Consider the following 55,873-nt stretch of genomic DNA (forward strand, 5'->3'; position numbering starts at 1 on the left):
CAGATCTTCGACGGTGACGGTCGTGGTCAGATATTTCCTTGGCGTGGCGCCCCAGCCCTGCCCCCACATAAACCAGACCAGCAATGCAATAACGAACAGCGTCCCGAACACGATTCGAGAGCGAGAGAAAAAAACCATGGAGTGATCGTTACATCCCTGTCTGTGGTTGGGCAAACCGTTCATTGGCGCCCGAGTATTGCCTGAGCAAGCGCATGTATACGCCCGCACAAATACGATTGCCGCAGACGACTGGCCCCGGCGCGCGCATTAAACAAGAAAGCCCCTCAAAGAGGGGCTTTCCTTTACAGCTTTTTACAAAACATCGATATCAGGTCATCTGAATGATGGTCTGCATGATGGTGCTCTGAGTCGAAATGGTCTTGGCGTTCGCCTGATAGTTGCTCTGGCCCTTGATCAGGTCCACCAGCTCGTTGGTCAGGTTAACGTTGGACTCTTCCAGCGAGTTGGACTGGATTGAACCCAGTGTGCCGGTTTCCGGAGCGTCATAACCCGGGATACCCGAGGCGAACGTTTCCTTCCAGCTGGTGCCGCCGATCGCTTGCAAGCCTTGCTCGTTAGTGAAGCTGGCCAGCGCAACCTGGCCGATGGCCTTGTTCTGGTTGTTGCTGAAGTTGGCAAACAGGGTACCGGTACCGTCGATGGTCAGGTTGGTGATCTGGCCAGTAGCGTAACCGTCCTGGGTCGGAATCGAACGGGCGGTGTCGGCGTTGTACTGGGTAGTCTGCGCCATCGAAATGGTGATGCCGGCCGGGTTCGCGGCGGCACCGTTGGGCTTGAAGGTACCGTTGACCACGTTACCCGGAACCCAGCCAGTCAGCTTCAAGTCGCTGCTGATCACCGGACCAGGCAGGGTGCTGACCTGAGTCAGCTTGCCAGCGGAGTCAAACGTCATGGTAGAAGGTGTCGGCGCGGTGACCTTCGGATCGCTACCGGTAGCATCCGGGTTACGTCCGTCTACCAGGGTGTAGACTTTCCAGGTGTTGGCACCGGTCTTGACCACATACTGATCCATCGGGTGCATGTTGCCCTGGCTGTCATAGATCGGCGTGCTGAACGATTTGGTGTAGGTCGCGAGGTTGGTCGGGTCAAACTTGCCGGCCGCCACCGTATCGTCGATCACTGGAGCGGTCGAGTTCAGGTTGATAGTCGATGTCACCAGCGAGGTGGACTTTGGCGCCAGGTTCGAGGTGTCGATCTTCAGGTCGGTCAGTACGCCGTTGATGACCTTGCCGTTGGCATCCACACCGTAACCTTGCAGACGCGAGGTGTAGTCGGTGTTGGTGATATAACCTTGGTCGTCGACTTTGAACGTACCGGCCCGGGTGTAGGAGATCGAGCCGTTGTTGCTCATGGTGAAGAAACCCGAGCCGTTGATGCCCATGTCCAGCACGTTACCGGTGTTGTTGATGTCACCTTGAGTGAACTGCTGGGACACGTTGGCCAGACGCACACCGTTACCGATGACCTTGCTGCCGGTACCCAGGCGCGTCGCCGAGTAGACGTCTGCGAATTCTGCACGGGACGATTTGAAACCGGCGGTCGCGACGTTGGCGATGTTGTTACCGGTCACGTCCAGTTGTTTGTTGGCTGCATAGAGACCGCTAAGGCCGATATTGAAAGACATATTCCACTCCTTTGTGCCGGTTAGTCGGCTCTATATACCAATGGTTTGTACTTTGGACAGGGCGACGGTGCCCTTGCCGGACAGGTTGAGCATCAGCTCGCCACCGGTCTGGCTGATGGTCACGCTGGTGACGGTGGCCGGCAGGTAGGTCGCCATATCGGTCGAGGTACCATTGATCGATGCGTTGGCCTTGACGGTATAGGTACCGGTCTTGACCAGATTGCCGTCCTTGTCCTTGCCGTCCCAGGTGAAGCTCGCGCTGCCTGCGGCGCGGCTGCCCAGATCGAGGGTGCGAACCACCGCGCCGCTGCTGTCGGTGATGCTGACGGTGCCGCCGGCAATCGACGACGGAACGGTGACCGAACCGGTCATGCCTTTGCTCGGATCGTCGAGCTGAACCGAGTTGGTCTGCACGATCACGTTGCGGCCCACCAGCGACGACGCCTGCAGGGCTTGCGACGAGTTGTAGTTGCCGGCCAGCGAGCTGACGGTGCTGTTGAGGGTGGTAATGCCCTCGAGGCTGCTGAACTGCGCCAACTGCGCAACGAAGGCGCTGTTGTCCTGCGGATCAAGCGGGTTCTGGTTCTTCAGCTGGGTGACCAGCAATTGCAGGAACGCATCCTTGCCCAATGCCTGGCCGCCGGTGGCGCTGTTGGTGGCCGAAGCAATGCCACCGGTGGTCGAACTGGTCTTTTTCGACGAGTTCGCCAGGATGTCATTCATGCTCAGGCTGCTGGTGGTATCGGTAACGCTCATGGCAGTCGCCCCTTATTACTGACCGAGGGTCAGCACCTTCTGCATCATGGTCTTGGCGGTGTTCATCATTTCGGCGTTGGTCTGGAACGAACGGCTCGCGGAGATCATGTCAGCCATTTCTTCCACCACGTTGACGTTCGGGTAGTAGACGTAGCCCTTGGCATCGGCCGCCGGATGGTTCGGCTCGTAACGCGCTTCGAGGTTGCTCTGGTCTTCGACCACACCGAGTACCTGCACGCCCTGGCCTGCGGCGTCCTGGCTCTGGAACAGCGAGTTGCTGCCGCTGTTCTGGCCGCCCTGGAACATGGTGGCGAACACCGGGTGACGGGCACGGTAGGTCTGGTCGATGCTCGACGAGACGGTTTCGGCGTTGGCGATGTTCGAAGCCACGGTGTTCAGACGCGTGGTTTGTGCGCTCATGCCGCTGCCGGCAATGTTGAAAACGCTGGACAGGGACATGGATTACTCTCCGCGCAGGGCTGACACCAGCCCTTTGAATTTGCTGTTGAGCAGGGTGAAGCTGGCCTGGAAGCCGACCGCGTTTTCCGCGTAGTTCGACTGCTCAAGCTGAGCATCAACGGTGTTCTGGTCGATCGAAGGCTGCATCGGCGTGCGATACATCAGCGACTCGTCGCCATTGCCCAGGCCTTCAGCTTCGATGTGACGGCTGTTGGTCATGTTCAGGGCGATGGTGCCGTTGGCGTTCTTCTGGGTCTGTGCTTCAAGCACTTTGGAGAAGTCCAGATCCCGAGCCTTGTAGTTCGGGGTATCGGCGTTGGCGATGTTGTTGGCCAGCACTTCGGCACGCTGAGCGCGGAAGCCCAATGCCTTTTCGTGAATGCCGAGCGCTTTATCGAAGCTGATGCTCATGTCGGGAACCTTCGGGTGACCGGTTTTTCGTACCTGAGCTTTAGCAAGCGTCGTGCCAAACAGAAAAACCCACGTAAACCGTGGCTTTGCGGGGAGTCGGCAAAGCGGCAATGCCAGAAAAGCGGCAACCGGTTTCCGCCAACTGCCGCTTTTCTGCCGCTTGCCGTCCATCTCATACACACCACGGTCCCCTGTAGGAGTGAGCCTGCTCGCGATAGCGGTGTGTCAGGCACCGATGATGTTGGACGTGCTACCGCTATCGCGAGCAGGCTCACTCCTACAGGGGTCTTGTGGTGTCAGGGAGAATTTCTACAGACATAAAAAAACGGGAGGCCTTTGCGGGCCTCCCGTTTTTTTATGTTGCCGATGCAATCATTTCGCCTGGTAAATGATCCCCGGGCTGCACTGGACCATCTGGTAATGATCCGGCAAACCGTTCAGCGCTTCGGAAGCGCCAAGGAACAGATACCCGCCCGGCTTCAGCGTGCTGTGAATGCGCAACAGGATGTCTTTCTTCACCTCGGCGGAGAAGTAGATCAACACGTTGCGGCAGAACACGATGTCGAACTTGCCCAGGCTCGCGTAGCTGTCGAGCAGGTTGAACGAACGGAATTCCACCCGGTTCTTGATCGGCGCCTTGATCACCCAGCGGCCCGGCCCTTTCGGGTCGAAATAACGCTGTAGACGGTCGGGGGACAAACCGCGTCCGATCGCCAGGCTGTCGTATTCGCCGGTCTTGCAGTTGTTCAGCATGCTGCCGGACAGGTCGGTGGCAACGATCTGCACGCCCATCTTCAACTGGCCGAGGTTACTGCGCTCGAACTCATCGATCGACATCGACAGCGAATACGGTTCCTGACCCGATGAGCACGCCGCCGACCAGATCCGCAGACGCTGGTTGGGACTGGCCTTGATCGCTTCGGGCAGTACCTTGTTCTTCAAGACTTCAAACGGATAGGTGTCACGAAACCACAGGGTTTCGTTGGTCGTCATGGCATCGACCACCTGCTCGCGCAAACCGCTGCGCGGCTGGGTCTGGATGCGCTGTACCAGCTCACCCAGGGACTTGATGCCTTGCTGCTCCATCAGTTTGTTGAGACGGCTCGAGACCAGGTACTGCTTGTTTTCACCGAGCAAAATGCCACAGGCTTTTTCCAGGAAGACCCGGAACTGTTCGAAATCCAAATTACCCGTAGACAATGATGCCGCCTCTTAAATCGTGTTGACCGCCAGGGGCAAAAGGCCCCTAGCTGATATCTGCTGCTTTGATCCGGTCGACTACCCGGGATGCCAGGTCATCAGGACGGAATTTGGCCAGGAAGTCATCGGCACCGACTTTCTTGACCATCGCCTGATTGAATACCCCCGACAACGAAGTATGCAGGATGATATGAAGCTTTTGCATGCGAGGGTCGCTGCGGATCTCCGCCGTCAGGGTGTACCCGTCCATCTCCGGCATCTCGATGTCGGAAATCATCATCAGGAACTCTTCTTCCGGCTTCTTGCCCTCATCGACCAGCTTGCGCAGGTAATCCAGCGCCTGCCTGCCATCGTTCAGCGCCACTACCTCGACACCGACCGTCTGCAGGCAACGCGTGACCTGCTTGCGCGCCACCGACGAGTCATCGACCGTCAGCACTCGCAGCGACAACGCTTTGCTCTGGGTCTCGACATCGACCACCCCCACCGAAATCGCTTCCGGCGTCGGCGCCACTTCTGCCAGCACCTTCTCGACGTCGATGATTTCGACTAACTGATTGTCGACTCGAGTCACAGCGGTCAGGTAGTGATCGCGCCCCGTGCCCTTGGGCGGCGGATGGATCTCTTCCCAGTTCATGTTGACGATGCGCTCCACCGAGCGGACCAGGAAACCCTGGGTCTTGGTGTTGTACTCCGTGATGATCACGAACGGATTTTTCTTGTCTTTCAACGCCCCGGAACCGGTCGCCATTGCCAGATCAAGGATCGGAATGGTCGCCCCCCGAATATTCGCCACCCCGCACACGACAGGACTGGACTTGGGCATCAACGTCAGCGACGGGCATTGCAGCACTTCCCGCACTTTGAACACGTTGATTCCGTAGAGCTGCTGACCGTCGAGACGGAACAACAACAGCTCCAGGCGATTCTGCCCTACCAGTTGCGTGCGCTGGTTCACCGAATCCATTACACCAGCCATGCCCAGACTCCTACACCAACGCCAAGTGTTGTTGCGACGCACATTCATTGCTAAACGGCACGGCGCTTGCTTTTTAACTCGTATGAACGCTCAAACGACATTTTTCCGACGCCTGACCTCCCGCACCCGCAAAGCGCTGTGCGCGACGTCTGCCGTCTGCTTGTTTTTCGCTGGCAGCCCTGCCGGTGCTGATACGGTTACCTTGCCTGACATGCTTATCGGCGTCACTCAGGGCTTTCTTGAGTTCACCGTAGAAGACTATCTGGCTACCAGTCAAACGGAAGGCCGCTACGAAATCGAGGTCAACCAGCTCGACCCGCGTATGCGCATGCCAATGTGCGACAAGGAATTGACAGCGTCACTGGAGAGTCCGGCACGTCCGCTGGGCCGGGTAACGGTCAAGGTTCGCTGCGAGGGAAGCTCGCCGTGGACGGTGTTCGTGCCCGCTCAAGTCCGCCTGTTTCGCGAGATTGTCACCACCACCCGACCGCTCAAACGCGCCGGTATTATCGAGCCGCAGGACGTGACCTTGCGTGAACGCGACGTCAGTCAGATCAATCAGGGTTTTTTGACGTCGGTGGATGACGCCATCGGGCAGAAATTAACCCGACCAACGGTCGCCGATCAGGTGATTACCCTGGTGCATCTGGAACAGGCCGAAGTGGTGCGCAAGGGTGATCAGGTGGTCATCATCGCCCGCAGTGGCACGCTCGCCGTGCGCATGCCCGGGGAAGCCCTGGCCAATGGCGGTCTGAAAGAACAGATTCGGGTGAAAAACCTCAATTCCAACCGGGTCATCAAGGCGCAGGTCATCGCGCCGGGCCAAGTGGAAGTGGCCATGTAAAACATGCTCGCAGAAAACTGGCGCCAGCCCCGCCCCTTCCCTAAACTGTGCCGCAGCAGGACACGCTTCGGCACATGCAGCTCATTGCAAAGTGAGCCTAAAGTTTTCCAGGGAATGGCCGAGAACATGGCAAGCGTCCAAATTCCCAGAGGTTTTTAACATGGTCATCGATTTCAGCCGTTTGAACAGCTCCTCGTCACTTACGGGCAGTACACGTACCAGCAACGCCAAGGAATCCGCCGAAACCGGTACCTCCGCGCCGCTGAATACCCCGGCCGAAACGGCCAGTACCGCAAAAAGCGGGGAATCGGTACACCTCAGCAATGAGGCTCAACAGTTGCAGAAGGTCACTGACAAGCTGCGCGATCAGCCTGCCGTCGACAAAGCCCGCGTGGCCGAGTTGAAAGCAGCGATTGCCGATGGCAGCTATAAAGTCGACAGCAACCGTGTAGCCAGCAAACTGCTCAACTTCGAAGCCCAGCGCTAGGCTTTCGCCGGCGCCAGGCTTTTGGACGCTTAGAACCCAAGGCCAGCCATGCACGACACTAATTTATTGCAACTGATCACCGACGACTTTGCTCCAGCTCAACAATTGCTGGAGTTACTGCAAACCGAGTCCCTCGCGTTGCACGGTCGCGACATGCCCTTGCTGGAAGAAATTCTGGCGCACAAGCAGGCATTGATCATTCTGCTAGAACAGCATGGCCGCAAGCGCAGTGAAATCCTCGCCAGTCTCAACCTGCCGACCGATCGTTCAGGTCTTGAGCAATTGGCTGGCCAATCGAGCATTGGCGAGCAGTTGCTGACGCAAGGCGACGCATTGACCGATCTGATCGCTCAATGCCAGGCGGCCAACCTCAAGAATGGCCAGTCGATACAGATCCAGCAGGCCGCCACGGCCAATCAACTGAAGATCCTCACTGGCGGTGAGGCTCCAGCGCTGTATAACGCCAGCGGTACATTTGCCAAACCCGCCACACCGCGTCCGCTCAGCCAGGCGTGAGCCATTCGATGTGCCTGCACTATCAACCCGCGAAACATGCTGGCAAAATGCTGGCTAGTCGTAGTCAAATTTTGTCTGGAGATTGAGAAAACGTGCCAAACGCCCTAAGCGCGGATGATAGTCCGCAGCCACCAAAGGTGCTGACCACGCCCCTGGAAATCTCCAGCAACCTGCGCCAGCTGCAAGAAAGCCACGATCCACTGATCATCACGTTCCATGAGCGCAGCCAGCGTTTTCAGAGCTACCTGATCAAGGTCGACCGCGAAACCGCGACCATCGCCCTGGATGAAATGATCCCGCGCGATGGCGAGCGCTTCCTGCTGGCGGGCGAACCGTTCAAGGTTGAAGGTTTCCACGAAGGCGTGCGCATCGCCTGGGAATGCACCGGCACGTTGAACATTGAAGAATCCGCGGGCGATCGCTTTTACACCGGCGAGCTGCCGACCGAAGTGGTTTACCACCAGCGCCGCAACGCCTTCCGCGCGGCACTGAAACTGACTGATCTGGTCAGCGTTGAACTGGGCGGCGAAAAACTCAAGGCGCCGATCAACGGCAAACTGCTGGATATTTCCGCCACCGGGTGCAAGCTGCGCTTCGAAGGCGACATCACCGACCGCCTGCAACTGGGCCAGGTCTATGACCGCCTGATCGCCGCCCCGCTGTTCGGCAACCAGCCGACTTCGGTCGAACTGCGTTACCTGCACTTCGAAGAAAAGCTCAACATCACCTTCGCCGGCCTGCGCTTCCACAACATCAGTGGCCAGGCTGCACGCAACGTCGAGCGCTTCGTCTATCAGTTGCAGCGTGAAGCACGTCGCTTCGATAAAGACGATCTCTGAGTCGAACGCACACAGAAAAAGGGCAGTCCTTGCGGGACTGCCCTTTTTTATTGGCAAATAATTCGGCAGCGGTGAGCCCCTTGTGGCGAGGGAGCTTGCTCCCGCTGGGCCGCGAAGCGCCCCGCACCTATGGGCCTGCTGCGCAGTCCAGCGGGAGCAAGCTCCCTCGCCACGGTTACAGCGTCACCGGGTCAGGGCCTGGCACCACTGATGTCCGGCGTCGGTTTATCGTCCCCATCAGCCGGATCAGTTTCCGCCGCTGCCTCAGGCTGCACTTCGGGCTCTGGTTCCGGCTCCGGCTCCGGCTCCGGCGTAACCGTATTCTGCATTTGTTCCTGCACCACCTGCTCATCCACCCGCGGGTCGAGAGCGGCCACCAGCGGCGAGCTGGACATGCTGTCCGGCATTGCCACGTGATGCAGCGGCGCGTCGTCGACCTGATGCAGATTGGTCACCGCTTTCGGACGAATGCGCCACACCAGCACCAGCGCAAAGAAGCTGAAGAACGCGTACAGGCTCTGGCTACCGAACAGCTTCATCAGTACACCTGCCAGCAGCGGCCCGATACTCGCGCCGACCCCGTAGGTCACCAACAGCATCGCCGTCAGTGATACCCGGCGATCGCCTTCGACGTGGTCGTTGGAGAACGCCACCGCCAGCGGATACAGACAGAACTGCACCAGCGAACAAAGGAAGCCGACCACAAACAGCACTTCCAGCGGCACCTGCGGCAGGATCGCCAATGGCAACGCCGCCACCGCGAGGAACCCGGCAAAGCAGCGAATCAGCAGCGCCCGGTCATAACGGTCGGACAACCAGCCCAACGGCCACTGCACCAGCAGTCCGGCAAAAATGCAGCTACCCATGAACAGACCGACCTGCTCGGTCGACAGCCCCTGCTGCGAGGCGTACAACGGCGCCAGACCGTAGAACGAACCGATGATCAGACCGGCACCGAGCACCGTGCTCAACGACTGTGGCACGCGCTTGATAAAGAAGCGTGGCTCCATCGGTGCCGGATGCAGCGGTGCCGGGTGGATCCGCCGGGTCAGTGCCACCGGCACCAGACACAGGGCGAAACACAGGGCGACCAGCATCAGCAGTTCCAGGCCGAGGCCCGGGTGCATGACCAGAATCAGCTGACCGAGCACCAGCCCCAGATATGAAGCGATCATGTAGCCGCTGAACACCAGCCCGCGCTGGTTGGCGTCGGCCTGCTCGTTGAGCCAGCTCTCGATCACCATGTATTGGCACATCATGCCCAGACCGACAATGGTCCGCAGCACCAGCCACGCCGGCAGCCAGTCGACCAGGCCATGCCCGAGCACCGCCGCCCCGACGATCCCGGCACACGCCGAATACGCCCGGATATGCCCGACCCGGGCGATCAAGCGGTGCCCGATCTTGCCGCCCAGCACCAGGCCGAAATAGTTGGCCGCCATCAGCGCACCGACCCACAGTCCATCGACATGGTCAGCGGCCAGGCGCAATGCCAGATAAGTCGATAGAAGGCCCGAGCCGATCAACATCATCAGCGAGGCGAAATACAGCGCTCGAAAGGATTTCCAGATTTGGCGCATCGGCGTTCCGAGCGGCTCCTTGCAGTGAGTATCGGGCTATCCAAACGATAGCCCGACGGCGACAGTTAGTCAGGCCTGGGCTGCTAGAACACGCCGTTCCCAGGGAGTGATTTCATCAAAGAAGCTGGTCAACTCCATGGTCTTCGAAGCGATGTAGCCTTCGATGAACTCCTGTCCGAACAGTTCCCTGGCCAATTGGCTACGTTTCAGACGCTCGAGGGCGGCATGCAAGGTACACGGCAGCGAAAGATTGTCCGGCACTTCGAATTCGCCCTGAATCGGCGCGCTCGGTTCCAGCTCATGCTCGATCCCATGCAAGCCGGCGGCCAGGCTCGCGGCAATCGCCAGATAGGGGTTGGCGTCGGCGCCAGGCAAACGGTTTTCCACGCGACGAGCCACCGGCGAACTGGCCGGAATTCGCAGTCCTGCAGCGCGATTGTCGTGGGACCAGCAGGCATTGTTCGGCGAAGCATACGGGTGACACAGTCGCTGATAGGAGTTCACGTTCGGCGCAAACAATGCAGTGAAGTCAGCCATGCCCGCCTGCTGTCCGCCGATGAAGTGGCGAAACATTGCCGTCGGCTGGCCATGGTCGTCGCTGAACACATTCTGGCCGGTGGCGATGTCGACGATGCTCTGGTGAATGTGCATCGAACTGCCCGGCGTGTGCGCCAGCGGCTTGGCCATGCACACCACGCTCAGGCCGTGCTTGAGTGCGACTTCCTTGAGCAGGTGCTTGAACAGGAACGTCTGATCGGCCAGCAACAGCGGATCACCGTGCAGCAGGTTGATCTCGAACTGGCTGACGCCCATCTCGTGCATGAAGGTATCGCGCGGCAAACCGAGCGCCGCCATGCATTTATAGACTTCGCTGAAGAACGGCCGCAGACCGTTATTGGAACTGACGCTGAATGCCGCCTGCCCGTCCTCGCGACGTCCGTCGAGGCCGACTGGCGGACGGAACGGTTGCGTCGGATCGGTATTCGGCGCGAAGACAAAGAATTCCAGCTCGGTCGCCACCACCGGGGCCAGACCGCGCGCGGCGTAGCGGGCGATGACGTTCTTGAGCTGACCACGGGTCGACAGGTTGGAGCTTTCGCCGCTCAGCTCGTCGGCATCGCAAATGGCCAGGGCACGCGGCTCGTCGCTCCATGGCAGGGGGTGAATCATGCTCGGCTCGGCTACGAGCGCCAGGTCGCCGTCATCGCTGCCGTAAAACCGCGCCGGCGGATAACCGCCCATGATGCATTGCAGCAGCACTCCCCGCGCCATCTGCAACCGCCGCCCTTCGAGGAACCCCTCGGCGGTCATCACCTTGCCGCGCGGCACGCCGTTCAAATCCGGCGTGACACATTCAATCTCATCAATGCCGGTCAATCGCTGCGCGAGTGAACGCTGACCATCGGTTGTCATGACGCAATCCTTGTTATTGTGCGAGCCGCGAACGGCGACCCGTACAAAATAGGCTCCGGCTGTTCGGAATATCAAGCAGCGTCAAACAAAAACCCGAGTCACGGCAGATAAAGGCTGAACACCCCGCCACCCAACGGCCCGCCGTTGCTGATTTCGGTGTGCCCGACCACGCCATTGCGCTGATGCAACGCGGCAATGCGGTTGGCGAAATACAGACCCAACCCGGTGCTGCCACTGCCGTGATTGATGCCCTGCACGTAATCGGCCTGACGTTCGAGCATCTCGGCCGGATAACCGTCGCCGTCATCGTTGATGCTCAACACCAGTTGCCCGGCCTCGTCGCTGACGGTAATCAGCAGCGACTCGCGGGCATAGCGAATCGCGTTGTTGATGCAGTTGCCCAGCACCGAGGCAATCAACTCGCGATCGAAGAAACCCAGCGGGCTCAGCGGATCGACTTCATAGGTGGCGATGATCCCGCGACTGGCGAACACTTCTTGATGCGCCGCCAGTTGCGCCTCGATGAAATCATCGAGTTCGTGATACGCCGGTTGCAGCGGCATCTGGTTGACGCCGAGCTTGTACAGCCCCAGCAATTGCACCAGCATGCCGTTGAGGTGGGCGAACTCGAAGTCGATCACGCCCTGCTCCGTGCCGCTGCGCTGCTCCTCGGGCAGACGCGCCAGCCATTGGCTGTGGGCCTGCATCAGCATCGCCAGCGAGTTCTTCATGTCGTGAACGGTGGAGGCAATCACCGTGGAGAAATCCAGCGCCTGCTCGTCTTGGTTCATTCGCCAAACGCCTTGCTTTTCAGCTTCTGATAACGCGCAAAACGCGCGTCGGTGTCGGGCATCAGGCCAACCATTTTCAGGCAGGCCCGACATTCTTCCAGCTCCGCCGACGGCACATTGGTATCGGTGCCGTGCAGCAGCGACTGGGCCATGTTCAGCGCAATACTGATGTTTTTCGGTTGCATCTTCAGCGCCTTGCGGAACACCTCGCGGGCCTCCACCAGGTTGCCGGTCTTGTACACGCGCACGCCTTGACGGTTGAGGTCGGCGGCAGCGTTGCTCGAACTGAGGATAGTCGGGTCGTCGGTGAGCTTGGCGATGTCTTTCATCACTGCCGGATCGTCACCGTAGATCTCCGCGCAGCTCTTGAGCATCGAAGTGCCCGCCTCGGCCTGCCCGAGCATCTGCAACTGCTTGGCAACCAGCAGCGCCGCTTCAGGGCTCATGAACTGCTCCATGCCGTCGAGACGCATCAGCGCCTGCTCGGTGAGCTTGTCAGCGGTTTCGGCGTCGTTGAGCAACAGACTGGTGGCCTTCATCAGGCGCGCGCGAATCTGCAGGCCCGGGTCAGACGGGTTCTCTTTGGCGACGGCGCTGAGCGTGGTGTTGATCTCCAGCCGGGTGCGGGTGTCGAGACCGCGCTCACTGCCCTTGCTGATCAAGGCATGAGCCAGGCCAAGATTGCTTTCCGGATCCTTGAAGCGCGACTGCGCGCCCTGCGCCACGGCCTGACGATAGGCCCGGGACGCGGTGTCGAAGTCTTCGTTGGCCATCGCCAGTTTGCCGAGCAACGCTTGCCGACGCACCGCCAGCGGCGACAAACGAATCGCCTCCTCCAGCACCCGCTGCGCACCTTTGGTATCGCCCTCGGCCACCAGCACATCGGCCATGCCGTCATACAACGCCGGCATCATCGGGAACACCTTCAGCGCTTTCTCATAGACGCCTTTGGCCTGTGCCACTTGCCCGCGCTTGAACAACAACTTGCCCAACCCGGCAAATGCCCACGGCAACGGCCGGTCAGCGATGATGCTGTCGTACAGGCGTTCAAGGGCTTCGTTCTGATTCATGTCGCGCAGCGCATCGGCGCGATAACGCAGGCACAGCGGCGAATAACGGATGTCCTGCTTGCACAGCGCAATACAGGCATTGAGCACCTCGACCGGCTTACCGCGATCAAGGGCTTGCAGAATCGGTTTGAGCAACGTCTTGCGCTGCTCCAGACGCTCCAGGCGCTGCGCCAGGCCAGAGCGATTGAACGGCTTGGTCAGGTACGCATCCGGCTCGTGCTCCAGGGCACTGAGCACCATCGCCTGACTGGTCTCGGCCGTCACCATGACAAACACCGCTTCATGGCTGATGAGCTTTTCCGACATCAGGTCTTCCAGCACCTGCTGGCCGTTCTTCTTGCCATCGCCGAGATGGAAATCCTGCAGGATGAAATCGTAGGACTTCTGCGCACACATCTTCAGCGCCTGCTCGCCGGTATCCGCGGTGTCCACATCTTTGACCCCAAGCTCGCGCAGCATCGAACGCACGGAACTGCGGAAATCCGAAAAATCATCGACGATCAGAAAACTCTTTTGGTGATACGACAGCATCGAGGATTTCCAGGCAGTTGAAGTGGGGGCAATTTCAGGCGCGCAGATGATAGCTGCCGGCCAAATGCTATCAAGCGATTTCACACGACTTTTAAGTCACCGAGTGGGTTATCGGCCACAAGTGACGTTCCCTGAAGCGGGCACTTCAAGATTCCTCGCACAGCGATTACCCTGCGCGCCGGCTCATCTTTCCACTACAAGGTTTATCTCGTGTACATCAAAGGACGTTGCATCGTGTCCGCCTGTGCGCTGCTGTTCATCCAGCAGGCGATGGCGACCGGAATGGATTGTGCGAAAGCGGCGAGTGCCGTGGAAAATGCGATTTGTGCGGACAAGGGGTTGTATGAGCTGGATGCGCAGATGGGTGCGCTTTATCGGGAGCTGATAAAGATCACCGGTGAAGGGCAACCTGAACTCAAACGCACACAACGTTTGTGGCTCAAGACTCGTAATCAGTGCGAAGTGGACGTTGCTTGCCTTGAGCAAAGTTATCGCGACCGACTGAAGTTATTACAGGCGCAACAGATGGATGCCGTGGCGCACAGACCTAGCGGCATCGACAAACAGGTACTGGAAGATCTGCAACGCAGCATTCAGGCAGCCAGCGAGGGCGGCAATCGAGAGGTGGCGGTTGAACGAGTGCTGGCTTCACTGGTGATCAATTCTGGAGAGACATCGTTTTCAGGCGACTCCGACAAAGACAACCCCAGCGAGCAAACGCACTTTCCATCGACGATCCCCAAAGACGTTACACCGGATGAATGGAAGGCATTGACCGCCAGCGACATCGACGCGGCAGCAGAAACCGGGCAAACCTCCTACTCGCTGCTGGACATGGACGGCGACGGGCAGCGAGACCTGATCGTCCAGACCTACGCTGGTGGCACCGGCATGTTTACCTACGTGGAAACCTGGCGCCGAGACGGTGACCGGTTTATCAAAAGGTCCTCCGAGCCTGAAAGCGCGCTGTTCTACACCAATGATCGCGGTGCCAACCAATCGGCGTACTGGATCAAGGCTCGCGGCAATATCTACGTCGCCTACCGCAACGGTGCCTACGGCGCTGATCACATCTACTTGCTCAATCCGCTGAAGGTCAATCGTGAAGTACCCACCGTGACGGTGCGATACAGCTACTCCCTGAATGTACCCACCACTCAACACAAGGATGACGGCACCAGTACCTTCGAATTGGAGCCTGATCTGCGGCTTACGCTCAATCGGGCAATCACCAAAGCGAACGAAGCGCAGGCCGATAGCATGGCCACTCAGCGCACGCCTCTTTGCCCGATTCCTGCAACCGGCGCAGGCGAGAACGATTACTACAGCTACGGCCCGGTGCATTACTCAGTGGAAGACGTTTTCGACCTGCCGGTGATTATCGGTAGCGACTGCTACATCGGAAAACTGGTTGACTGGTTTGGCAGCTACGACGAAAAACATGGTTTGTTTGCACAATTGGCAATGCGCAAACCGGACGTTGATGCAGACGGGCGCAGTTACGAGGTCAACGGGCGGCGACATGTGATTGAGGTCAGCACCTCGATTGGCAAGGCCGACGGTGGCGCAGCTAACTGAGCCCATTGATACGAGCATGAAAAAGCCCCGCCAGGTCGTCCTGTGCGGGGCTTTTTTTGCGAGCCGTTATGCGGCTCTGAATGATGGTGTCCCAGGGCAGGTTCGAACTGCCAACCTTCCCCTTAGGAGGGGGATGCTCTATCCAATTGAGCTACTGAGACACTGAGTTGTCGCGGCCGGAAGCGGCGCGACGGACGGCGTGCATGTTAACGGCCAGCCCTTGATTTGTCATGTCGTCCGTGGGCTTTTTAAGTGTAGGCAGGCGCCTTGCAATGCTGCGGGAACATTTACCGTGCAATTTGCACTCCCCCAAAAAGCCATCATTGCAGATTGCAACCCGCCGATCAGGAAAAACCCTTCCAAATGCTTGTTTTTAAAGGACTTCACAGCGGTTAGACTGTTGGCACGACGGCTGCTTTGTCTGTTCCCATAACAGAACAAATGGAGTCCGCCTCATGAACAGCACTCTCCTGCTCGCAAACGCAATCGCTCTGGCGGTTTTGGTGGGCTTTCACTTTGCCCCCGAGAGTGCTGAACCGGTGGCTCAGCGCATGCCGCATTACCTGCAAGTGCAGAAAGCACCGCAGTGGGCGGTGCTGAGCGATCACAGCGACTTCGCTGCACAGGCGGTCAGCGAGCCTGAGCAAGCCTTGCCGACGCGCGCTAGCGAACGTCTGGTTTTTTGAAATATCTTCAGGAGTACAGCATGTCCAAATCAGCCGCAGGATTTCTGATCCTCGCCTTATTGAGTGGCGTTGTGCATTTTTCGCTGTTCGAGGAAACCGAAGTCACCCTGCCCTTGGTTGGCTGCGGCGTGTTTGCGGTGCTTTTTGTGCTGGCGTTGGTGGCCGGGCGCAAGATCAAGTTCGATCCGGTGCTGCGTTAAGCCGGACCAACGCCAGCAGTTGATTGACGGCGTCCGTCAGGGCGCCCGAGTTGTCGATCAGGTGCACGGGACCATCGCTGGACCTGCGGTCCTTGAACATCCCGTTGCGCGCCAACCTCGCGTCGATCTGTTCAGGCGTCTCTCGACCACGCTTGAGCAGGCGCTCACGCAACACTTCATCCTTGACCGTCAACAGAACCGGCAACAGCGTCGGGTAGCATTCCAGCGCCTGGCGTAGATTGGCGCGCGAACCATTCACCAGCACATGCCGTCCGGCGTGCAACCACTCGTCCATTTCTATGGGGATGCCGTAAGCGAGGCCATTGGCGTTCCAGGCCAAGGCAAAATCGCCGGAGCGCTGACGTTGCTCGAACTCCTCGGGCGTGACGCCGATGGCATCTTCACCCACCGATTCCGCTGAACGGGTGATGACCCGGCGGATGATTTCGCAGTTCATCGCGCGCAATGGCGCACGCGCAGCCTCGATCAGGGTGTCCTTGCCTGAACCGGAAGGCCCCATCAGATAAATAAGCCTGCCATCCATCCTGAAAACGCCCTCCTACGGGTGTTTGCCCCTAGTAAATCGGCAAATTGCCACTATCCTGTACAGGTAAGGAACAAGGATTGAAAGCCGCATAGCATGCACGTTCTGAGGTCTTCGGACATCAACTGATGTGTACCAGGAAGCGGACATTGATGCGGGCCTGGGGCAAGTTTTCAAACCAGTCCGCATTTCTGACAATTGGTGCTGGCATTACGCCTTTACCCAGCTCAATATTTGTCACAGAATTGACGCCAATGATCTGGCAATTTTGAGGCATGATGCGGGCCTCTTAACAATTCAGGTTGAACCATTTGGCGCGGATGCTTGTCCTACCACACATCCTGCGGCCAATCCCGAGAACCGCTCCCCTGAACTAACCGGTTAAATATATGCGCCCATTGAAACAGGCAATTTATTCCAGCCGTACGGCTGACAAGTTTGTCGTACGTCTGCCAGACGGAATGCGTGAACGCATTGCCGAGGTGGCTCGCAATCATCATCGCAGCATGAACTCCGAGATCATTGCGCGCCTTGAGCAGAGTCTTATTCAGGAAGGCGCACTGGGCGAAGAGTTGAGCATGCGCCTGGACAGCCCGGAGCTGTCGCTGCACGAACGTGAGTTGCTGCAACGCTTCCGTCAGCTGTCTCACCGTCAACAGAACGCCCTGGTGTCGCTGATTGCTCACGACGCCGAGATGGCCGCAGACGCGTCCTGAGCTACACCGAACATCTCAAGCCAGCATAAGTGCTGGCTTTTTTTTGCCTGCGATTTGACGCGTTAGCCGCCTGACATACATTCGTGGTGAGGGGATTTATCCCCGACGGGCTGCGAAGCGGCCCCAAAAAAAGGGACTGCTGCGCAGTCCATCGGGGATAAATCCCCTCGCCACAGGTTACTAATCACCCATCAACAGGCACAAAAAAGCCCGCCATATTGGCGGGCCTTTTCTTTGCAGCCGGTTAGAGCAGGAAGATCGTCGCCAGCCCCAAGAAGATGAAGAAGCCGCCGCTGTCGGTCATGGCCGTAATCATCACACTGGCACCCATCGCCGGATCGCGCCCCATCTTCGCCAGCGTCATCGGAATCAGCACCCCCATCAACGCCGCGAGCAACAGGTTTAGGGTCATCGCCGCTGTCATCACCACGCCCAGCGACCAACTGCCGTAGAGCAAGTAAGCGACCACGCCGATCACCCCGCCCCAGACCAGACCGTTGATCAATCCCACCGCCAGTTCCTTGCGCATCAGGCGCGAGGTGTTGCCGGTGCTGACCTGGTCGAGCGCCATGGCGCGCACGATCATGGTGATCGTCTGGTTACCGGAGTTACCGCCGATACCCGCCACAATCGGCATCAGCGCGGCGAGCGCCACCAGCTTCTCGATCGAGCCTTCGAACAGACCGATCACCCGCGACGCGACAAATGCGGTGATCAGGTTGATCGCCAGCCATGCCCAACGGTTGCGCAGGGATTTCCAGACCGAGGCGAAGATGTCTTCCTCTTCGCGCAGACCGGCCATGTTGAGGACTTCGTTTTCGCTCTCCTCACGAATCAGGTCGACCATTTCGTCGATGGTCAGACGACCGATCAGCTTGCCGTTCTTGTCGACCACCGGGGCCGAGATCAAGTCGTAACGTTCAAACGCTTGAGCAGCGTCATAGGCGTCTTCGTCCGGGTGAAAACTCACCGGATCGCTGGCCATGACTTCAGAAACCTGTTTTTCCGGATCGTTGACCAGCAAACGCTTGATCGGCAGCACGCCCTTGAGCACGCCGTCGTAATCGACCACGAACAGCTTGTCGGTGTGGCCCGGCAGCTCTTTGAGACGACGCAGATAACGCAGAACCACTTCGAGACTGACGTCCTCACGGATGGTCACCATCTCGAAGTCCATCAGCGCACCGACCTGCTCCTCGTCATAGGACAAGGCCGAACGCACGCGCTCGCGTTGCTGCTGGTCAAGGGTCTCCATCAGCTCATGGACGACGTCTCGCGGCAGCTCGGAGGCCAGGTCAGCAAGTTCGTCGGCATCCATGTCCTTGGCGGCAGCCAGGAGCTCGTGATCGTCCATGTCGGCGATCAGCGTTTCCCGAACGGAATCGGATACTTCCAGAAGAATGTCGCCGTCGCGATCAGCCTTGACCAGTTGCCAGAGCGTCAGACGGTCGTCCAGCGGCAGGGCTTCAAGGATGTAGGCAACGTCGGCGGAGTGCAGATCATCGAGTTTGCGTTGCAGTTCGACGAGGTTCTGCCGGTGAACCAGGTTCTCGACCCGGTCGTGATGCGCGCCTTCCTGGCGATGAGTCAGGTCTTCGACGACCTTTTGGCGCTGCAGCAGCTCAACGACCTGAGCCAGGCGATCCTGCAGGCTTTCCTGTGTTTTCTTTACTTCGATTTCGGACATAGGCGAACTCCACTCCCAGCAGCGGGGCACGCCGGAAGGATCAATCAGTCAATTCATGATTGGTGAAACGGGTTACTGAATAACTACTGGGTAAGTCCATGGAGGTTTTCCATAAGCCCCGGCGGGGCTGACGGGCGCAATGATACACCGCCTGACGGTTTTAAACGTTAAAAAATCTCGGCCGAAACAAGCGCTTGCGAAACAAACCTGAGCACTGTCCTGATCCTTGCAAATGCGACGACTCATTCTGAAAAGAAAACACACCGGCGAGCAAAAATGTAGCGACTACCCTTGAGCGTAGACCGTCATGGAGGACGTCAAATGCGTTCTGGAACATCCCGTTTTGTACTCGCCACCCTGCTCTGCCTGCCGTACGCAGAGGCCGCTACCACCCTGCACCGCTGCCAGGCGCCCGACGGCCGCATCACCTTCACCAGCCTGAGCTGTGCGAATGATGAACAGCTTTCAGTGCAGCACGTTCAGCCTTACTCACCCGGATCCGTGGTGCCGATCATGCCGGAACACAACCACGAAGAAATATCCGGTATGACAATCAGAGGACGTGAACCGGGCATTGTTGGTCGCAAGGAGGACAAATGCGGGAACCTGATCGATGCCAGGCAGCGCCGTGCAGCGATCATCAATCAACGGGTGATTGCCGGCATGAGCCAGCAGGATGTCGAAAGCGCGCTCGGCAAACCGGACAAGGTCAATATCCGCGCATCGACGATAAGCTATCGGTACGACCTGAAACGAGGCCGCAGTGCTCAAGTCGATTTTGATGAGAAAGGATGCGTGAAAGGCAAAGCCAAATCGCAGACAAAGAAAAGCCCGCGATAAACGCGGGCTTTTCAGTATATGGTGCACTCGACAGGATTCGAACCTGTGACCGCTCGGTTCGTAGCCGAGTACTCTATCCAGCTGAGCTACGAGTGCATTTTGTGTTTTTAGACCAGACCACAACTGGGTGAAGCCAAGTCACCTGCATTGCTGCAACTAACTCTTAAATGGTGCACTCGACAGGATTCGAACCTGTGACCGCTCGGTTCGTAGCCGAGTACTCTATCCAGCTGAGCTACGAGTGCATTTGTGTTTTTTACCCAGACCACAACTGGTTGAAGCCGAGTCACTTGCACTGCTGCAAGCTTCTCTTAAATGGTGCACTCGACAGGATTCGAACCTGTGACCGCTCGGTTCGTAGCCGAGTACTCTATCCAGCTGAGCTACGAGTGCATTTGTTGCGCCGCATTATAGCCCGTCTAATCTCTATGCCAACCACTTTTTCTAATAAATTCAACAACTTACAGAAAAAGCCAGATTACAACGTACTAAGCAAATAATGGCGGAGAACGGGGGATTCGAACCCCCGACACCCTTTTGAGGTGTACTCCCTTAGCAGGGGAGCGCCTTCGGCCACTCGGCCAGCTCTCCGCAACACGGGGCGTATATTAACCACCTTCTTCCCCGTTTGCAAACATAAAAATCGATAAAAATTAATGGCTTGGTTCTTCGTCCTTCTCTTTCTTTATACGCAGGTAAATTTCCTCACGGTGCACGGCTACCTCTTTCGGGGCGTTGACGCCGATACGCACTTGGTTTCCTTTAACGCCGAGCACGGTCACGGTGATTTCGCCATCACCGATAATCAGGCTTTCTGCGCACCGACGAGTCAGAATCAGCATACCTTTCTCCTCACGCATTTCATTTCAGGGACAACAGTCTGCAAAAAAAAGGCACCCGACCTACAACCGGAGCGATCGTAGCCCTACATGCCTGAGTATTGACCAGCACGAGCAAAAGAACAGTTCAGGGGCTCGCGCCATTCAAAAATAAAGGGCGCGGTCAGACCGCGCCCTTCAAGTGACCGGATTACTCGCCCTGACGGGCAGGCGCGTCCAGTTCGAAAGCCGTGTGCAGGGCGCGCACGGCCAGTTCCAGATACTTCTCTTCGATCACCACGGAAACCTTGATTTCCGAAGTCGAGATCATCTGGATGTTGATGCTTTCTTTTGCCAGGGATTCGAACATGCGGCTGGCCACGCCTGCGTGGGAACGCATGCCGACGCCGACGATCGAGACCTTGGCAATCTTGGTGTCGCCCACCACTTCCCGGGCACCGATCTCGCGAGCGGTGTTTTCCAGCACGGTCTGTGCGGCCTGGTAGTCGTTGCGGTGCACGGTGAAGGTGAAGTCGGTGGTGTTATCGTGCGCGACGTTCTGCACGATCATGTCGACTTCGATGTTCGCGGCACTGATCGGGCCGAGAATCTTGAACGCCACGCCCGGGGTGTCTGGCACGCCACGGATGGTCAGCTTGGCTTCATCGCGGTTGAAAGCGATGCCGGAAATGATCGGCTGTTCCATGGTTTCCTCTTCATCAATAGTAATGAGGGTGCCCGGACCCTCCTTGAAGCTGTGCAGTACGCGCAGCGGAACGTTGTACTTGCCGGCGAATTCCACCGCGCGGATCTGCAGCACCTTGGAACCGAGGCTGGCCATTTCCAGCATCTCTTCGAAGGTGATCTTGTCCAGACGCTGAGCGACCGGCACCACACGCGGGTCAGTGGTGTAGACACCATCGACGTCGGTGTAGATCTGGCACTCATCAGCCTTCAATGCAGCCGCCAGTGCCACGCCCGTGGTGTCGGAACCGCCACGACCGAGGGTGGTGATGTTGCCGTGCTCGTCGACGCCCTGGAAACCGGCGACCACCACCACGCGACCTGCTTTCAGATCACCGCGAATCTTCTGGTCATCAATCTGCAAGATACGCGCTTTATTGTGCGCACTGTCCGTCAGGATCCGCACCTGATTACCGGTGTACGACACCGCCGGCACACCACGCTTGATCAGCGCCATGGCCAACAGGGCAATCGTCACCTGCTCACCGGTGGAAACGATCACGTCCAGTTCACGGGGAACCGGTTGCGCATCGCCACTGATTTGCTTGGCCAGATCGATCAGACGGTTGGTTTCGCCGCTCATTGCAGACAGCACAACCACCAGGTCATCGCCGGCATCGCGGAATTTCTTAACCTTGTCGGCGACCTGCTCGATTCTCTCGACAGTGCCGACCGAGGTGCCTCCAAATTTCTGTACGATCAAAGCCATTTCAAAGCCGCCTCTGCCCATGAAGGGCGCCCAATAATCACTCGAACAGCCGCCGGGCCCGCCACTAGACTGCGGACCCGACGGGCCGTCTTATAAACCCTGCTCGACGAATGGAACGGTCAGCGCCAGTGCGCCATCCAGTGCGCCGGCGTCAACACCGCCGCCCTGCGCCATGTCCGGACGACCACCACCCTTCCCGCCCACTGCCGCAGCAGCCTGTTTCATCAAATCACCGGCTTTGAGTTGGCCAGTCAGGTCCTTGGTTACGCCTGCAACCAGTACGACCTTTTCCTCATGGACACTGCCGAGCAGGATCACTGCGCGGCCGAGTTTGTTTTTCAGCTGATCGACCAGCGCCAGCAGCGCCTTGCCGTCCTGACCATCCAGACGTGCGGCCAGAACCTTCACGCCTTTGACGTCGACTGCCGAGTTCGACAGATCGTCGCCCGCGGCGCTGGCAGCCTTGGCTTGCAACTGCTCGAGCTGCTTTTCCAGCGCGCGGTTGCGCTCCAGCACGGCCGACAGCTTGTCGATCAGGTTGTCGCGGCTGCCCTTGACCAGGTTGGCCGCTTCCTTGAGTTGTTCTTCAGCGGCGTTCAAGTAGGCCAGTGCCGCAGCACCGGTGACTGCCTCGATACGACGCACGCCCGATGCCACACCGCCTTCGCTGATGATTTTCAGCAGGCCGATGTCGCCGGTACGGTTGGCGTGGATACCGCCGCACAGCTCGACGGAGAAATCGCCGCCCATGCTCAGCACGCGCACGTTGTCGCCGTACTTCTCGCCGAACAGCGCCATGGCGCCTTTCTGCTTGGCCGTTTCGATGTCGGTTTCTTCGGTTTCAACCGCGGAGTTCTTGCGGATCTCAGCGTTGACGATGTCTTCCAGCGCCTTGATTTGCTCTGGCTTGATCGCTTCGAAGTGGCTGAAGTCGAAGCGCAGACGCTGGCTATCCACCAACGAACCTTTCTGTTGCACGTGCTCGCCCAGGACCTGACGCAGCGCAGCGTGCAGCAAGTGGGTGGCCGAATGGTTCAGCGAAGTGGCGTGACGAACATCGGCATCGACGTGGGTTTCCACTGGCGCGCCGATGGTCAGGCTGCCCGAATCCAGCACACCGTGGTGCAGGAATGCGCCACCGGTCTTGGTGGTGTCGCGAACGTCGAAACGCGCGCTGCCTGCCTGGAGGAAACCGCAGTCGCCGATCTGGCCGCCGGATTCAGCGTAGAACGGCGTCTGATTCAGAACGATCACCGCCTCTTCGCCTTCATTCAAGACGTCGACCGACTGACCATCTTTATAGATAGCGACAATCTTTGCCGAACCGCTGGTGTCCTTGTAGCCGGTGAACTCGGTGGCCACGTCAACCTTGACCAGCGTGTTGTAGTCCAGACCGAACGAGCTGGCCGAACGCGCACGAACACGCTGGGCTTCCATTTCACGCTCGAAGCCGACTTCGTCGACGGTCAGGCCGCGCTCACGCGCGATGTCGGCGGTCAGGTCCATCGGGAAACCGTAGGTGTCGTAGAGCTTGAACACCACGTCGCCCGGCACCACGGTGCCTTTGAGTTCCAGCAGATCCTGCTCGAGGATCTTCAGGCCGTGCTCCAGGGTTTTGGAGAACTGCTCTTCTTCGGCCTTGAGCACGCGCTCGATGTTGCTCTGCTGCTTCTTCAGTTCCGGGAAGGCTTCGCCCATCTCGGCGACCAGCGCAGCCACGATCTTGTAGAAGAAGCTGCCGGTGGCGCCCAGTTTGTTACCGTGACGGCAGGCGCGACGAATGATCCGGCGCAGCACGTAGCCGCGACCTTCGTTGGACGGCAGCACGCCGTCGGCGATCAGGAAACCGCACGAGCGAATATGGTCGGACACCACTTTCAGCGACGACTGATCGCCGTTTTCGCAACCGATCGCTTCAGCCGAGGCCTTCAGCAGGTTCTTGAACAGGTCGATGTCGTAGTTGGAATTGACGTGCTGCATCACCGCACTGATCCGCTCCAGGCCCATGCCGGTGTCCACCGACGGCGCTGGCAACGGATGCAACACGCCATCGGCGGTGCGGTTGAACTGCATGAACACGTTGTTCCAGATCTCGATGTAACGGTCGCCGTCTTCTTCCGGCGAACCCGGTGGGCCGCCCCAGATGTGGTCGCCGTGATCGTAGAAAATCTCGGTGCATGGGCCGCACGGACCGGTATCGCCCATGGTCCAGAAGTTGTCGGAGGCGTAAGGCGCGCCTTTGTTGTCGCCGATGCGGATCATGCGCTCGACCGGCACACCGATTTGCTTGGTCCAGATGTCATACGCTTCGTCGTCGGAGGCGTAGACGGTGACCCAGAGTTTTTCCTTCGGCAGCTTCAGAACGCCGGTCAGGAAGGTCCAGGCGAAAGTAATCGCGTCGTGCTTGAAATAGTCACCGAAGCTGAAGTTACCGAGCATTTCGAAGAAGGTGTGGTGACGGGCGGTATAACCGACGTTTTCCAGGTCGCTGTTCTTGCCACCGGCACGTACGCACTTCTGGCTGCTGGTTGCGCGGGTGTACGCGCGCTTTTCCTGGCCCAGGAAGCAGTCCTTGAACTGGTTCATCCCCGCGTTGGTGAACAGCAGGGTTGGGTCGTTGCCCGGAATCAAAGAGCTGGAGGCTACACGGGTGTGGCCTTGCTCTTCGAAGAAGCGAAGGAAGGCTTCACGGATTTCTGCGCTTTTCATTAGGTTCTTCCACGGAGGCTGCGGCCAAAGGCCTGTACGAAACGTCAACAGACGAAACGACGGCAAAGGGCCGCATTATATCGGCCCTTCGCGCGGGGTACAGCGTGTTTATACGATAGTAACGGTCAATTGGACGGCTAACGCTGTCACTTGCGCGAAAACTCGACGAATGTCGCGACCACTTGCTCGATTTGCGAGCGATTGACGTCCATGTGCGTGACCATCCGCAGGCGCGCCGCGGCGCTCAACTTGATCCCGCGCTCGGCGGCAAACGCCTTGAGCGCTTCAGCCTTGTCGCCCATCTGCACGTAAACCATGTTGGTCTGCACCGGTTCGACACTGAACCCGGCCTCGCGCAAGCCTTCCGCCAGAAACTGGGCGTTGGCATGGTCATCTGCCAGGCGCTCGATGTGGTGATCCAGCGCGTACAGCCCCGCCGCCGCCAGCAACCCGGCCTGACGCATGCCGCCGCCGACCATTTTGCGCAGACGACGGGCCTTGCCGATCAGTTGCTCAGTGCCACACAGCACCGAACCGACTGGCGCGCCAAGCCCTTTGGACAGGCACACCGAGACTGAATCAAAGTGCTGGGTGATGTCGCGGGCATCCACCCCGAGCTTGACCGCCGCGTTGTACAGGCGCGCGCCGTCCAGGTGCAGGGCCAGACCGTGGTCCCGGGTGAACTGGCGTGCCCGGGCCAGGTAGTCCAGCGGCAGCACCTTGCCTTGCATGGTGTTTTCCAGCGCCAGCAGACGCGTACGGGCGAAGTGGAAATCGTCCGGCTTGATCGCCGCCGCCACCTGATCCAGGTCCAGCGAGCCATCGGCCTGCACTTCCAGCGGCTGCGGCTGAATCGAGCCGAGCACCGCTGCGCCCCCGCCCTCGTACTTGTAGGTGTGCGCCTGCTGGCCGACGATGTATTCGTCACCGCGCTCGCAATGCGCCATCAGGCCCAGCAGGTTGCTCATGGTGCCGGTGGGCACGAACAACGCCGCCGCAAAACCCAGACGCTTTGCCAGTTCCGCTTCCAGACGATTGACCGTCGGATCTTCGCCATACACGTCATCACCGGTGGCGGCGCCAGTCATGGCATCGAGCATGGCGGGAGTCGGTTGGGTGACGGTGTCGCTGCGAAGATCGATAACGCTCATGAACCTGGCCTCAAAGTCAGCAGGGGAAATCCCTTTACGAAGGTGAATTACTGCGGTCATCGCGCAGATTAATCAACCCTTGAGCGCGAAAAGGTCAGGTTACTTCTTGAGAACAAGCTCCCACAGGTTCTGTGCAGGGCCGGAAAATATGTGTTAAAAACGCTGCGCCGCCCGACAAAGGGCGGCAAACACGTTCTCAGGGCGGGGTGTAATTCCCCACCGGCGGTAATTGCGCGCAATGCGCATAGCCCGCGAGCGCTTGGCGACGGACACGGCATTTGCGGTGCACGGCGGCAAGGTCAGCAGACCCGGTGTGATTCCGGGGCCGACGGTCATAGTCCGGATGAAGAGAGAACGGGATTGACGCCAGAGGGCCGCCCGCGCGCTTGTGTGCTCGTGCGTACCCTTGAATCCCATTCGATTCATAACGCCCTGTTTTTCACACAAACAGGAGTCAGAACATGCAACCCACCGCTATCGACAGCAAAACCAAACACCCTCACGGCGAGCGCGTTGCGTTCATCCAGGCCTGCTGGCACAAGGAAATCGTCGACCAGAGCCGTAAAGGCTTCGTCGCCGAAATGCTGGCTCAGGGTTATCAGGAATCGGACATCGATTTCTTCGAAGTCGGCGGCGCCTTTGAAATGCCCCTGCACGCCAAGTTGCTGGCCAAGACCGGCCGTTATGCCGGCATCGTTGCGGCTGCTTTGGTCGTGGACGGCGGCATCTACCGTCACGAGTTCGTCGCCCAGTCAGTGGTCAGCGGCCTGATGCAGGTGCAACTGGAAACCGAAGTGCCAGTGTTCTCGGTGTCGCTGACCCCGCATCACTTCCACGCCGGTGAAGAACATCAGAAGTTCTTCTTCGAGCACTTTGTGCACAAAGGTCAGGAAGCGGCACGGACCTGCGCGGATACGCTGCGCAAGGTTCGCGCACTGCGCCGCCCCGAGCCGCACGCGGTAGCTGTCTGATCACGAAACCAAACCTGTGGGAGTGAGACTGCTCGCGATAGCGGAGTGTCAGTCGACCACGTTGGCGACTGACACATTGCGATCGCGAGCAGGCTCACTCCTACATTGGATAGGTGTCGATCTCAGGCGAGATTTTCGTCGGTGGCAGGCACGATCAGGATGCCGGCGCGCAAGCCGTTCTTGACCTTCGGATTAGGGAAAATGATCCGCGCGCCCTCTTCCTCGATGACCCAGCGGGTATTGGCCAGATCTTCGGCCAGCAGATAACCCACATCCAATTCAGAAAAGTTCTCGATGTCCGCCGGCAGGTTCAGGCGGAAGGCATCGCTGTGCTTGATGATCTCCCGCGCGACGCTGAACAGCTGCAAACCGTCCAGGCCTTCTTCGGCCAGGTCCGGCTCATTGCCTTCGATGATCTGCTTCAGACGGGTTTCCAGAAGTGAAACATCCACCCCTTCGTTCTGCCCGAACGGCCGCGCCTTGCCCAGTTCCAGCGTAAAGGCCTCAGCACCGAGCTTGTCGTAGGTGTAGGCGCTGAACACGATTGACGGCTTGTTCTGCAGCAGCACCGCTTCCATACCGGCAGCACGCAGGCGCGCCAGTTCGCGGCGCGAATGCTGGCGACCTTCCTTCCACGGATACAGGGCGAATTGCTCGATCTTCGAGCCACGAATCGCCGTGTGCAGGTCGTAGTGCAGGCGCTGACGGTCCGGCAGGCTGAAGAAGCTTGCCGCCAGGCGCTCCAGCTCACAGGCGCGTATGGCTTCAGAACCGCTGGTTTGTTCATGACGGCCGTTGAACAGCCGATTGACGTCCTGCTCGACGAAGCGCTCGCCCTTGCGAATCGCTTCCGGGTTGCCGAACAGGAACAGAATGCGTGCACGCGGCTTCAGATCGCCGCGAGCGATGTCATGCAGCAGCCGATCCAGCAATTCGATCGGCGCTGTTTCATTGCCGTGGATACCTGCCGACAGCAGCAGGTCCAGGCCATTGTCACGCGCTTCGGGTGGCCGGACTTCCAGCGCACCTTCACTCAACCAGCGCATGCGCACGCCTTCGACAGTCAGTTGAGTCTTCTCCGCCGGTTCGCGGCCGGCGAGGGTCAGTTCAAGCAGTTTGCCGAGGGCGAGCATAGAGCGGTTTCCTTAGTGGTCGTGGTTGCAATCCGGGCCGTGCACGTGGTCTTCGTCGTCGCCGACGTCAGCCGGTTCCATTTCCAGTTGCAGGCTTACCAGATTAGTCGCCAATGGGCGCAACAGCAGGTTGGCGTACTCTTCGTCACCCTCCTCGACGTCCACGCCGATCAGCAGTTGGCCGCGGCCGTCCTGCTGGATCCACAGCTCTTTGCCTTGCCACATGACCGCGACGCGGGTGCACGAGGTTTGCAGTTGCGTGCCGTCGGTGTCTTCAAGGATCAGCTGCAGGGAATCGCTCATGTTTTTACTCTCTTGGTGAGACAAGCCGCGCGTCGCGTTCAGGCGCCGCGCCGGCCATCAATTGATCTGGAATGGATAAACCGCGCCCAGTTTAAGGATTTGCGTCAGTTCATCCAGTGCCGTCCGGCATTCAAGCAGCAACTGCGGGTCCGCCAGATCGCTTTCGCTCAGGCGGTCGCGGTAGTGCTTTTCAACCCATGCGGTCAACGAACCGTACAACGGCGCGGTCATGATAACCCCTGGGTTGACCGCCGCCAGCTCGGTTTCGTTGAGCGCGACGCGCAGTCGCAGGCACGCCGGGCCACCGCCGTTCTGCATGCTCTGCTTGAGGTCGAAGACTTTCACTTCGCGGATCAGGCCGCCGGAGCTGGTCAGACTTTGCAGATAAGCCCACACGCGCTCGTTGCCACGGCACTCTTCCGGCACGATCAACAGCATCGACCCGTCAGGCCGCGACAGCAACTGGCTGTTGAACAGGTAGGAACGTACGGCGTCGTCGACGGTGACCGCCGAACGCGGTACGCAGATCGCCTGGAACTTGCCGCCGACCTTGGCCAGCTTGCCCTGCAGCTCGGCGAGCATCTGCTCGGTGTCGAGGAACGCGTCCTCGTGATAGAACAGCACCTCGCCGTTACCCACCGCGATCACGTCGTTGTGGAACACGCCCTGATCGATCACCGCCGGGTTCTGCTGAGCGTAAACCACGCCCTCGTCACGCAGACCGTGCAGACGCGCCACCGCTTGCGAAGCTTCCAGGGTCTGGCGCGCCGGGTATTTCTGCGGCGCCGGGTAACGGGTGTCGAACGCACTGCGACCGAACACGAAGAACTCGACACCGGCCTCGCCGTACTCACGGCAGAAACGCGTGTGGTTGGCCGCGCCTTCGTCGCCGAACTGCGCCACCGCCGGCAAGGCGGCGTGGTGAGCGAAGTGCTGCTGATCAGCGAACATCGCGCCGAGCACGCGGCTGGTGGTCGGGTGCTCGATGCTGCGGTGGTATTTGCAGTTGAGGTTGGCGGCGGTGAAATGCACGCGGCCGTCAGCGGTGTCGGCACTCGGGCTGACGGTGGCAGCGTTGGCTACCCACATGCTCGACGCCGAGCAACTGGCAACCAGCAACGGCATCGCTTCCTTGGCGGCGCGCTCGATCACTTGCGCGTCGGTGCCGCCGAAACCCAGACGGCGCAAAGCGGCCACGTCCGGACGTTCCTGTGGCGCCAGCACGCCTTGCTGAAAGCCCATTTCCATCAGCGCTTTCATCTTCGCCAGACCTTGCAGCGCCGCTTCCTTCGGGTTCGAAGACTGCTGGCTGTTGCTCTGGGACGCAACGTTGCCGTAGGACAGACCACCGTAGTTATGGGTCGGCCCCACTAGACCGTCAAAATTGACTTCATAGGATTTCATCAGCGAGGCTCCACGAGAATCTGTTGTTATAGGCTTCAGTAACTAACTGTTCAGTGCGACCGCGTCGCGGCCATCGCGAGCAGGCTCGCTCCCACAGGGAAATGCATTCCAATGTGGGAGCGAGCCTGCTCGCGAATGGGCATCACACCATTTTCACGCCAGGTGTCAGGGCCGCCGGCAACACCAGGCTTGGGGTTTCCAGCGATGCCACCGGGTACGCGCAATAATCCGCCGCGTAATAGGCGCTGGCGCGATGGTTGCCCGACGCGCCGACACCGCCGAACGGCGCGCTGCTCGCGGCACCCGTCAGTTGCTTGTTCCAGTTGACGATGCCCGCGCGGCTTTCCAGCCAGAACTGCTGATAACGCGCTTCGGAATCCGACAGCAGACCGGCGGCCAAGCCGTAAGCGGTGTCGTTGGCTTCAGCGATTGCCGCCGCAAAATCGGTGTAGCGGATCACTTGCAGCAACGGGCCGAACAGTTCTTCGTCCGGGCGCTCAGCCACAGCGGTCACATCGAGAATGCCCGGGGTCAGCAAGGCCGATTGCGCCTGTGACTGAGTCATTGCCAGCAGGGATACCGCGCCATTGGCCAGCAAATGTTGCTGGGCATCCATAAGCGCCTTGGCCGCGCCAAGGGAAATCACCGAGCCCATGAACGGCGCCGGCTGTTGATCGAACGCGCCGACCTCGATGGTCGAGCTGACTTCAACCAGACGCTTGAGCAGGCTGTCGCCCCACGCGCCTTGCGGCACCAGCAGGCGGCGTGCACAGGTGCAGCGCTGGCCGGCAGAGATGAACGCCGACTGAATGATCGTGTAAACCGCCGCATCCAGATCCGCGACTTGGTCGACCACCAGCGGGTTGTTGCCGCCCATTTCCAGCGCGAGGATCTTGTCCGGACGCCCGGCGAACTGCTGATGCAGGTGATTGCCAGTGCGGCTCGAACCGGTGAAAAACAGGCCGTCGATGCCCGGGTTTGCCGCCAGGGCGATACCGGTTTCGCGCGCGCCTTGCAGCAGGTTCAACACGCCCGCCGGCAGACCGGCTTCGATCCAGCACTTGACCGTCAGCTCGGCGACTTTCGGCGTCAGTTCGCTGGGTTTGAACAGCACGCTGTTACCGGCCAGCAGCGCCGGCACGATGTGCCCGTTCGGCAGGTGACCGGGGAAGTTGTAGGGGCCGAACACCGCCACCACACCGTGTGGCTTGTGGCGCAGCACGGCGGTGGCGTCGCCCAGCGGGCCGCTCTTCTCGCCGGTACGTTCGCGGTAGCTCTGCACCGAAATCGCGATCTTGTTGACCATGCTGGTGACTTCGGTCGCGGCTTCCCACAGCGGTTTGCCGGTTTCCTCACCGATGGTGCGGGCCAGTTCGTCGGCATGATTCTTCAGCGCAGCGGCAAATGCCTCAAGCACGCTGATGCGTTCTTCCAGCGTGCGACGTGCCCAACCCGGGAACGCCTGACGCGCTGCCTGCACGGCGGACTCGACCTGAGCGGCAGTAGCGCCCTCCCCTGACCACAGCACTTGCTGGGTCACCGGGTTCAGCGACTGGAAGGCTTCGCCCTGACCGGCCAGCCATTCACCTGCGATGTATAGCGAATTCATTATTTCGACTCCCGAGCAGCAGACAACGCCACGGCGCGCACTTGATCGCCCGCGTTGAGTTGAAGACGTTTGGCGGTCAGTGGATCGACTACCAGCGTGCCAGCGGCCAGACGGGCCGGAGCAGCAGTGATGCGGCAATCTTCGCGCTTGCGGTTATGGATGATGAACGGCGTGGCGTCGTCGCCCGGCGTACCGATCGCCAGCACCAGCGCTTCGCTGTCACGCACCGCGCGGATCTTGCTGGTTTCGCATTCGATGGCGGGGCCGGCGTCGAAGATGTCGACGTAGCCCTGATAGCTGAAACCTTCGCTCTTGAGCATCGCCAGCGCCGGCTCGGTGTCCGGGTGCACCTGACCGATGACGTTGCGCGCATCCGGCGACAGGAAGCAGGTGTACAGCGGGAATTTCGGCATCAGTTCGGCGATGAACGCCTTGTTGCCAACCCCGGTCAGGTAATCGGCCTGGCTGAATTCCATCTTGAAGAAGTGCCGGCCCAGGCTTTCCCAGAACGGCGAGCGGCCGGCTTCATCGGACACACCGCGCATCTCGGCGATGATCTTGTTGCCGAACAGCTCAGGGAACTCGGCGATGAACAGCATCCGCGCCTTGGACAGCATGCGACCGTTGAGGCCGGTGCGGTAATCGGCGTGCAGGAACAGCGAGCACAGCTCGGAGTTGCCGGTCAGGTCGTTGGCGAGGAACAGCGTCGGGATCTCGCGATAGATGTTCAGCTCCTGCGAGGCGCTGACGGTCAGGCCGACGCGGAAGTTGTACCACGGCTCACGCAGACCGACCGCGCCGGCAATGGCGGAAATCCCCACCACGCGACCGTTGTCATCTTCGAGCACGAACAGGTAGTCCGCATCGCCACGGCCGGCTTCGCCGCGAAAGGTCTTCTCGGCCCAGCCGACCCGATGGGTCAGGCGTTCTTCGTTGGCCGGCAACGTGGTCAGGCCGGTGCCGGTGCTGCGGGCCAGGTCGATCAGCGCGGATAAATCGCTGCTGCGTACGGGACGAACAATCATGCTATCTCCTCAAACGGGCCGCCTTCGCCACCCGTGAAACTCGCTAAGGCGTTAAACCGCCACCAGGCGCACGCTGGCACCTTCGCCGACGCCCAAGGCTTCGGCTGCTTCCAGATCCAGGGTCACCGGTTTACCCGGCGCGTAATCCAGCTCCAGCAACACCGCGCGGTAGTCCTGCAACTGCGCGTTGGCCACCAGATACTGGCGCCCGGCGCCTTTGACCGGCTCGCCGATCTTCACCGGCACCACACGGCTCTGGGCGATCGAACGGATCCCCGAAACACGTGCATGCAGGGTCGGGCCGCCGTCGAAAATATCGATGTAGTGATCGGTCTCGAAGCCTTCGCGCATCAGGATGTCGAAGGTGATCTGCGCACGCGGGTGCACCTGGCCCATCGCTTCTTGAGCGGAATCCGGCAGCAGCGGCACGTAGATCGGGTAATGAGGCATCAGTTCTGCGAGGAACGTACGGCTCTTCAGGCCACACAGGCGCTCGGCCTCGGCGTAGTTGAGGTCGAAGAAGTTGCGGCCGATCGCGTCCCAGAACGGCGAGTCGCCATTCTCGTCGCTGTAGCCGACGATCTCGGTCACCACCGAATCAGCGAAACGCTCCGGGTGGCTGGCGACGAACAGCAGACGGCCACGGGAGTTGAGCTCGGACCATGGCGAACCCACCAGCTCGCGCTGCACGTAGAAACTGGTCAGCAAGCTGTTGCCGGTCAGGTCGTGGCACTGCGAAAGCACGTGGATCTTGTTGTGGATCTTCAGCTCGCGGGACGCGTGGACGAAGGTCTCGTTGCGGAAGCTGTAGAACGGCTCCGAATAACCGGCCGAGGCAACGATGGCCGAGCAACCGACCAGTTTGCCGGTGGCGGTGTCTTCAAGGACGAAGAAGTAGCTCTCCTCGCCATTGAAGCTCACTTCGGCGGCAAACGAGGCTTCGCTTGCGGCGATCTTGTCGCTCAGACGTTCCACGTCATCCGGCAAGGAAGTGACACCAATCGGACTGTCCGCAGCCAGACGCTGTACCTCGCCCAGATCAGCCATTTGCGCAGGGCGCATCACCAGCATGGTGTCACTCCTTTCTCTTATAAAAATTTACTGAAAAAAACACCGGATACTGTGGGAGCGAGCCTGCTCGCGAAAGCGGTCTATCTGTCAGCAAAAATGTTGACTGACACGCCCTCTTCACGAGCAGGCTCGCTCCCACAATGGAACTCGCCCGGTATCAAAAATTGGGTTCGACGCCTGAAATGCTCAGGCGTCGAAGGGTCTATCAGGCTTGCGTCAGTTTTGCGGCAGCGCGTTCGAAGCGGTCCAGACCGGCATCGATATCGGCGTCTTCCACCACCAGGCTCGGGGCGAAACGGATCACGTCCGGGCCAGCCTGCAGAATCATCAGGCCTTCTTTTTCAGCAGCGTTGAAGATGTCCTTGGCCTTGCCTTTCCAGGCTTCGCTCAGCACACAACCGATCAACAGACCGAGACCGCGCACCTGAGTGAACAGGCCGTATTTCTCGCCGATCTGCTGCAGGCGGGTCTTGAACTTGTCGTGCTTGGCGTTGACGCCGTTCAGCACCTGAGGGGTGTTGATCACGTCGATCACCGCTTCAGCTACCGCGCACGCCAGCGGGTTGCCGCCGTAAGTGGTGCCGTGGGTGCCGACGACCAGATGCTTGGCCAGCGCTTCGGTGGTCAGCATGGCCGCGATCGGGAAACCGCCGCCCAGGCTCTTGGCGCTGGTCAGGATGTCCGGGGTCACGCCGTAATGCTGGTAGGCGAACAGGTGGCCGGTGCGGCCCATGCCGGTTTGCACTTCGTCGAACACCAGCAGCGCGTTGTGTGCGTCGCACAGTTCACGGGCACCTTGCAGGTAAGCCTGTTCGGCCGGCAGCACACCGCCCTCACCCTGGATCGGTTCCAGCACGACCGCACAGGTCTTGTCGGAAACGGCCGCTTTCAGCGCCGCCAGGTCGTTGTAAGGAACGTGGGTGATACCGGTGATTTTCGGACCGAAACCGTCGGAATACTTCGACTGGCCACCGACGTTAACGGTGAACAGGGTACGGCCGTGGAAGCTGTTGAGCGCGGCGATGATCTCGTATTTTTCGCTGCCGAAACGATCGAACGCCACACGACGGGCCAGCTTGAACGCGGCCTCGTTCGCTTCAGCGCCGGAGTTGCAGAAGAACACGCGCTCGGCGAAGGTGGCGTCGATCAGCTTGTGCGCCAGACGCAGGGCCGGTTCGTTGGTGAACACGTTGGACACGTGCCACAGCTTGTTCGCTTGCTCGGTCAGCGCACCCACCAGCGCCGGATGCGCGTGGCCCAATACGTTGACGGCAATCCCGCCGGCGAAGTCGATCAGCTCGCGGCCGCTCTGGTCCCAGACACGGGAACCGGCGCCACGCACCGGAATGAAAGCGGCAGGCGCGTAGTTGGGAACCATTACCTGGTCGAAATCGGCGCGTTCTACCGCAGCGTGCTCAACGGACATCGGAGTCTCCTGATGAGGGCCACCCGCCTGAAACTGGCGAGCGATGGGGGGATTGTAAGGACAGTTTTCAGCCCGGCCTTGTCGCCAAGCGACAACTTCTTATAGCGCAAACCCCGGATTTTCCCGGGTTTACGGCAATGCGACATATAGCGTCGCAAAGGCGCAGTTTAACTGGCGGCAAGGGTTTGCGTCAGACCTGCTGCTTTGTAACCCAAGACGATTTTTCAAGTGCGGTATATATGTACCGCACGCGGTCGACTTTCTCGGGTTCTCCTAGGGGACTTTCCCATTCGACGGCTACTTCCTGAATGAACAACGAAGCAATCGACTCCGACCCGTTCCACGACCTGAAACCCGACACGCACTACTCGCCACTGATCGATAGCATTCCGGACTGGTTACGCCAGTCCGCGCCCCACACTGGACCAGAGGCCGAGGCCTGCGCCTGAGCGACGAGTTGGGCAACACACTCTGGCAAAGCAGCGCCCCCGAACTGCCCGTTCTAGAGTTGGTGGCGACCCGACTCGAGGGTGGCGACCTGCTGAAGACGGTGTTGACGCTGTTGCCGGAAAGCGAAGCCAAGGCTTTGATGGGCGAACCGTTCGGTGCCCCGGCCCAGCGCCTGGAAGCCCGAACCCGGCGGCTGAGACAGGCGTTGTCACAATTGGCGCGAGACCAACGCCAACACCTGTTCGATCAGCGCTATCGCCGACTGGAACAGGGCGCCGATGCCCTGACGCAAAAAGTCATGGATGCCGACGCATTGCCACGCAGCGTTGCCCAGGTTTTGCTCGACGGTGCGACCGACACCGAGCGCCAGCAACTCAAGCGCGGCACGCTGTCACCGCGCCTGACCGAGCAGGCCTCGGAGGCAGGATTACAGGTGCGCCTGACGCGTGCCTACGAAGGCCTTGAACTGCAATCGAGCGCCGACAACGCCGACACGCAAATACTTGCACTGCACACGCTGGAGCATTTGCCCGGCTGGTCTGGGCAACTGCGAATCGAAGTACGCCACTATTCCCCCGACGGTGCACTGCTCGACAGCATCGGTGCCGCCGATGCACCGACGCATAAAACCCTGGTGCTGCGCGCCGAGGGCGACCATCAGGCCTTTGACGATGCCGGGGCCGAGCTCAGCGGTGGCGAATCGTTTTACAACTGTCTGCTTCGGGCCATGCCTGACAGCGAGCGCTCAGCCTTGAATCTGCACATCGGCGAAGGCGAGAAGCTCAGGCTGTCGATCAGGGATAACGCGCTGGGCCGCGATGCCCTGCGTCCGCTTCTGGCAAACAAGCCAACCTACAAACCCGCCTACGACCCCACTGTCATGCGCCTGCTTGGCGGCACCGACGGCTACAATTTCATGCCGCAAAACACGCCGACCCTGACGCAGCGAGCCGGCGCGCTGTTTCCTCAGTTATCGCCCGGCCAGCTCGAATCGTTCGTCGATCGATTGCAACGTCACCCCTCCGGCCCCCGGGCAGAACTCACCCGGATGATGAATCAACACACGCAACTGCACAGCACCCTGAGCGCCTGGAGCGACGCGGTCCCGCAACAATTCCCGGTCACCGGGGTCGCGCTCACGCATGAGCAAATCGTCGTCCAGCGCTCCATCCGCCAGCGCCTCATGCACGACCTGATCAACCTCTGGCGCCTGCAGGAAACCATTCCGGACGCCGAGGAGTATTTCGTTGACTTCCGTTTTATTCAGCCGGTCATTGGCGAGTTGCCCGTGCTCGACAGCGAATTTACCTGCGTCAGACAGCTCACCCTCGAAGGGCATCCGGCAACGCGCGGCGTCCATGAGTTTCTGCGCAGTTTTACCGGCTTGCAGCGCATGGCTTTACGCAATTTCAACCTGGGGCGTCTGCCGGAAGACCTTGTGCAGTCCTCACAGATCCAGGAACTGATCCTCAGCGACTGCGCCATCACCCTCACCCAGGAAAGCCACGCCGTGCTGGCGAACCTGACACGACTGACCACCCTGGATCTGTTCAAGAACCCGCTGGGCCTGGCGCCAAACGTCGAACACATGCCGGACCTGAATTACATCGATGTGTCGGAAACCGGACTCTCCAGCCTTCCTGCCGGACTGCTGACCCGGCCGCATCTGCGTACCGCCCTGCTCAATGACAACGCCATCGAACACCTGCCCGCCGAACTCTTCGAACTGCCTTCAAAGGTTCAGGAAGGGATCGACGCCGGCGGCAATCCGCTCGCCGCCGGCGACATGGAGCGCATCAAACAACACTTTTCCAGCACACAAGTCGATTTCGGTGTGTCGGCCGCCGGTACCGACATTCAGCGAGTACAGGCGCTGTACCCGCTGATGGATCAAGAAGAGGCCAGTCATTTTGTCTATCTGTTGCCGGGCAATCTGGCCGAAGGACGTCAGGAGCTGACACGCCTGGAAGCTGAACTCGCCACCCTTGAAAGCGACCTCGCAGCCTGGACGGCCGACGTCCCGGCGCTTTACCCGCGCAGCCAGCAACCGTTCACCGCCCAAGAGCTGCAAATTGAACATTTGAGTCGGGATGAATGCAGGCAGCAGTTATTGCGCTGCTGGCGCCGGGAGGTCGAGTCGGATGACTTCAGTGACTTGATGCACCCAGGCTTCCAATTGACCCTCGACACACAGGTGACCGGCCCACTGCCCCGGGTGAAAGCCGACTTCAGCCATGTATCGCTGATGTTCCTGGAAAGCAGCCACGGCCTTACCGGTGGCGTGTCGGGCTTTCTGGAAAGTTTCCCGAATCTGAAGGCTCTGACCCTGCGTCAGTTCGACCTGGACCACTTGCCGCCGGCCATTTTCACCATGGGCAAATTACGCTCACTGAACCTGGCCGATTGCTCGATCAGTCTGTCGCATAACACTGCGCTGGAACTGGCACAAATGAGTCAGCTGGAATTCATCGATCTGAGCAACAACCCCCTGGCTCGTACCCCCGATGTCAGCCAGATGCCGCAGCTGTCCAGCCTGTTGCTCGGCAACACCGGCATCAGCGAGCTGCCCTCCGGATTACGCCAGCTCGAGCACTTGCAGATGGCGGATTTGAGCAACAACGAAATCGTCGACGTGCCCCACGACATTCTGGAGTGGCCACGGGAGTTCAGCGAAAACATCGACCTGCAAGGCAACCCTTTTTCGCAAGCGAGCCTGCAACTGCTGATCAGCTACTTCAGGCTGACCAGCGTTGATTTTGGTATCGATGCCGTGATCGAGAACGCGGAACTGGAAGTGTCGTCCTCGGGAGAATCAGGCCCGGACGAGTGACCCGACTCAGCCGCGCTCGGGGGGCACCGACGACAGCTCGAACGGACTGCTGCTGCGCCGCTGATTGCGATCTTCCCGCGGCGTGGCGCCGAAGAAGTTGCGGTAGGCGCTGGAGAAATGCGGCCCCGAAGAGAAACCACAGGACAGGCCGATCTGGATGATCGACTTGCTGGTTTGCATCAACATCTGCCGGGCCTTGTTCAGGCGCAGTTCCAGGTAATACTGGCTCGGCACGCGGTTGAGGTATTGCTTGAAGATCCGCTCCAGTTGCCGACGGGACACGCACACGTGCTGGGCGATTTCGTCGGTGGTCAGCGGCTCTTCGATGTTGGCTTCCATCAGCAGCACCGCCTGGGTGAGTTTCGGATGGCTGGAGCCGATACGGTTCTGCAGTGGAATGCGCTGACGCTCGCCGCCCTCGCGGATGCGCTCGACCACCAGCTCTTCGGACACCGCACCGGCCAGTTCCGCACCGTGATCACGAGCCAGCACCGCCAACAGCAGGTCGAGTACCGACATGCCGCCACAGGCGGTCAAGCGATCGCGGTCCCAGTCGAACAGGTGACTGGTGGCGATGACTTTCGGGAAGCGCTCGGCGAAGTCGTCCTGCCAACGCCAGTGCACCGCCGCACGGTAACCATCGAGCAAACCGAGTTGCGCCAACGGATAGACACCGGCCGACAGACCGCCGATTACGCAACCGGCACGCACCAGCTGCTTGAGCGCGCTGCTGAGCGCCGGGGCCAGGGTGGTCGGCGGCTCGTCAGCGAGCAGGAACAGTTTCTGGAAATTCTCCAGCTTGCCGGTCCAGGCCTCGCCCGGCAGTTGCCAGGCACCGTCGGCTGCGGCGTCTGTCACGGCTTCGGCCTGCAGGAACGACAGCTCGTAAACCACCTCCGGGTGCACCCGCTGAGCAACACGCAAGGCCTCCTCCGCCAGCGCCAGCGTCAGAGCTTTAGTGCTGGGCCAAATCAGGAAACCAATTCGATGGGCAGTCATGGGCGGGCAATCCGAAACGAAGAACGGTGATGAAGGCATGGGCCAATGCTAGCCCGTAAATGAACGCAAATCTCGAAACTGCACAGATCAAATGTAGGAGTGAGCCTGCTCGCGATGGCGGTGAAACAGTCAACATTATTGCTGTCTGAACCACCGCTTTCGCGAGCAGGCTCACTCCTACAAGGGATTTTGGTCAGTCCCTAGGTCGCGAAGCATGACCTAATTTGGTGCATAACGGCAGCGATTACTTGAGGCTACCCGACAGGAACTGCTGCAAACGCTCCGATTGCGGATTGACCAGCACTTCGCGCGGGTTGCCGCTTTCTTCAACCACGCCTTTGTGCAGGAACACCAACTGGTTCGACACTTCACGGGCAAAGCCCATTTCGTGCGTGACCACGACCATGGTGCGACCTTCCTGGGCCAGCGCTTGCATCACCTTCAGCACGTCGCCAACCAGTTCCGGATCGAGGGCCGAGGTCGGTTCGTCGAACAGCATCACTTCCGGTTCCATCGCCAGTGCACGGGCGATGGCCACACGCTGCTGCTCGCCACCGGACATGTGCCCCGGGAACGCGTCTTTACGATGGGCCACGCCAACCTTGTTCAGGTAGTGCTCGGCTTTCTCGCGGGCTTCGGCCTTGGACACGCCCAGTACGTGGACCGGCGCTTCCATGATGTTTTCCAGCGCGGTCATGTGCGACCACAGGTTGAAGTGCTGGAACACCATCGACAGGCGCGAACGCATACGTTGCAGCTGTTTCGGATCAGCGGCTTTCAGCGCGCCGTCCTTGTTCGCCACCAGTTTCAGCTCTTCGTTGTTGAGCAGGATCTTGCCCGCGTGCGGCTGCTCGAGCAGGTTGATGCAGCGCAGGAAAGTACTTTTGCCGGAGCCACTGGAGCCGATGATGCTGATCACATCGCCGGCTGCCGCTTTCAGGGACACGCCCTTGAGCACTTCGTGACTGCCATAGCGTTTATGCAGGTCTTGGACTTCAAGTTTGTACATGCGGTCGGTTCTCACAAAAACAGTCAGTCAGTCGTTGAGCAAGCGCCCGTGACGCAGCGCTTCGCGCCCCGCCACCTTGGCCAGCCAGAAACCGGGTTGGGCATAGCGCAGCCGTTCAATGGCAAACAGCACCCCGGAGGTACCAGCACACACCGTGCTGACCCGATCGGACACAGGATCGATCACTTCGAAAATCTCATCCCCGGCTTCGACCCACTCGCCGGGTTTACGCAAAAAGCTCACCACACCAGGATGCGGTGCCAACAGCAATTGCGTGCCTTCGAACGGCATACCTTCACAGGCTTCGTGCGCCGGTTTCGGCCACTCACCGGTGATCAGGCCCTGCTCGGCGAGGAACGCCAGAATGCCTTCGGCCCACGCCAGCGCATCCGCGCGATCAGTATTGGCCTGACCGCCCAGCTCGACGGTGGTCGCCAGGCACGCCAGCGGAATCTGCGCGTCAGGGAACTGCCGCGACAGACGCAGCCACGGCAACGAGCACGCCTCATCGAAGGAGCTGCCGCCGGAGTCTTCCGCCAGCAAGCCGACCTTCACGTTCAGGTGCGCGGCCAGCGAACGCCACTGCGGCCAGTGCTGCGGCAGCGCGTACATGTGCAGCGCGGCTTCAGCGTCGCAGTGCAAGTCCAGCACCACATCGGCGGTGCAGGCGTGGCTCAGCAAAACACGCTGCATGCCTTGCAACTGGCTGCTCGCCTCGGGCAATGCCGCCAGATGATCAGCCATGGCCTGACGGATCAGGCGAATGTTGGCGTGCGGATCATCACCGAGGCTGTCGGCCAATGCCGCCGCAACCGGCGCGCTCAACTCGACGAAATCGCGGTTGAAGTTCTTGCCGCTGCCCGCCTCGAAACGCCCCTGATGATTGCCTTGCAGCAATTGGCCGAGACCCAGCGGGTTGGCGACCGGCACCAGCTCGATCACGCCGTTGAGCAGACCTTGGGCTTCGAGCTCGCCAAGACGCTTTTTCAGCTCCCAGGCGGTGCGCATGCCCGGCAGTTCGTCAGCGTGCAGGCTGGCCTGGATGTAGGCCTTGCGCTCACCGCTGCCGAAGCGGAATACCGAGATCTTGCGCTCGCTGCCCAGGTGACTCCACGGCAATACGTGATCAATGCGTTCCATATCAGTGCTTCCGTGGCGCGAGGTAGCTCAGCCAGCGCCGCTCGGCCAGCTTGAACAGCTTCACCAGAATGAAGGTCAGGCACAGGTAGAACAGGCCGGCGGTGATGTACGCCTCGAACGGCAGGTAGTACTGCGCGTTGACGGTACGGGCCGCGCCGGTGATGTCGATCAGGGTCACGATGGACGCCAGACTGGTGGTCTGCAGCATCATGATCACTTCGTTGCTGTACTGCGGCAGCGCCCGGCGCAAGGCCGATGGCAACAGGATGCGTTTGTACAGCTTGAAGCGCGACATGCCCATGGCCTTGGCGGCTTCGATCTCACCGTTCGGCGTGGCCTTGAGGCTGCCGGCGATGATTTCGGCGGTGTAGGCGCTGGTGTTGATCGCGAAGGCCAGGCACGCACAGAACGTCGCGCTGGACAGCCACGGCCACAAGAAGCTTTCACGGACTGCTTCGAACTGCGCCAGACCGTAGTAGATCAGGAACAGTTGCACCAGCATCGGCGTACCGCGAATCACGTAGGTGTACAGCCACGCGGCGCCGTTGACGATCGGGTTCTTGGAGACGCGCATCAGGCCCAGCGGCAATGCCGCCAAAAGACCGAACAACAGCGACAGCGCGAGCAGTTTGAGGGTGGTCAGCAGGCCGCCGAGGTATAGCGGCATGGCCTCCCAAATGACGTTGTAGTCGAAGATCATAGATCAGCCGCCCTTACGCCTACCGAGTAGCGCTTCTCAAGGTGACGCAGCGCCAGCAACGAGACACTGGTGATCACCAGGTACATCGCCGCCACTGCGAGGAAGAAGGTGAAAGGCTCGCGGGTGGCATCTGCCGCCTGCTTGGCCTTGAACATCATGTCTTGCAGACCGACCACCGAAATCAGCGCGGTGGCCTTGGTCAGAACCAGCCAGTTGTTGGTGAAGCCGGGAATCGCCAGGCGAATCATCTGCGGCACCATCACCCGGAAGAACACCTGAAAACTGCTCATGCCGTAGGCCATGCCGGCTTCAGCCTGGCCTTTCGGGATGGCCATGAAGGCGCCACGGAAGGTTTCCGACAGGTACGCACCAAAGATGAAACCGAGGGTGCCGATACCGGCGGCCAGCGGATTCAGGTCAATGTAGTCGTCATAGCCGAGCATCGGGGCGACGCGGTTGAGCAGGTCCTGACCGCCGTAGAAGATCAGCAGGATCAGCACCAGGTCGGGAATCCCGCGGATCACCGTGGAATACAGATCGCCCAGCCATGCCAGCCAGCGAATCGGCGACAGGCGCAACGCGACCCCGATCAGCCCGAGAACGATGGCCAGGGCCATGGACGACAAGGCGAGCTGAAGCGTCAGCCATGCGCCATCGAGGATGACAGCCCCGTAGCCTTTCAACATGATTCAGGTCCTCGAAAGTTGGGATGAAAAAATGGCGCAAACCGCAGAGATCCTGTTGCTTGCGCCATTTCTGACTTGTCGCAGAGACGTGTTACTTGCCGTAGATATCGAAGGCGAAGTATTTGTCCTGGATGGCTTTGTATTTGCCGTTTTCGCGGATGGCCGCGATGGCGGAGTTGATCTTGTCTTTCAGCGCGTCACCCTTGCGCACAGCGATGCCGACGCCGTCGCCGAAGTATTTGACGTCGGTGAACTGCGGGCCAACAAAGGCGAAGCCTTTGCCGGAATCAGTGTTCAGGAAGCCGTCCTGCAGCAGGGTGGCGTCCGCCACGGTACCGTCGAGGCGACCGGCGGCCACGTCGAGGTAGATTTCGTTCTGCGAGCCGTATGGCTTGATCTCGGCACCCAGCGGGGCGAGGACTTCGCGAGCGAAACGCTCGTGGATCGAACCACGTTGCACGCCGATGTTCTTGCCCTTGAGCTCAGACAGGTTGTCGCTGACAACGGTGCCTTGCTTCATGACCAGACGTGCCGGGGTGTTGTAGTACTTGTTGGTGAAGTCCACAGACTTCTTGCGGTCTTCAGTGATCGACATGGACGACAGGATCGCGTCGATCTTGCGCACTTTCAGCGCCGGGATCAGACCGTCGAACTCTTGCTCGACCCACACACACTTGACCTGCATCTGCTCGCACAGGGCGTTGCCGATGTCGTAGTCGAAACCGACGATGCTGCCATCCGGCGCTTTGGAAGCGAACGGAGGGTAAGCCGCTTCGATACCGATCTTCAGAGGTTTTTCATCAGCGAAGGAATTCAGCGACAGCACGGAGGACAGTGCCAGGGCGCCAAGCAGCACAAGTTTCTTCATCTTGGGACTCCATCGGTAAAGGGCAAAAACGGCAGAGTGAGCGACAGCCCAATATGCGAATGGGTGAATCGGGAAAGCGGCGCAGCATCGGTGGGAAATTTCCCATTGAAACCATCGGGGGTTTCAACGTCAGCCACGATGAGCGAGTGATCGGCATTCTAACGACAGGCCCGAAGCCGATATTTCTTCAATGCGACAACTAATTACAGATGCACAGAGAAACCCGCTTGAGCGCATTGACAGCCTTGCAAATTCATGCAAGAGCGAAAGACAGTGAACCGATCTATGCTGCAAATTGCGGGCCTATTATTCGCAAACCCTTCTAATCCGGCAAGCGCAGCGTTGTGTCTTATTTTTCCTTGGGGGTTTTGAGGCTCTAAAACGGGGAGTTGCGTTTCCCTTCGCCCCGCTGCGGGGCGGGCGGTTACACATTTGGTTACGTGGAAGGCGCGCGGTAACAGCGGGAAATGTCTTACGCGGGAAATCGATAATTATTGGTTGGGTGGGTTTTGCTTCTCACAGCGAACTACAACGGCGCCTGACAGATCGCTATCGCGAGCAGGCTCACTCCTACAGTTGACCGCGTACCACCTGAAGAAACGCTATCAACTGTAGGAGTGAGCCTGCTCGCGATGAAGCCAGCCCAGACACCACAAAACCTCCAGACACAAAAAAGCCCCGCCCGGCAATCACCGGACAGGGCTTCTCAATGCATCAGACAGGCTTAAGCCACATTCATCGTCTTGTGCGTATCAATCAAATGCTGCACCACACCCGGATCCGCCAAGGTCGAGATATCCCCCAACCCGTCGTATTCCGCAGTAGCGATCTTGCGCAGAATCCGCCGCATGATCTTGCCCGAACGGGTCTTCGGCAGCCCAGGCGCCCACTGGATCACGTCCGGCGAAGCAATCGGGCCGATCTCTTTACGCACCCAATTCTTCAGTTCCAGGCGCAGTTGCTCGCTCGGCTCCTCGCCATTTTTCAACGTGACATAGACATAAATGCCCTGCCCCTTGATGTCGTGCGGCACACCGACCACCGCCGCTTCGGCGACTTTCGGGTGGGCGACCATCGCGCTTTCGATCTCGGCGGTGCCCATGCGGTGGCCAGAGACGTTGAGCACGTCGTCCACACGCCCGGTGATCCAGTAATAACCATCAGCGTCACGGCGCGCACCGTCACCGGTGAAGTACATGCCACGGAAGGTCTTGAAGTAGGTGTCGACGAAACGGTCGTGATCGCCATACAGGGTGCGCGCCTGACCCGGCCACGAATCGAGAATCACCAGATTGCCTTCGGCCTCGCCCTCGATGATGTTGCCGAGGTTGTCGACCAGCGCCGGCACCACACCGAAGAACGGACGCGCCGCCGAACCCGGCTTCAGCGCATGCGCACCTGGCAGCGGGCTCATCATGTTGCCGCCGGTTTCGGTCTGCCACCAGGTATCGACGATCGGGCAACGCGACTTACCGACGTTCTTGTAATACCAGTCCCAGGCTTCCGGGTTGATCGGCTCGCCCACCGAACCGAGCAGACGCAGGCTGCTGCCATCCGCGCCTTCAACGGCGGCGGTGCCGGAGGCCATCATCGCGCGGATCGCGGTCGGTGCGGTGTAAAGGATATTGACCTTGTGCTTGTCGACAATCTTCGCCACCCGGGTGATGTCCGGATAGTTCGGCACGCCTTCGAACAGCAGGGTGGTCGCGCCATTGGCCAGCGGGCCGTAGACGATGTAGCTGTGACCAGTGACCCAGCCGACGTCGGCGGTGCACCAGTAGATTTCGCCCGGGCGGTAGTCGAACACACGCTCGTGGGTCATCGCCGCATACAACAGATAACCGCCGGTGGTGTGCTGCACGCCCTTCGGCTTGCCGGTGGAGCCGGAGGTGTAAAGGATGAACAGCGCCTCTTCAGCGCCCATCTCTTTCGGCGCGCAAACGGTGCCCGCCACTTTCATCAAGTCTTCGTACCAGATGTCGCGATGCTGGTTCCACTTGATGTCACCACCGGTGCGCTTGCACACGATGACTTTCTGGATGCTGCTGGTTTCCGGGTTGGTCAGCGCGTCGTCGACGTTGGCCTTGAGGGAAATCTTCTTGCCGGCACGGATGCCTTCGTCAGCGGTGATCACTACTTTCGAGCGGCAGTCGATGATGCGCCCGGCCAGCGCTTCCGGCGAGAAGCCGCCGAACACCACCGAGTGAATCGCGCCGATCCGGGTGCAGGCCAGCATGGCGACCACGGCTTCGGGAATCATCGGCATATAGATAGTCACCACGTCGCCGCGGTGCACGTCCTGACCACGCAGGGCGTTGGCCAGTTTGCAGACTTGTTCGTGCAGTTCGCGGTAAGTGATGTTGCGGCTTTCGGAAGGATCGTCGCCTTCCCAGATGATTGCGATCTGATCGCCGCGCTCGGCCAGGTGACGGTCGAGGCAGTTGTAGGAAACGTTCAGGGTGCCGTCGGCGAACCATTTGATGTCGACATGGTGATCGTCGAAGGAAGTCTGCTTCACCGTGGTGAAAGGCTTGATCCAGTCGAGGCGCTTGGCTTGCTCGCGCCAGAAACCGTCAGGGTTGACGACCGACTGCTGGTACATGGCTTTGTAGGTCGCCTCGTCAGTCAGCGTATTGGCCAGAACCTCGGGACGAACGGGATACAGAGAAGCCGCACTCATCTTTCTTACCTCGGTGGAATAGTTGTTTTTGTATGACCCCGTTGTAACGGGGCGGGGGCCATAGAACCATTCGACGATGGTAGTAACAACCCCTGCGCCCTCAAGACCCCAACCCTGTAGGAGCTGCCGAAGGCTGCGATCTTTTGATCTTGCCCTTTAAAAACAGGATCAAAAGATCGCAGCCTTCGGCAGCTCCTACAGGGGATTTTTGGTGTTTTGTGGGGATTGTTACCAAATCTGCCAAAGGTGTTTATCAAAACCCGCTCTGTTTACCCCCGCCCCACCTCCCTAAAATTCACCTCGCCGACAAGGCAAACGCGATTAACAACGTTACAGCCCCCACGAAGGCCGTTAATCCAGCTCTTAAGTAATAACTGCAAACGATGAAGTTCCACACGCAACCCTAAAAAGGTTGCGTGACCCCACTCGACCTCAAAAAGGTAAATTTGAAATGAAAGCTTTATTGGTTCTGGCCCTCAGCAGTCTGTGCGCAACCGCCATGGCAGACGAGGTCCCGACTGATGTCGCACAGCAACAACCGGTGATCGAGGAATACACTTACTCGACTCATCTGGACATCGCCAAAGTGGTATCGATGAGCGAAGTGCCGAATGTCTGTGAAGTGGTACCGGCAAAAATGGAGTACGACGACTCCAAGGGTCAGCGTCACATTCTGCGTTACAGCGTCATGGGTAACGGCTGCACCAATTGATGCGTTCAGACTGCACCGAATTGGCCCCCTAAGCGCAACATTGAAGGTCGATTCCAGCCCGATTTCGGTCGGGCTCAGTTGTGTTTGGAGTCGTCAAAAATGCTTGCAAAACACTAGATGTAGTGAAAAACCGGTTTTTTTGTTCGTTTTTTGAGCAAATCCACATTTACGAAATTTCTGCGAAAAAAAATCTATCCCCGGCAAAGCCCTGTAAACCCGCACTCTCATCGAAAAACCAGCCTCCTCGACCGCTCCATGCGCGGATTCGCCTCAGCACAGCCCGTTTTTTTTCCCTATAATGCCGCCCTAATCGGGACAGCAATATTCCCTTACAGGGATGAACAGCCAATCTGAAGCCCCGCAGCAGCGTTCAACGCGAGCTGCGCCCGTCAGAGGCTCTCGGAACCCCGAACAAAATTCTGTTTTATTGCCTGCCTTAGCTGCTGCAAAAAACGATTCCTTAAGATCCAACGCGGTCTGTACGACCGTGTGAACCACCCAACCAATCAGGTTTCACACGGGGCGACAGGCCCTCACGCAGGAGACGACACGTCATGCTGAGCTGGGACGAATTCGACAAAGAAGACAGTGAAGTAGCAACCGTGAAAGGCGCCAACGCCGGCCACGCTACTGAAGCCAACATGGACCGCCTCGACAGCGCCGGCGGTGCCGCAGCGCTGGAAGCCCGCGCCGTCACCGCCGACGACTCGGCCGCCGTGGCCCGTGCCAAGGCCGCACTGGATTCCCTCGACGTCGCCGAAGGCCTCGCCGAACTCGAAGGCGCCTCCGCCCGTGTCGCCGTTGACGAAAAGCGCATGATCAACTGCCGCGCCGACCTCAACCAACTCGTACCTTTCAAGTACGACTGGGCCTGGCAGAAGTACCTGGACGGCTGTGCAAACCACTGGATGCCGCAAGAAGTCAACATGACCGCCGACATCGCCCTCTGGAAAAACCCGGAAGGCCTGACCGACGACGAGCGCCGCATCGTGATGCGCAACCTCGGCTTCTTCTCCACCGCCGACTCCCTGGTTGCCAACAACCTGGTTCTGGCCGTGTACCGCCTGATCACCAACCCGGAATGCCGCCAGTACATCCTGCGCCAGGCCTTCGAAGAGGCGATCCACACCCACGCCTACCAGTACTGCATCGAATCGCTGGCCATGGATGAAGGCGAGATCTTCAACATGTACCACGAGATCCCATCGGTCGCCAAAAAGGCAGCCTGGGGCCTGAAATACACCCGTTCGATCTCCGATCCGAAGTTCGAAACCGGCACCCCGGACACCGACAAAGAACTGCTGCGCAACCTGATCGCCTACTACTGCGTTCTGGAAGGCATCTTCTTCTACTGCGGCTTCACCCAAATCCTCTCCATGGGCCGCCGCAACAAAATGACCGGCGTCGCCGAGCAGTTCCAGTACATCCTGCGCGACGAATCCATGCACCTGAACTTCGGCATCGACGTGATCAACCAGATCAAAATCGAAAACCCACACCTGTGGGATGCCGAAATGAAGGAAGAAGCGACCCAGATGATTCTGCAGGGTACGCAACTGGAGATCGAATACGCGCGCGACACCATGCCTCGCGGCGTACTGGGCATGAACGCGGCGATGATGGAGGACTACCTGAAGTTCATCGCTAACCGTCGTTTGTCGCAGATCGGTTTGAAAGAAGAGTACCCAGGGACGACTAACCCGTTTCCTTGGATGAGCGAGATTATGGACTTGAAGAAAGAGAAGAATTTCTTTGAAACTCGCGTGATCGAATACCAAACTGGTGGTGCGTTGAGCTGGGACTAATGGTCTCGCTTGACACGATTTGACGATTGCTGCCTGAGTCGAAAAGTCGAGAAAGCAAAAAGCCCCGATTTGATCGGGGCTTTTTTATGGGTGATGGGTAACTCTTTTCACGCCTACGGCACAGCGCTCAATCTCCTACAGCACTTACAGCCGCGTCCCATTGAAGCCTGCTACGAGCGCTACTAAGCTCTATCGCAGGTGCCTAAGAAACGCCCAACGTAGAAAGCTCGGTCAGTGACACAGACGTGTAATTCGTCGGTGGTAACTGCTCTGCTCGTTGGGATTTCTTAAGTCCGCTCTACGTTGGGGTCAGGCCCTCCCAAAATCTAACGTAGAGGTCATAGATATGTCTGATCCGCTCCCGGTAATAGTGTTCTCTCGCCACAACCTTTCTCTCCATGCCCTTCTATTAGAAAACCAGCCTTGGTTCTCCGCTCGCGATGTCGGCCGCTTGATGGGTTTCCATCTGAATGATCGGGTGGTCAACAAGCTAGATAGCGATCAGCGCCGCGTCATGTGGATTGAGTACTTTCGAGAACCAGAACAGCACCTGATGCTCAGTGAGTCCGGGGTGTACGCGCTGTTGGTCTATCACTACGTTCCGGGTAATCGGTTGTTGCGGGAATGGCTGACCAATGAGGTGGTGCCGACATTGCGCGATGCTGCAGATTCGGGAAATTCAAATCGGCCAATGTTGAGCTTATTGGATTGGCCGGAGATGTCATTGAGTTTGCTGCATTGGCAGGATGAGGGCTGGATTCGGCTTCGGGATATGCCTTACCTGTTGAACGATCAAAATCCACGACGAGCATCTTTAGAGAAACCCTGGTGGCGAAGAGTTACACAGGTGTTTCAGTCCTCGAAGCACTCGATGGGCTAGGCATGGGCTTGTAGGATCGCGCGGGATCCGTCGCTGTTTTCTGTAGGAATTTTCGTAGACATCAGTGATGGCCACTCAGTATCGTCCGAGGGTTTTCAACCCTCGGCGATTGTATGGACACGGAAAACAGTAATAACGATTGGAGTGACGTAGAGATTCAGGCGGCGGTCGACGCCTATCTCAAAATGCTGGCACGCGAGCAGAGCGGCCAGAAATTCGTCAAGACTGAGGAAAATCGGATCTTACGTGACGGTCCCTTAGCCGGTCGGACTAAAGGCTCAGTCGAGTTTCGGATGCAGAACATCTCTACCGTGCTGGTAGAAATGGGTCGAACGCGTATTGAAGGCTACAAACCTGCCAAGAATGTTGGCGCAAATGTAGCGCTCAGCATCCGTAAGGCACTTGATGCTTCTACTGTTCTGACACTTGAAGATTCTGATCCAACGGCGGACGAAGCATTGCTCGAGCAACGCGCGGCTAAATTTGAGCGAAAGCAATTTGATTACGTTCCCAAAGGGATAAAAACACCAATCCAAACGACTTCCACTAGAAAGGTTTACTTTCGCGATCCTGAATTGAGGGGCTGGGTTCGTCAGCAAGCCAATGGAAAGTGCGAAGGTTGTGGCAAAGCAGCGCCATTTGAAAAGGATGGGAAACCGTTTTTAGAAGTACATCACGTCAAGCACATGTCGCAAAAGGGTTCGGACCTTGAGACTAATGTTGTCGCGTTGTGTCCCAACTGTCACCAACGTTGCCACCATTCGGACGACAGAGAGGCTTTCACTGCTTGGCTGTATGACAACGTTGGAAGACTCGAAAAGGAATAATCGCGGTTTATCTGAATAACCGTATTGGCTGATCTTGGGGCTGCTTCGCAGCCCAGCGGGAGCAAGCTCCCTCGCCCCAGGGGTGAATCGCTGCCTGCAGTGGCGGGGGGAGGATTGAAATTTGGTTGATGCCTGGAATCGCCAGCAGGCTGGCTCCCACAGATTCCGCATCATCCTGAAAACAAACAGTGCAAGCCGCGCCGCCTCCCGCTATTAATACCCCTCCCCCACTCAAGGATCCGAGCCCCACCATGAAATTCGATCTCGCCTACTGCCTCAGCCTCGACGACAAGTTGTCGATCTATGACGTTCGCGATCTCAATTTCGATGAGACGGTGGCGTTTGACTCAGCGAAGGAGCACTTCCAGTGCCCCAACGATGCCTGTCGTTCGGCGTTCGAGGCTTCCAATGAGTTGGGCACGTTCAACGCCAAGAATGTGAATTACGTGCGCACGCCGCACTTCAAGAATCTGCCCACCACACAGCATGTGGCGGGTTGTCCTTATGTGAGTTTGAAAACGTCGGCATCTGGCGTTGAGACGGCGGATGGCGAAACGGATGACGGGCGGGAGGAGCATTTCCCATCAGAGTTGTTGCTGACGCGCCGTGAGTATGTGCGCAAGCCTGCTGCGCCGGCGGGCGCGGCGGATGTGTTGCGGGATGATCCGGTGCGGGTGGCGCAGGTGAGTTCCAAGGAGTCGCCGGGGCGTGAGACGGCGCCGGACAAGACCAGTGTGTTTGCGCATCCGGTGGAGTGTTTTGTCTCTAATTTCGCCGACAAGGAGTTGCTCAAGCGTATGCCGTTGAAGATCGGCGAGCACACGGCGCCTTATGGCTCGTTCTTCAAGAAGATCGAGTATCTGACGGACAACAAGGGGCTGATTTACTGGGGCAAGATCAAGGAGATCAAGGATTACACCCAGAGTTTTCGCATTGATTTCGAGCAGAAGGTCTGGTTCAAGCAGGCGGATGAGGCGAAGAAGAAGCCGTATTCGGTGAACGTGTACTTGAGCAAGAAGCTGATCGACAACTACCGCAAGCGCAAGGCGTTTCTGGAGGAAATCAAGCACGCGATCGACAGTGACAAGGAGTTGTTCTGTTTCTTCTATGGGGTGACGCCGGAGTTGAAGCAGGTGCCGAGCAAGAAGAACCCCGAACAGACGTTCGGGGTGTTCAGTGCCAACATCGAGAACCTGGATCACTTCATTGTGCGGGAAGCGCCCGGACTGGCGTGACGGTCAGCCTTTGGGCAATTGCAGTTTGGCTTCGCCACGGTGCTGGTTGACCAGCGAGTAAGGCAGCACCGACCAGTCGGGGTTATCGCAATTACGTTGGTAACGGGCGAAGTAAGCACCCAGGTAAATCCCCTTCGGCGTGAAGTGCCAGTTGGAATAACCCCAGACACTTTCATCGGTGTAATCGCAACTGCCGTCGTCTTCGGCAGGCTTCTTCATTTCTTCGGGGTACAGCGTGGTGAACTGTTTGACCAGCCACGGCGCCATGACTTTCATCTGATCGTATTCGGTGGCCGCGCTATTCGGTTCACCGATCCACAGCACATCTTTTAGTTTCAACAATTCGCCGGTGTGGACGTCCAGGTTGATCGGCGAACTGCCGAAGTCCGGGTGGGCGCCGCCGCAGCTGTAACCAGTGGAGATGTCCAGGCTGACCACGTCGGGCGAGAGAAACTCCGGGGCAGCTCCTTGATCGAACTCGGCGTATTCCCCGCCATCCATCATGCAACGGTGATAGTCGATAACTTCAGTCCATAGCCGTCCGAGCAAGTGGTTGTTAATCCGCTCCTGCTCTTCTTTCGTATAGCCAGATTCAACACTGAACAACGAAACCTTGGACTCAGGCTCCGTCCACCACTGCAGCTCGTAGCCCATGAAGTTTTCTTTCTTCTCCGGCTTGAGCTTGAGCCCCTGTAAACGCAAATACTCGTAGGGATCGTCCTTCGGCAACGTGGCAATAAAGGGCAGCGTGGTAGCAGTTGGCGCAGGAAGCTTGGCTTCGGTCAGTTGCACCGGGAGCTTCTTGCCCTTGGGGTTTTGCCATTCGCCCTGCCAACCGTTTGCGGTGGTTTTCAGCTTCAGGGTTGGCAGCGGTTTGTCGTCGCCATAGCGGTTGTTGCCTTCAACCAGGTTCAACGTGCTGTCCTGCAGCGAGCCGCTGAGTTCCAGGTCGCGGTGATACTTCTCATAGAAGTAGCGGCCGGTGACTTCGTCCTGCTGCGTGGTGTTGAGCTCCAGCACAATCGGCATCTTGCCCAGCGTACCGGTGAACACGCGCCGGCCATCTTCGGCGTGGGCAGTGGAAATCAGTGTGAACAGCGCCACAGCGTATGGCGCCAGGCGCAGCAGTCCCTTGAGCATGGATCGATCCCTGAATGAATGAGGCTGCGGAGTATGCAGAGGATGCGCGCAGGAATCGAGGCTCTACTTGAGCAGCATGCCCAGCATGACGACGATCAGCAGCGCGATGTACACCCACGCATGCACCCGATCCGGTATCCGCCCGATCCACGGCGTGGCCATTCGAATCCCGACCAACGAGCCCAGTGTCAGCACCACAACCGCCAGCAAATCCACATACCCGACAAACCACGCGCCCAGATCCGTCGCACTGAATCCGGCCAATGCCATGTAGGTCAGCGTCCCGGCCACTGCCACCGGCACGCTCAACGGATTGGCCATGGACGTAGCCTGGGACATGCTCAGCCCGCAGCGGCGCAGAAGCGGCACGGTCATGACGCTTCCTCCTACACCGAGGAACGTGGCGATGACGCCGATGCCTACACCGCCGGCGGACGTTTCTGTACTGCCGAGTCGGCGCGGGATGATGCCTTCGCTGCGGGTGAGGAAGCCGCGTCTGAGCAGGCAGTCGATGATGGTAACGCCGAGGTAGGCGATGAAGGCGTAGCGAATGATTTCGCCGCTGACCCACACCGCCGCGACCGCGCCGAGGATCGCGCCCAGGGCGATGAAGCCGCCTAGCGGCCACAGATAATGACGGATCAGGTTGCCGGCGCGGCGGTGTTTGTCGGTGGCGATCAGCGCGTTGACGATCATCACGCAGGTCGAGGTGGCGACGGCGATGTGCATCGCCGATTGGCCGATGGGGTCGTCGGCGCCGTGGCTGGCGGTGAGCATGCGGTAGAGCAGCGGCACGACGACGAAGCCGCCGCCGAAGCCGAAGAGCACGGCGGTGATGCCGGTGAGGCAGCCGAACAGGGTCAGCAGGAGATAGAACATGGCGCGCCTTCCGGTGATGGGGAGCGGTCGAAGATAGTGCGGCGCGGCTTGGCCTGCTTCAGCAACTCAGCCAATAATGTTTGCGTTTACGCCAACTACCGGGAAACGCTCTATGCGCAATGTTTCGATCAATCTGCTGGATGACACGCCGCGACCGGTGGTGGCGATCGGTACGGATTATTCCCACGGTCATTCGTTGCCGTTTCATACGCATCGACGGGCGCAATTGCTGTACGGCGCGACCGGGGTGATGCAGGTTCGCACCCATGACGGCAATTGGGTGGTGCCTCCGCAACGAGCGGTGTGGATTCCGCCAGGGGTAGCGCATGAGGTGTTGATGCTGGGGGTGAGCACGCGCAGCTTGTACATCGAGCCGGGAGCGGTGGACTTGGGTCAGCGTTGCCAGGTGATCAGCGTTTCGCCGTTGATGCGGCACTTGTTGATGGAGGCTGTGGAAGTGCCGCAGGCCTATGACCTCGACGGACGCGACGGTGTGCTGATCGATCTGTTGCTGCATGAACTGGCGCGCAGTGCGCCCCTGCCCTTGCACATTCCGCTGCCGACTGACGGAAAGCTCTTAGCTCTGTGTCAGACCTTTCTGCATCAACCGAACGCCCATCAGTCGCCGCAACACTGGGCCGAGCAGTTGCACATAAGCTTGCGCACCTTCAACAGACTGTTTCGCCAACAGACCGGGTTGAGCTTCAGCCAATGGCGGCAACAGGCCTGTGTCGTGCTGGCGCTGGCACGGCTGGCGGCCGGTGAAGCGGTGACGCGGATCGCCCTTGATTTCGGTTATGAGAGCCCGGCAGCGTTCTCGACGATGTTCCGGCGCATCCTCGGACAGGCACCGTCCGTCTGGTTGGAGGCGGCGAACTAGGGCAAATCAAAAAATGCGTTTGATCCCGGCCGAAAACAACTGTACAAAAACACAGTACATTTTCAATCAGCACTCTTGAGCCCGGAGCACACCATGGCCTCTCTTGCGATGAACCACATCCTCGAACGCATTGCCCTTTTCCAGTTCACCCCGACCCACTGCGTGCAGGCCCGAGCGATGCTGGGCTGGAGCGTGGAACAGCTGTCGCGGGAAGCGGAGGTTTCGGTTGAAGACATTCAACGGTTTGAGGCGCAGCAAGAGGTGGCGGATGCGGCGCGTCTGGCGCTGGCGTATCGATTTGAGTCGCGGGGGTTGGTGTTCTTTCCCGGGTTTGCGCCGGGGCGGAGCGCGAGTTTGAACGGGGTGGCTGCGGAATCAGTGGGGCATGCAGATTTTGCAATGGCGGAGTAAGGGCAAAACATGAGTGAAATCGAAGGAAGCGCAGGCAACGTCTATCAAGACCTGGATCTTGCGAATGCCGATGAAATGCAGATGAAGTCCACCTGCGTAGCGAAACTGGCTTCACTCATTGAGCAAGCTAATATAGGCGAATCTGAGGCGGCAAACAGACTTGGATTACCGCTGAAGAATCTTCAGAGCATCATTCGGGGGCAATTCCGAGATGAACCGATCGACACGATTGCGAGTTATCTAGCGAAGATCTCCGAGGTGACCGGTTCGCCCTCCTAAAAAGGAGCGAACCGGATGCAAAACATCAGGCGTTTTGCACCACTCCCTCACTCTCCCCTTCAACCCCCATCCACCACGCATTCCCACGCTGCGGTTGAGCGATGTTGAACGCCTCCCCCATCTGCGGCGTGGTAATCGAAACACTGCGTTCCCAGGCCAGCGCCAGAATGCGATCAAACGGTTCATGCCATGCATGCATCGCCAGATCAAAGGTGCCGTTGTGGATGGGGAACAGCCAGCGGCCCTTGAGGTCGAGGTGGGCTTGCAGGGTTTCTTCCGGTTGCATGTGCACGTGCGGCCATTCGACGTTGTAGGCGCCGGTTTCCATCAGGGTCAGGTCGAACGGGCCGTATTGTTCGCCGATGCGTTTGAAGCCGTCGAAGTAGCCGCTGTCGCCGCTGAAGAAAATTCGCGTGTCGCCGTCGATCATCACCCACGAGGCCCACAGCGTGCTGTTGCTGTCGAACAGGCCTCGACCGGAGAAGTGCTGCGACGGGGTGGCGACGAAACGGATGCCGGCAACTTCGGTTCCCTGCCACCAGTCGTACTGGCGGACCTTGCTGGCGTCGATGCCCCATTTGATCAGGGTGTCGCCGACGCCCAGCGGGGTCAGGAAGT

54 protein-coding genes, 5 tRNA genes and 1 riboswitch (2 of these 60 only partly in view) are annotated in these 55,873 nt (G+C 59.1%); of the genes, 20 read left to right on the forward strand and 39 right to left on the reverse strand.

Annotated elements, in window-relative coordinates; all coding sequences use genetic code 11:
* The 7 genes from J5M57_RS24670 to J5M57_RS24700 all read right to left on the reverse strand — a co-directional run.
* On the reverse strand, positions 1-183 hold the 5' portion of the coding sequence (locus J5M57_RS24670) for an efflux RND transporter periplasmic adaptor subunit (RefSeq protein ID WP_207872017.1). The gene continues 1,023 nt to the left of window position 1, outside the view; the window shows 183 of its 1,206 coding nt (coding positions 1-183); the start codon lies at positions 181-183; its stop codon lies beyond the left edge, outside the window.
* Positions 184-328: 145 nt separating this feature from the next.
* A complete protein-coding gene (gene flgE, locus J5M57_RS24675) occupies positions 329-1,645 on the reverse strand; it encodes a flagellar hook protein FlgE (protein ID WP_169842142.1) in 1,317 nt (438 codons plus the stop codon).
* Between the two features lie 30 nt (positions 1,646-1,675).
* Positions 1,676-2,401 carry a flagellar hook assembly protein FlgD gene (flgD, locus tag J5M57_RS24680; protein ID WP_207848037.1) on the reverse strand — a complete coding sequence of 242 codons (726 nt, stop codon included), beginning with the start codon at positions 2,399-2,401 and terminating at the stop codon, positions 1,676-1,678.
* A 15-nt stretch (positions 2,402-2,416) separates the two neighbouring features.
* The gene (gene flgC, locus J5M57_RS24685) at positions 2,417-2,860 is read right to left on the reverse strand and encodes a flagellar basal body rod protein FlgC (protein ID WP_003227217.1); all 444 of its coding nucleotides are present in this window, start codon (positions 2,858-2,860) and stop codon (positions 2,417-2,419) included.
* 3 nt (positions 2,861-2,863) lie between these two features.
* Positions 2,864-3,271: a flagellar basal body rod protein FlgB gene (gene flgB, locus J5M57_RS24690; RefSeq protein WP_007917581.1), complete on the reverse strand. Its 408-nt coding sequence runs from the start codon at positions 3,269-3,271 to the stop codon at positions 2,864-2,866.
* Positions 3,272-3,643: 372 nt separating this feature from the next.
* Entirely contained in the window at positions 3,644-4,471 is an 828-nt protein-coding gene (gene cheR, locus J5M57_RS24695) for a protein-glutamate O-methyltransferase CheR (protein WP_064588760.1), read from the reverse strand.
* A 46-nt stretch (positions 4,472-4,517) separates the two neighbouring features.
* Entirely contained in the window at positions 4,518-5,450 is a 933-nt protein-coding gene (locus J5M57_RS24700) for a chemotaxis protein CheV (protein WP_064588761.1), read from the reverse strand.
* An 82-nt stretch (positions 5,451-5,532) separates the two neighbouring features.
* Here J5M57_RS24700 and flgA point away from each other — a divergent pair, with 82 nt between their 5' ends.
* The 4 genes from flgA to J5M57_RS24720 all read left to right on the forward strand — a co-directional run bounded on the left by flgA (position 5,533) and on the right by J5M57_RS24720 (position 8,136).
* Positions 5,533-6,294 carry a flagellar basal body P-ring formation chaperone FlgA gene (flgA, locus tag J5M57_RS24705; protein WP_082920349.1) on the forward strand — a complete coding sequence of 254 codons (762 nt, stop codon included), beginning with the start codon at positions 5,533-5,535 and terminating at the stop codon, positions 6,292-6,294.
* 160 nt (positions 6,295-6,454) lie between these two features.
* Positions 6,455-6,781 (forward strand): flagellar biosynthesis anti-sigma factor FlgM, encoded by a 327-nt coding sequence (gene flgM / locus J5M57_RS24710; protein WP_083368187.1) that lies wholly within the window; start codon positions 6,455-6,457, stop codon positions 6,779-6,781.
* A gap of 48 nt (positions 6,782-6,829) precedes the next feature.
* On the forward strand, positions 6,830-7,297 hold the full coding sequence (locus J5M57_RS24715; RefSeq protein WP_169842144.1) for a flagellar protein FlgN: 468 nt from the start codon (positions 6,830-6,832) through the stop codon (positions 7,295-7,297).
* Between the two features lie 92 nt (positions 7,298-7,389).
* Positions 7,390-8,136: a flagellar brake protein gene (locus J5M57_RS24720; RefSeq protein WP_064588765.1), complete on the forward strand. Its 747-nt coding sequence runs from the start codon at positions 7,390-7,392 to the stop codon at positions 8,134-8,136.
* Positions 8,137-8,327: 191 nt separating this feature from the next.
* On the opposite strand, the gene J5M57_RS24725 is transcribed toward J5M57_RS24720, so the two are convergent.
* From J5M57_RS24725 to J5M57_RS24740, 4 genes are all read right to left on the reverse strand, one after another.
* Positions 8,328-9,716: an MFS transporter gene (locus tag J5M57_RS24725; RefSeq protein WP_207848036.1), complete on the reverse strand. Its 1,389-nt coding sequence runs from the start codon at positions 9,714-9,716 to the stop codon at positions 8,328-8,330.
* 69 nt (positions 9,717-9,785) lie between these two features.
* Positions 9,786-11,027 (reverse strand): glutamine synthetase family protein, encoded by a 1,242-nt coding sequence (locus J5M57_RS24730; RefSeq protein WP_169842432.1) that lies wholly within the window; start codon positions 11,025-11,027, stop codon positions 9,786-9,788.
* Positions 11,028-11,227: 200 nt separating this feature from the next.
* Positions 11,228-11,920 carry a HAMP domain-containing sensor histidine kinase gene (locus tag J5M57_RS24735; protein WP_169842149.1) on the reverse strand — a complete coding sequence of 231 codons (693 nt, stop codon included), beginning with the start codon at positions 11,918-11,920 and terminating at the stop codon, positions 11,228-11,230.
* On the reverse strand, positions 11,917-13,521 hold the full coding sequence (locus J5M57_RS24740) for a tetratricopeptide repeat-containing response regulator (protein ID WP_207848035.1): 1,605 nt from the start codon (positions 13,519-13,521) through the stop codon (positions 11,917-11,919). The genes J5M57_RS24735 and J5M57_RS24740 overlap by 4 nt, the downstream gene beginning before the upstream one ends.
* 210 nt (positions 13,522-13,731) lie before the next feature.
* Here J5M57_RS24740 and J5M57_RS24745 point away from each other — a divergent pair, with 210 nt between their 5' ends.
* Positions 13,732-15,099, forward strand: a complete 1,368-nt coding sequence (locus tag J5M57_RS24745) for a lysozyme inhibitor LprI family protein (protein ID WP_207848034.1) — start codon at positions 13,732-13,734, stop codon at positions 15,097-15,099.
* A gap of 84 nt (positions 15,100-15,183) precedes the next feature.
* Here the strand turns inward: J5M57_RS24745 and J5M57_RS24750 are convergent.
* Positions 15,184-15,260, reverse strand: a tRNA-Arg gene (locus tag J5M57_RS24750).
* A 294-nt stretch (positions 15,261-15,554) separates the two neighbouring features.
* On the opposite strand from J5M57_RS24750, the gene J5M57_RS24755 reads away from it, so the two are divergent.
* Together J5M57_RS24755 and J5M57_RS24760 are read left to right on the forward strand one after the other, a co-directional pair.
* Positions 15,555-15,785 carry a hypothetical protein gene (locus J5M57_RS24755; RefSeq protein WP_169842153.1) on the forward strand — a complete coding sequence of 77 codons (231 nt, stop codon included), beginning with the start codon at positions 15,555-15,557 and terminating at the stop codon, positions 15,783-15,785.
* Between the two features lie 20 nt (positions 15,786-15,805).
* On the forward strand, positions 15,806-15,985 hold the full coding sequence (locus J5M57_RS24760) for a PA3371 family protein (protein WP_064588771.1): 180 nt from the start codon (positions 15,806-15,808) through the stop codon (positions 15,983-15,985).
* Here J5M57_RS24760 and phnN read toward each other — a convergent pair.
* Entirely contained in the window at positions 15,960-16,529 is a 570-nt protein-coding gene (gene phnN, locus J5M57_RS24765; RefSeq protein ID WP_207848033.1) for a phosphonate metabolism protein/1,5-bisphosphokinase (PRPP-forming) PhnN, read from the reverse strand. The two genes, J5M57_RS24760 and phnN, sit on opposite strands and share 26 nt — an antisense overlap.
* Positions 16,530-16,918: 389 nt before the next feature.
* On the opposite strand from phnN, the gene J5M57_RS24770 reads away from it, so the two are divergent.
* Positions 16,919-17,245, forward strand: a complete 327-nt coding sequence (locus J5M57_RS24770) for an Arc family DNA-binding protein (RefSeq protein WP_003178899.1) — start codon at positions 16,919-16,921, stop codon at positions 17,243-17,245.
* Positions 17,246-17,489: 244 nt separating this feature from the next.
* On the opposite strand, the gene mgtE is transcribed toward J5M57_RS24770, so the two are convergent.
* Positions 17,490-18,932: a magnesium transporter gene (gene mgtE / locus J5M57_RS24775; protein ID WP_064588773.1), complete on the reverse strand. Its 1,443-nt coding sequence runs from the start codon at positions 18,930-18,932 to the stop codon at positions 17,490-17,492.
* Between the two features lie 321 nt (positions 18,933-19,253).
* Here mgtE and J5M57_RS24780 point away from each other — a divergent pair, with 321 nt between their 5' ends.
* Complete coding sequence (locus J5M57_RS24780) at positions 19,254-19,772, forward strand: cell envelope protein SmpA (protein WP_169842159.1); 519 nt, start codon at positions 19,254-19,256, stop codon at positions 19,770-19,772.
* A gap of 19 nt (positions 19,773-19,791) precedes the next feature.
* On the opposite strand, the gene J5M57_RS24785 is transcribed toward J5M57_RS24780, so the two are convergent.
* The 8 genes from J5M57_RS24785 to ltaE form a co-directional block, all read right to left on the reverse strand.
* A tRNA-Arg gene (locus J5M57_RS24785) sits at positions 19,792-19,868 on the reverse strand.
* A 72-nt stretch (positions 19,869-19,940) separates the two neighbouring features.
* Positions 19,941-20,017 (reverse strand) — tRNA-Arg (locus J5M57_RS24790).
* A gap of 71 nt (positions 20,018-20,088) precedes the next feature.
* Positions 20,089-20,165 (reverse strand) — tRNA-Arg (locus J5M57_RS24795).
* Between the two features lie 107 nt (positions 20,166-20,272).
* Positions 20,273-20,363, reverse strand: a tRNA-Ser gene (locus J5M57_RS24800).
* 62 nt (positions 20,364-20,425) lie between these two features.
* Positions 20,426-20,614 carry a carbon storage regulator CsrA gene (gene csrA, locus J5M57_RS24805; protein ID WP_002554426.1) on the reverse strand — a complete coding sequence of 63 codons (189 nt, stop codon included), beginning with the start codon at positions 20,612-20,614 and terminating at the stop codon, positions 20,426-20,428.
* A gap of 187 nt (positions 20,615-20,801) precedes the next feature.
* Positions 20,802-22,043 carry an aspartate kinase gene (locus J5M57_RS24810; protein ID WP_003227260.1) on the reverse strand — a complete coding sequence of 414 codons (1,242 nt, stop codon included), beginning with the start codon at positions 22,041-22,043 and terminating at the stop codon, positions 20,802-20,804.
* 90 nt (positions 22,044-22,133) lie between these two features.
* A complete protein-coding gene (gene alaS, locus J5M57_RS24815; protein ID WP_064588775.1) occupies positions 22,134-24,752 on the reverse strand; it encodes an alanine--tRNA ligase in 2,619 nt (872 codons plus the stop codon).
* Positions 24,753-24,898: 146 nt separating this feature from the next.
* Positions 24,899-25,903 (reverse strand): low-specificity L-threonine aldolase, encoded by a 1,005-nt coding sequence (ltaE, locus tag J5M57_RS24820; protein ID WP_207848032.1) that lies wholly within the window; start codon positions 25,901-25,903, stop codon positions 24,899-24,901.
* Positions 25,904-26,091: 188 nt separating this feature from the next.
* A riboswitch (FMN riboswitch) is annotated at positions 26,092-26,263 on the forward strand.
* Positions 26,264-26,364: 101 nt separating this feature from the next.
* On the opposite strand from ltaE, the gene J5M57_RS24825 reads away from it, so the two are divergent.
* Entirely contained in the window at positions 26,365-26,874 is a 510-nt protein-coding gene (locus tag J5M57_RS24825) for a 6,7-dimethyl-8-ribityllumazine synthase (RefSeq protein ID WP_083368157.1), read from the forward strand.
* Positions 26,875-26,996: 122 nt separating this feature from the next.
* On the opposite strand, the gene astE is transcribed toward J5M57_RS24825, so the two are convergent.
* From astE to J5M57_RS24860, 7 genes are all read right to left on the reverse strand, one after another.
* Entirely contained in the window at positions 26,997-28,007 is a 1,011-nt protein-coding gene (gene astE, locus J5M57_RS24830) for a succinylglutamate desuccinylase (protein ID WP_207848031.1), read from the reverse strand.
* A gap of 12 nt (positions 28,008-28,019) precedes the next feature.
* Positions 28,020-28,310: a hypothetical protein gene (locus J5M57_RS24835; RefSeq protein ID WP_027612641.1), complete on the reverse strand. Its 291-nt coding sequence runs from the start codon at positions 28,308-28,310 to the stop codon at positions 28,020-28,022.
* 57 nt (positions 28,311-28,367) lie between these two features.
* Complete coding sequence (gene astB, locus J5M57_RS24840) at positions 28,368-29,714, reverse strand: N-succinylarginine dihydrolase (RefSeq protein ID WP_169842170.1); 1,347 nt, start codon at positions 29,712-29,714, stop codon at positions 28,368-28,370.
* Between the two features lie 142 nt (positions 29,715-29,856).
* Positions 29,857-31,326, reverse strand: a complete 1,470-nt coding sequence (gene astD / locus J5M57_RS24845; RefSeq protein WP_207848167.1) for a succinylglutamate-semialdehyde dehydrogenase — start codon at positions 31,324-31,326, stop codon at positions 29,857-29,859.
* On the reverse strand, positions 31,323-32,348 hold the full coding sequence (gene astA / locus J5M57_RS24850; protein WP_027612638.1) for an arginine N-succinyltransferase: 1,026 nt from the start codon (positions 32,346-32,348) through the stop codon (positions 31,323-31,325). Before astA ends, astD begins: the two co-directional genes overlap by 4 nt.
* Before the next feature lie 51 nt (positions 32,349-32,399).
* Positions 32,400-33,419 carry an arginine/ornithine succinyltransferase subunit alpha gene (gene aruF / locus J5M57_RS24855; RefSeq protein WP_007951057.1) on the reverse strand — a complete coding sequence of 340 codons (1,020 nt, stop codon included), beginning with the start codon at positions 33,417-33,419 and terminating at the stop codon, positions 32,400-32,402.
* A 205-nt stretch (positions 33,420-33,624) separates the two neighbouring features.
* Positions 33,625-34,845: an aspartate aminotransferase family protein gene (locus J5M57_RS24860; RefSeq protein ID WP_207848030.1), complete on the reverse strand. Its 1,221-nt coding sequence runs from the start codon at positions 34,843-34,845 to the stop codon at positions 33,625-33,627.
* Positions 34,846-35,153: 308 nt separating this feature from the next.
* Between J5M57_RS24860 and J5M57_RS24865 the strand changes: the two genes are divergently transcribed.
* Together J5M57_RS24865 and J5M57_RS24870 are read left to right on the forward strand one after the other, a co-directional pair.
* On the forward strand, positions 35,154-35,294 hold the full coding sequence (locus J5M57_RS24865; protein WP_207848029.1) for a hypothetical protein: 141 nt from the start codon (positions 35,154-35,156) through the stop codon (positions 35,292-35,294).
* Positions 35,295-35,302: 8 nt separating this feature from the next.
* Positions 35,303-38,125, forward strand: coding sequence for a hypothetical protein (locus J5M57_RS24870; protein ID WP_207848028.1), 2,823 nt, complete (start codon positions 35,303-35,305; stop codon positions 38,123-38,125).
* A 6-nt stretch (positions 38,126-38,131) separates the two neighbouring features.
* On the opposite strand, the gene argR is transcribed toward J5M57_RS24870, so the two are convergent.
* The 7 genes from argR to acs form a co-directional block, all read right to left on the reverse strand.
* Positions 38,132-39,124: a GlxA family transcriptional regulator gene (gene argR / locus J5M57_RS24875; protein ID WP_207848027.1), complete on the reverse strand. Its 993-nt coding sequence runs from the start codon at positions 39,122-39,124 to the stop codon at positions 38,132-38,134.
* A 244-nt stretch (positions 39,125-39,368) separates the two neighbouring features.
* Positions 39,369-40,133, reverse strand: coding sequence for an ATP-binding cassette domain-containing protein (locus J5M57_RS24880; protein WP_003227281.1), 765 nt, complete (start codon positions 40,131-40,133; stop codon positions 39,369-39,371).
* Between the two features lie 27 nt (positions 40,134-40,160).
* Positions 40,161-41,273, reverse strand: a complete 1,113-nt coding sequence (locus J5M57_RS24885) for a M14 family metallopeptidase (protein ID WP_064588784.1) — start codon at positions 41,271-41,273, stop codon at positions 40,161-40,163.
* A gap of 1 nt (position 41,274) precedes the next feature.
* Positions 41,275-41,973, reverse strand: a complete 699-nt coding sequence (locus J5M57_RS24890; RefSeq protein ID WP_064588785.1) for an ABC transporter permease — start codon at positions 41,971-41,973, stop codon at positions 41,275-41,277.
* Positions 41,970-42,659 carry an ABC transporter permease gene (locus J5M57_RS24895; RefSeq protein WP_003227287.1) on the reverse strand — a complete coding sequence of 230 codons (690 nt, stop codon included), beginning with the start codon at positions 42,657-42,659 and terminating at the stop codon, positions 41,970-41,972. Before J5M57_RS24895 ends, J5M57_RS24890 begins: the two co-directional genes overlap by 4 nt.
* A gap of 91 nt (positions 42,660-42,750) precedes the next feature.
* Positions 42,751-43,527: an ABC transporter substrate-binding protein gene (locus J5M57_RS24900; protein ID WP_064588786.1), complete on the reverse strand. Its 777-nt coding sequence runs from the start codon at positions 43,525-43,527 to the stop codon at positions 42,751-42,753.
* Between the two features lie 724 nt (positions 43,528-44,251).
* Positions 44,252-46,207 carry an acetate--CoA ligase gene (acs, locus tag J5M57_RS24905; protein ID WP_027612632.1) on the reverse strand — a complete coding sequence of 652 codons (1,956 nt, stop codon included), beginning with the start codon at positions 46,205-46,207 and terminating at the stop codon, positions 44,252-44,254.
* Positions 46,208-46,658: 451 nt separating this feature from the next.
* Between acs and J5M57_RS24910 the strand changes: the two genes are divergently transcribed.
* The 5 genes from J5M57_RS24910 (at position 46,659) to J5M57_RS24930 (ending at position 51,666) form a co-directional block, all read left to right on the forward strand.
* Positions 46,659-46,919, forward strand: coding sequence for a DUF2790 domain-containing protein (locus tag J5M57_RS24910; RefSeq protein WP_027612631.1), 261 nt, complete (start codon positions 46,659-46,661; stop codon positions 46,917-46,919).
* Positions 46,920-47,473: 554 nt separating this feature from the next.
* Positions 47,474-48,724: a ribonucleotide-diphosphate reductase subunit beta gene (locus J5M57_RS24915; RefSeq protein WP_003227292.1), complete on the forward strand. Its 1,251-nt coding sequence runs from the start codon at positions 47,474-47,476 to the stop codon at positions 48,722-48,724.
* A 346-nt stretch (positions 48,725-49,070) separates the two neighbouring features.
* A complete protein-coding gene (locus tag J5M57_RS24920) occupies positions 49,071-49,604 on the forward strand; it encodes a Bro-N domain-containing protein (protein WP_123530285.1) in 534 nt (177 codons plus the stop codon).
* A gap of 113 nt (positions 49,605-49,717) precedes the next feature.
* Positions 49,718-50,431: an HNH endonuclease signature motif containing protein gene (locus J5M57_RS24925; RefSeq protein ID WP_207848026.1), complete on the forward strand. Its 714-nt coding sequence runs from the start codon at positions 49,718-49,720 to the stop codon at positions 50,429-50,431.
* A 251-nt stretch (positions 50,432-50,682) separates the two neighbouring features.
* On the forward strand, positions 50,683-51,666 hold the full coding sequence (locus tag J5M57_RS24930) for a hypothetical protein (RefSeq protein ID WP_207848025.1): 984 nt from the start codon (positions 50,683-50,685) through the stop codon (positions 51,664-51,666).
* A 3-nt stretch (positions 51,667-51,669) separates the two neighbouring features.
* Here J5M57_RS24930 and J5M57_RS24935 read toward each other — a convergent pair whose 3' ends face one another.
* Both J5M57_RS24935 and J5M57_RS24940 read right to left on the reverse strand, forming a co-directional pair.
* Positions 51,670-52,806 (reverse strand): hypothetical protein, encoded by a 1,137-nt coding sequence (locus J5M57_RS24935; protein WP_169842189.1) that lies wholly within the window; start codon positions 52,804-52,806, stop codon positions 51,670-51,672.
* A 63-nt stretch (positions 52,807-52,869) separates the two neighbouring features.
* Positions 52,870-53,685: a sulfite exporter TauE/SafE family protein gene (locus J5M57_RS24940; RefSeq protein WP_207848024.1), complete on the reverse strand. Its 816-nt coding sequence runs from the start codon at positions 53,683-53,685 to the stop codon at positions 52,870-52,872.
* A 112-nt stretch (positions 53,686-53,797) separates the two neighbouring features.
* Here J5M57_RS24940 and J5M57_RS24945 point away from each other — a divergent pair, with 112 nt between their 5' ends.
* The 3 genes from J5M57_RS24945 (at position 53,798) to J5M57_RS24955 (ending at position 55,255) form a co-directional block, all read left to right on the forward strand.
* Complete coding sequence (locus J5M57_RS24945) at positions 53,798-54,565, forward strand: helix-turn-helix transcriptional regulator (RefSeq protein ID WP_207848023.1); 768 nt, start codon at positions 53,798-53,800, stop codon at positions 54,563-54,565.
* Between the two features lie 93 nt (positions 54,566-54,658).
* On the forward strand, positions 54,659-54,976 hold the full coding sequence (locus tag J5M57_RS24950) for an XRE family transcriptional regulator (RefSeq protein WP_169842195.1): 318 nt from the start codon (positions 54,659-54,661) through the stop codon (positions 54,974-54,976).
* A 9-nt stretch (positions 54,977-54,985) separates the two neighbouring features.
* On the forward strand, positions 54,986-55,255 hold the full coding sequence (locus J5M57_RS24955; RefSeq protein WP_169842197.1) for an XRE family transcriptional regulator: 270 nt from the start codon (positions 54,986-54,988) through the stop codon (positions 55,253-55,255).
* A gap of 25 nt (positions 55,256-55,280) precedes the next feature.
* Here the strand turns inward: J5M57_RS24955 and J5M57_RS24960 are convergent, their stop codons facing one another.
* Positions 55,281-55,873, reverse strand: partial view of an MBL fold metallo-hydrolase gene (locus J5M57_RS24960; RefSeq protein ID WP_207848022.1) — the 3' portion only. It continues 463 nt past the right edge of the window; the window shows 593 of its 1,056 coding nt (coding positions 464-1,056); its start codon lies off the right edge, out of view — the gene reads right to left on this strand; the stop codon is at positions 55,281-55,283.

The sequence above is a fragment of the Pseudomonas sp. 86_A genome, assembly GCF_017491705.1.
GTDB classification, from domain to species: Bacteria; Pseudomonadota; Gammaproteobacteria; order Pseudomonadales; family Pseudomonadaceae; genus Aquipseudomonas; species Aquipseudomonas koreensis.

What these genes read in the sequence shown, in the direction of transcription:
- J5M57_RS24885 (WP_064588784.1), bottom strand. Translation starts at nt 41,273, where the DNA reads ATGGAACGCATTGATCACGTATTGCCGTGGAGTCACCTGGGCAGCGAG.
- flgC (WP_003227217.1), bottom strand. Translation starts at nt 2,860, where the DNA reads ATGTCCCTGTCCAGCGTTTTCAACATTGCCGGCAGCGGCATGAGCGCA.
- flgB (WP_007917581.1), bottom strand. Translation starts at nt 3,271, where the DNA reads ATGAGCATCAGCTTCGATAAAGCGCTCGGCATTCACGAAAAGGCATTG.
- J5M57_RS24900 (WP_064588786.1), bottom strand. Translation starts at nt 43,527, where the DNA reads ATGAAGAAACTTGTGCTGCTTGGCGCCCTGGCACTGTCCTCCGTGCTG.
- alaS (WP_064588775.1), bottom strand. Translation starts at nt 24,752, where the DNA reads ATGAAAAGCGCAGAAATCCGTGAAGCCTTCCTTCGCTTCTTCGAAGAG.
- J5M57_RS24890 (WP_064588785.1), bottom strand. Translation starts at nt 41,973, where the DNA reads ATGATCTTCGACTACAACGTCATTTGGGAGGCCATGCCGCTATACCTC.
- J5M57_RS24860 (WP_207848030.1), bottom strand. Translation starts at nt 34,845, where the DNA reads ATGTCCGTTGAGCACGCTGCGGTAGAACGCGCCGATTTCGACCAGGTA.
- J5M57_RS24895 (WP_003227287.1), bottom strand. Translation starts at nt 42,659, where the DNA reads ATGTTGAAAGGCTACGGGGCTGTCATCCTCGATGGCGCATGGCTGACG.
- acs (WP_027612632.1), bottom strand. Translation starts at nt 46,207, where the DNA reads ATGAGTGCGGCTTCTCTGTATCCCGTTCGTCCCGAGGTTCTGGCCAAT.
- flgD (WP_207848037.1), bottom strand. Translation starts at nt 2,401, where the DNA reads ATGAGCGTTACCGATACCACCAGCAGCCTGAGCATGAATGACATCCTG.
- flgA (WP_082920349.1), top strand. Translation starts at nt 5,533, where the DNA reads ATGAACGCTCAAACGACATTTTTCCGACGCCTGACCTCCCGCACCCGC.
- J5M57_RS24835 (WP_027612641.1), bottom strand. Translation starts at nt 28,310, where the DNA reads ATGAGCGATTCCCTGCAGCTGATCCTTGAAGACACCGACGGCACGCAA.
- J5M57_RS24715 (WP_169842144.1), top strand. Translation starts at nt 6,830, where the DNA reads ATGCACGACACTAATTTATTGCAACTGATCACCGACGACTTTGCTCCA.
- phnN (WP_207848033.1), bottom strand. Translation starts at nt 16,529, where the DNA reads ATGGATGGCAGGCTTATTTATCTGATGGGGCCTTCCGGTTCAGGCAAG.
- J5M57_RS24780 (WP_169842159.1), top strand. Translation starts at nt 19,254, where the DNA reads ATGCGTTCTGGAACATCCCGTTTTGTACTCGCCACCCTGCTCTGCCTG.
- J5M57_RS24700 (WP_064588761.1), bottom strand. Translation starts at nt 5,450, where the DNA reads ATGGCTGGTGTAATGGATTCGGTGAACCAGCGCACGCAACTGGTAGGG.
- J5M57_RS24865 (WP_207848029.1), top strand. Translation starts at nt 35,154, where the DNA reads ATGAACAACGAAGCAATCGACTCCGACCCGTTCCACGACCTGAAACCC.
- J5M57_RS24930 (WP_207848025.1), top strand. Translation starts at nt 50,683, where the DNA reads ATGAAATTCGATCTCGCCTACTGCCTCAGCCTCGACGACAAGTTGTCG.
- J5M57_RS24935 (WP_169842189.1), bottom strand. Translation starts at nt 52,806, where the DNA reads ATGCTCAAGGGACTGCTGCGCCTGGCGCCATACGCTGTGGCGCTGTTC.
- J5M57_RS24925 (WP_207848026.1), top strand. Translation starts at nt 49,718, where the DNA reads ATGGACACGGAAAACAGTAATAACGATTGGAGTGACGTAGAGATTCAG.
- J5M57_RS24920 (WP_123530285.1), top strand. Translation starts at nt 49,071, where the DNA reads ATGTCTGATCCGCTCCCGGTAATAGTGTTCTCTCGCCACAACCTTTCT.
- ltaE (WP_207848032.1), bottom strand. Translation starts at nt 25,903, where the DNA reads ATGAGCGTTATCGATCTTCGCAGCGACACCGTCACCCAACCGACTCCC.
- J5M57_RS24730 (WP_169842432.1), bottom strand. Translation starts at nt 11,027, where the DNA reads ATGACCGCCGAGGGGTTCCTCGAAGGGCGGCGGTTGCAGATGGCGCGG.
- J5M57_RS24940 (WP_207848024.1), bottom strand. Translation starts at nt 53,685, where the DNA reads ATGTTCTATCTCCTGCTGACCCTGTTCGGCTGCCTCACCGGCATCACC.
- J5M57_RS24955 (WP_169842197.1), top strand. Translation starts at nt 54,986, where the DNA reads ATGAGTGAAATCGAAGGAAGCGCAGGCAACGTCTATCAAGACCTGGAT.
- J5M57_RS24950 (WP_169842195.1), top strand. Translation starts at nt 54,659, where the DNA reads ATGGCCTCTCTTGCGATGAACCACATCCTCGAACGCATTGCCCTTTTC.
- J5M57_RS24755 (WP_169842153.1), top strand. Translation starts at nt 15,555, where the DNA reads ATGAACAGCACTCTCCTGCTCGCAAACGCAATCGCTCTGGCGGTTTTG.
- astB (WP_169842170.1), bottom strand. Translation starts at nt 29,714, where the DNA reads ATGAAATCCTATGAAGTCAATTTTGACGGTCTAGTGGGGCCGACCCAT.
- J5M57_RS24740 (WP_207848035.1), bottom strand. Translation starts at nt 13,521, where the DNA reads ATGCTGTCGTATCACCAAAAGAGTTTTCTGATCGTCGATGATTTTTCG.
- J5M57_RS24910 (WP_027612631.1), top strand. Translation starts at nt 46,659, where the DNA reads ATGAAAGCTTTATTGGTTCTGGCCCTCAGCAGTCTGTGCGCAACCGCC.
- csrA (WP_002554426.1), bottom strand. Translation starts at nt 20,614, where the DNA reads ATGCTGATTCTGACTCGTCGGTGCGCAGAAAGCCTGATTATCGGTGAT.
- flgE (WP_169842142.1), bottom strand. Translation starts at nt 1,645, where the DNA reads ATGTCTTTCAATATCGGCCTTAGCGGTCTCTATGCAGCCAACAAACAA.
- aruF (WP_007951057.1), bottom strand. Translation starts at nt 33,419, where the DNA reads ATGCTGGTGATGCGCCCTGCGCAAATGGCTGATCTGGGCGAGGTACAG.
- J5M57_RS24880 (WP_003227281.1), bottom strand. Translation starts at nt 40,133, where the DNA reads ATGTACAAACTTGAAGTCCAAGACCTGCATAAACGCTATGGCAGTCAC.
- flgM (WP_083368187.1), top strand. Translation starts at nt 6,455, where the DNA reads ATGGTCATCGATTTCAGCCGTTTGAACAGCTCCTCGTCACTTACGGGC.
- astA (WP_027612638.1), bottom strand. Translation starts at nt 32,348, where the DNA reads ATGATTGTTCGTCCCGTACGCAGCAGCGATTTATCCGCGCTGATCGAC.
- J5M57_RS24735 (WP_169842149.1), bottom strand. Translation starts at nt 11,920, where the DNA reads ATGAACCAAGACGAGCAGGCGCTGGATTTCTCCACGGTGATTGCCTCC.
- J5M57_RS24725 (WP_207848036.1), bottom strand. Translation starts at nt 9,716, where the DNA reads ATGCGCCAAATCTGGAAATCCTTTCGAGCGCTGTATTTCGCCTCGCTG.
- J5M57_RS24770 (WP_003178899.1), top strand. Translation starts at nt 16,919, where the DNA reads ATGCGCCCATTGAAACAGGCAATTTATTCCAGCCGTACGGCTGACAAG.
- J5M57_RS24915 (WP_003227292.1), top strand. Translation starts at nt 47,474, where the DNA reads ATGCTGAGCTGGGACGAATTCGACAAAGAAGACAGTGAAGTAGCAACC.
- J5M57_RS24945 (WP_207848023.1), top strand. Translation starts at nt 53,798, where the DNA reads ATGCGCAATGTTTCGATCAATCTGCTGGATGACACGCCGCGACCGGTG.
- mgtE (WP_064588773.1), bottom strand. Translation starts at nt 18,932, where the DNA reads ATGTCCGAAATCGAAGTAAAGAAAACACAGGAAAGCCTGCAGGATCGC.
- astE (WP_207848031.1), bottom strand. Translation starts at nt 28,007, where the DNA reads ATGCTCGCCCTCGGCAAACTGCTTGAACTGACCCTCGCCGGCCGCGAA.
- J5M57_RS24825 (WP_083368157.1), top strand. Translation starts at nt 26,365, where the DNA reads ATGCAACCCACCGCTATCGACAGCAAAACCAAACACCCTCACGGCGAG.
- argR (WP_207848027.1), bottom strand. Translation starts at nt 39,124, where the DNA reads ATGACTGCCCATCGAATTGGTTTCCTGATTTGGCCCAGCACTAAAGCT.
- J5M57_RS24760 (WP_064588771.1), top strand. Translation starts at nt 15,806, where the DNA reads ATGTCCAAATCAGCCGCAGGATTTCTGATCCTCGCCTTATTGAGTGGC.
- J5M57_RS24810 (WP_003227260.1), bottom strand. Translation starts at nt 22,043, where the DNA reads ATGGCTTTGATCGTACAGAAATTTGGAGGCACCTCGGTCGGCACTGTC.